At 69.3% G+C, this 56,240-nt stretch carries 64 protein-coding genes (1 of these 64 running past the window's edge); 43 read left to right on the forward strand and 21 right to left on the reverse strand.

What is annotated here, in order from left to right; genetic code table 11:
• Positions 1–363: 363 nt before the first annotated feature.
• Positions 364–1,125, reverse strand: a complete 762-nt coding sequence (locus H5411_RS10770) for an enoyl-CoA hydratase (RefSeq protein WP_183123705.1) — start codon at positions 1,123–1,125, stop codon at positions 364–366.
• A gap of 50 nt (positions 1,126–1,175) precedes the next feature.
• Complete coding sequence (locus H5411_RS10775; protein WP_037360062.1) at positions 1,176–1,619, reverse strand: Lrp/AsnC family transcriptional regulator; 444 nt, start codon at positions 1,617–1,619, stop codon at positions 1,176–1,178.
• A gap of 74 nt (positions 1,620–1,693) precedes the next feature.
• Between H5411_RS10775 and ddaH the strand changes: the two genes are divergently transcribed.
• Positions 1,694–2,539: a dimethylargininase gene (ddaH, locus tag H5411_RS10780; protein ID WP_246368911.1), complete on the forward strand. Its 846-nt coding sequence runs from the start codon at positions 1,694–1,696 to the stop codon at positions 2,537–2,539.
• A 1-nt stretch (position 2,540) separates the two neighbouring features.
• Here ddaH and H5411_RS10785 read toward each other — a convergent pair whose 3' ends face one another.
• Together H5411_RS10785 and H5411_RS10790 are read right to left on the reverse strand one after the other, a co-directional pair.
• Complete coding sequence (locus H5411_RS10785) at positions 2,541–3,566, reverse strand: hypothetical protein (RefSeq protein WP_183123706.1); 1,026 nt, start codon at positions 3,564–3,566, stop codon at positions 2,541–2,543.
• A 47-nt stretch (positions 3,567–3,613) separates the two neighbouring features.
• Positions 3,614–4,471 (reverse strand): alpha/beta hydrolase, encoded by an 858-nt coding sequence (locus H5411_RS10790; RefSeq protein ID WP_312878118.1) that lies wholly within the window; start codon positions 4,469–4,471, stop codon positions 3,614–3,616.
• 100 nt (positions 4,472–4,571) lie between these two features.
• Between H5411_RS10790 and H5411_RS10795 the strand changes: the two genes are divergently transcribed.
• From H5411_RS10795 to H5411_RS10860, 14 genes are all read left to right on the forward strand, one after another.
• Entirely contained in the window at positions 4,572–5,048 is a 477-nt protein-coding gene (locus H5411_RS10795; protein WP_183123707.1) for a CGNR zinc finger domain-containing protein, read from the forward strand.
• 177 nt (positions 5,049–5,225) lie between these two features.
• The gene (locus H5411_RS10800) at positions 5,226–5,858 is read left to right on the forward strand and encodes a polysaccharide deacetylase family protein (protein WP_101436109.1); all 633 of its coding nucleotides are present in this window, start codon (positions 5,226–5,228) and stop codon (positions 5,856–5,858) included.
• Between the two features lie 142 nt (positions 5,859–6,000).
• On the forward strand, positions 6,001–6,687 hold the full coding sequence (locus tag H5411_RS10805; RefSeq protein ID WP_183123708.1) for a glycoside hydrolase family 75 protein: 687 nt from the start codon (positions 6,001–6,003) through the stop codon (positions 6,685–6,687).
• Between the two features lie 219 nt (positions 6,688–6,906).
• A complete protein-coding gene (locus tag H5411_RS10810) occupies positions 6,907–8,241 on the forward strand; it encodes a nucleotide sugar dehydrogenase (protein ID WP_101440837.1) in 1,335 nt (444 codons plus the stop codon).
• Positions 8,242–8,371: 130 nt separating this feature from the next.
• A complete protein-coding gene (locus H5411_RS10815; RefSeq protein WP_376772125.1) occupies positions 8,372–9,445 on the forward strand; it encodes a glycosyltransferase family 4 protein in 1,074 nt (357 codons plus the stop codon).
• A 107-nt stretch (positions 9,446–9,552) separates the two neighbouring features.
• Positions 9,553–10,896: a YveK family protein gene (locus tag H5411_RS10820; RefSeq protein WP_183123709.1), complete on the forward strand. Its 1,344-nt coding sequence runs from the start codon at positions 9,553–9,555 to the stop codon at positions 10,894–10,896.
• Positions 10,893–12,503, forward strand: a complete 1,611-nt coding sequence (locus H5411_RS10825) for a Wzz/FepE/Etk N-terminal domain-containing protein (RefSeq protein ID WP_101436106.1) — start codon at positions 10,893–10,895, stop codon at positions 12,501–12,503. The genes H5411_RS10820 and H5411_RS10825 overlap by 4 nt, the downstream gene beginning before the upstream one ends.
• Before the next feature lie 13 nt (positions 12,504–12,516).
• Positions 12,517–14,421 (forward strand): asparagine synthase (glutamine-hydrolyzing), encoded by a 1,905-nt coding sequence (gene asnB / locus H5411_RS10830; RefSeq protein ID WP_183123710.1) that lies wholly within the window; start codon positions 12,517–12,519, stop codon positions 14,419–14,421.
• Positions 14,418–16,583 (forward strand): bi-domain-containing oxidoreductase, encoded by a 2,166-nt coding sequence (locus H5411_RS10835; RefSeq protein WP_183123711.1) that lies wholly within the window; start codon positions 14,418–14,420, stop codon positions 16,581–16,583. The genes asnB and H5411_RS10835 overlap by 4 nt, the downstream gene beginning before the upstream one ends.
• Positions 16,583–18,463: a heparinase II/III family protein gene (locus H5411_RS10840; RefSeq protein WP_183123712.1), complete on the forward strand. Its 1,881-nt coding sequence runs from the start codon at positions 16,583–16,585 to the stop codon at positions 18,461–18,463. The genes H5411_RS10835 and H5411_RS10840 overlap by 1 nt, the downstream gene beginning before the upstream one ends.
• Complete coding sequence (locus H5411_RS10845) at positions 18,463–19,992, forward strand: right-handed parallel beta-helix repeat-containing protein (protein ID WP_183123713.1); 1,530 nt, start codon at positions 18,463–18,465, stop codon at positions 19,990–19,992. The genes H5411_RS10840 and H5411_RS10845 overlap by 1 nt, the downstream gene beginning before the upstream one ends.
• A 10-nt stretch (positions 19,993–20,002) precedes the next feature.
• A complete protein-coding gene (locus H5411_RS10850; RefSeq protein WP_183123728.1) occupies positions 20,003–21,202 on the forward strand; it encodes an O-antigen ligase family protein in 1,200 nt (399 codons plus the stop codon).
• Positions 21,199–22,368, forward strand: coding sequence for a glycosyltransferase family 4 protein (locus H5411_RS10855; RefSeq protein ID WP_183123714.1), 1,170 nt, complete (start codon positions 21,199–21,201; stop codon positions 22,366–22,368). Before H5411_RS10850 ends, H5411_RS10855 begins: the two co-directional genes overlap by 4 nt.
• Positions 22,365–23,018, forward strand: coding sequence for a phosphatase PAP2 family protein (locus H5411_RS10860; RefSeq protein WP_220816792.1), 654 nt, complete (start codon positions 22,365–22,367; stop codon positions 23,016–23,018). The genes H5411_RS10855 and H5411_RS10860 overlap by 4 nt, the downstream gene beginning before the upstream one ends.
• Positions 23,019–23,090: 72 nt before the next feature.
• On the opposite strand, the gene H5411_RS10865 is transcribed toward H5411_RS10860, so the two are convergent.
• The 13 genes from H5411_RS10865 to H5411_RS10920 form a co-directional block, all read right to left on the reverse strand.
• Positions 23,091–24,401 carry a glutamate-1-semialdehyde 2,1-aminomutase gene (locus tag H5411_RS10865; RefSeq protein WP_101436100.1) on the reverse strand — a complete coding sequence of 437 codons (1,311 nt, stop codon included), beginning with the start codon at positions 24,399–24,401 and terminating at the stop codon, positions 23,091–23,093.
• Positions 24,402–24,407: 6 nt separating this feature from the next.
• Entirely contained in the window at positions 24,408–24,947 is a 540-nt protein-coding gene (gene rfbC, locus H5411_RS10870; protein ID WP_101436099.1) for a dTDP-4-dehydrorhamnose 3,5-epimerase, read from the reverse strand.
• The gene (locus H5411_RS10875; protein WP_312878095.1) at positions 24,944–26,125 is read right to left on the reverse strand and encodes a polysaccharide pyruvyl transferase family protein; all 1,182 of its coding nucleotides are present in this window, start codon (positions 26,123–26,125) and stop codon (positions 24,944–24,946) included. Before H5411_RS10875 ends, rfbC begins: the two co-directional genes overlap by 4 nt.
• Positions 26,122–27,075, reverse strand: a complete 954-nt coding sequence (locus tag H5411_RS46975; protein WP_220816793.1) for a glycosyltransferase family 2 protein — start codon at positions 27,073–27,075, stop codon at positions 26,122–26,124. The genes H5411_RS10875 and H5411_RS46975 overlap by 4 nt, the downstream gene beginning before the upstream one ends.
• Positions 27,072–28,364, reverse strand: a complete 1,293-nt coding sequence (locus H5411_RS10880; RefSeq protein ID WP_246368913.1) for an MATE family efflux transporter — start codon at positions 28,362–28,364, stop codon at positions 27,072–27,074. Before H5411_RS10880 ends, H5411_RS46975 begins: the two co-directional genes overlap by 4 nt.
• Before the next feature lie 40 nt (positions 28,365–28,404).
• Positions 28,405–29,670, reverse strand: a complete 1,266-nt coding sequence (locus tag H5411_RS10885; RefSeq protein WP_183123716.1) for a DUF4910 domain-containing protein — start codon at positions 29,668–29,670, stop codon at positions 28,405–28,407.
• Positions 29,670–30,692, reverse strand: coding sequence for an NAD-dependent epimerase/dehydratase family protein (locus H5411_RS10890; RefSeq protein ID WP_101436095.1), 1,023 nt, complete (start codon positions 30,690–30,692; stop codon positions 29,670–29,672). The genes H5411_RS10885 and H5411_RS10890 overlap by 1 nt, the downstream gene beginning before the upstream one ends.
• Positions 30,693–30,696: 4 nt before the next feature.
• Positions 30,697–31,341: a PIG-L deacetylase family protein gene (locus H5411_RS10895; protein ID WP_101436094.1), complete on the reverse strand. Its 645-nt coding sequence runs from the start codon at positions 31,339–31,341 to the stop codon at positions 30,697–30,699.
• Entirely contained in the window at positions 31,338–32,126 is a 789-nt protein-coding gene (locus H5411_RS10900) for a glycosyltransferase family protein (protein ID WP_101436093.1), read from the reverse strand. Before H5411_RS10900 ends, H5411_RS10895 begins: the two co-directional genes overlap by 4 nt.
• Positions 32,123–33,361 carry a class I SAM-dependent methyltransferase gene (locus H5411_RS10905; RefSeq protein WP_101436092.1) on the reverse strand — a complete coding sequence of 413 codons (1,239 nt, stop codon included), beginning with the start codon at positions 33,359–33,361 and terminating at the stop codon, positions 32,123–32,125. The genes H5411_RS10900 and H5411_RS10905 overlap by 4 nt, the downstream gene beginning before the upstream one ends.
• Before the next feature lie 201 nt (positions 33,362–33,562).
• Positions 33,563–34,435, reverse strand: a complete 873-nt coding sequence (locus H5411_RS10910) for an LLM class F420-dependent oxidoreductase (protein ID WP_101436091.1) — start codon at positions 34,433–34,435, stop codon at positions 33,563–33,565.
• Positions 34,432–34,839: a hypothetical protein gene (locus H5411_RS10915; protein ID WP_101436090.1), complete on the reverse strand. Its 408-nt coding sequence runs from the start codon at positions 34,837–34,839 to the stop codon at positions 34,432–34,434. The genes H5411_RS10910 and H5411_RS10915 overlap by 4 nt, the downstream gene beginning before the upstream one ends.
• Positions 34,840–34,878: 39 nt before the next feature.
• The gene (locus tag H5411_RS10920) at positions 34,879–35,841 is read right to left on the reverse strand and encodes a YncE family protein (RefSeq protein ID WP_101436089.1); all 963 of its coding nucleotides are present in this window, start codon (positions 35,839–35,841) and stop codon (positions 34,879–34,881) included.
• Positions 35,842–35,987: 146 nt separating this feature from the next.
• Here H5411_RS10920 and htpX point away from each other — a divergent pair, with 146 nt between their 5' ends.
• On the forward strand, positions 35,988–36,839 hold the full coding sequence (gene htpX, locus H5411_RS10925) for a zinc metalloprotease HtpX (protein WP_101436088.1): 852 nt from the start codon (positions 35,988–35,990) through the stop codon (positions 36,837–36,839).
• Positions 36,840–37,030: 191 nt separating this feature from the next.
• Here the strand turns inward: htpX and H5411_RS48915 are convergent, their stop codons facing one another.
• Positions 37,031–37,825 carry a MerR family transcriptional regulator gene (locus H5411_RS48915; RefSeq protein WP_101440833.1) on the reverse strand — a complete coding sequence of 265 codons (795 nt, stop codon included), beginning with the start codon at positions 37,823–37,825 and terminating at the stop codon, positions 37,031–37,033.
• A gap of 17 nt (positions 37,826–37,842) precedes the next feature.
• A complete protein-coding gene (locus H5411_RS10935; RefSeq protein WP_101436087.1) occupies positions 37,843–38,331 on the reverse strand; it encodes a VOC family protein in 489 nt (162 codons plus the stop codon).
• Between the two features lie 266 nt (positions 38,332–38,597).
• On the opposite strand from H5411_RS10935, the gene H5411_RS10940 reads away from it, so the two are divergent.
• The 3 genes from H5411_RS10940 to H5411_RS10950 all read left to right on the forward strand — a co-directional run bounded on the left by H5411_RS10940 (position 38,598) and on the right by H5411_RS10950 (position 41,022).
• Entirely contained in the window at positions 38,598–38,954 is a 357-nt protein-coding gene (locus tag H5411_RS10940) for a hypothetical protein (protein WP_101436086.1), read from the forward strand.
• A 410-nt stretch (positions 38,955–39,364) separates the two neighbouring features.
• A complete protein-coding gene (locus H5411_RS10945) occupies positions 39,365–40,087 on the forward strand; it encodes a hypothetical protein (RefSeq protein ID WP_101436085.1) in 723 nt (240 codons plus the stop codon).
• A 104-nt stretch (positions 40,088–40,191) separates the two neighbouring features.
• A complete protein-coding gene (locus H5411_RS10950; RefSeq protein WP_244194617.1) occupies positions 40,192–41,022 on the forward strand; it encodes a phosphotransferase family protein in 831 nt (276 codons plus the stop codon).
• Here H5411_RS10950 and H5411_RS47495 read toward each other — a convergent pair.
• The gene (locus H5411_RS47495; protein ID WP_101436083.1) at positions 40,982–42,400 is read right to left on the reverse strand and encodes a regulator; all 1,419 of its coding nucleotides are present in this window, start codon (positions 42,398–42,400) and stop codon (positions 40,982–40,984) included. The genes H5411_RS10950 and H5411_RS47495 overlap by 41 nt on opposite strands.
• Before the next feature lie 101 nt (positions 42,401–42,501).
• Complete coding sequence (locus H5411_RS10960; RefSeq protein ID WP_158242469.1) at positions 42,502–42,807, reverse strand: GntR family transcriptional regulator; 306 nt, start codon at positions 42,805–42,807, stop codon at positions 42,502–42,504.
• A 139-nt stretch (positions 42,808–42,946) separates the two neighbouring features.
• On the opposite strand from H5411_RS10960, the gene H5411_RS10965 reads away from it, so the two are divergent.
• From H5411_RS10965 to H5411_RS11080, 24 genes are all read left to right on the forward strand, one after another.
• Complete coding sequence (locus H5411_RS10965) at positions 42,947–43,294, forward strand: hypothetical protein (protein ID WP_101436081.1); 348 nt, start codon at positions 42,947–42,949, stop codon at positions 43,292–43,294.
• Complete coding sequence (locus tag H5411_RS10970) at positions 43,294–43,503, forward strand: hypothetical protein (RefSeq protein WP_101436080.1); 210 nt, start codon at positions 43,294–43,296, stop codon at positions 43,501–43,503. Before H5411_RS10965 ends, H5411_RS10970 begins: the two co-directional genes overlap by 1 nt.
• 45 nt (positions 43,504–43,548) lie before the next feature.
• The gene (locus H5411_RS10975; RefSeq protein WP_101436079.1) at positions 43,549–43,899 is read left to right on the forward strand and encodes a hypothetical protein; all 351 of its coding nucleotides are present in this window, start codon (positions 43,549–43,551) and stop codon (positions 43,897–43,899) included.
• 43 nt (positions 43,900–43,942) lie between these two features.
• A complete protein-coding gene (locus tag H5411_RS10980; RefSeq protein WP_101436078.1) occupies positions 43,943–44,152 on the forward strand; it encodes a hypothetical protein in 210 nt (69 codons plus the stop codon).
• Between the two features lie 91 nt (positions 44,153–44,243).
• Positions 44,244–44,663: an SsgA family sporulation/cell division regulator gene (locus tag H5411_RS10985; RefSeq protein WP_167441912.1), complete on the forward strand. Its 420-nt coding sequence runs from the start codon at positions 44,244–44,246 to the stop codon at positions 44,661–44,663.
• Positions 44,663–45,187: a hypothetical protein gene (locus H5411_RS10990; protein ID WP_101436077.1), complete on the forward strand. Its 525-nt coding sequence runs from the start codon at positions 44,663–44,665 to the stop codon at positions 45,185–45,187. The genes H5411_RS10985 and H5411_RS10990 overlap by 1 nt, the downstream gene beginning before the upstream one ends.
• Complete coding sequence (locus H5411_RS10995) at positions 45,184–45,669, forward strand: RRQRL motif-containing zinc-binding protein (protein ID WP_101436076.1); 486 nt, start codon at positions 45,184–45,186, stop codon at positions 45,667–45,669. Before H5411_RS10990 ends, H5411_RS10995 begins: the two co-directional genes overlap by 4 nt.
• A 70-nt stretch (positions 45,670–45,739) precedes the next feature.
• On the forward strand, positions 45,740–46,132 hold the full coding sequence (locus tag H5411_RS11000; RefSeq protein WP_101436075.1) for a hypothetical protein: 393 nt from the start codon (positions 45,740–45,742) through the stop codon (positions 46,130–46,132).
• Between the two features lie 44 nt (positions 46,133–46,176).
• Positions 46,177–46,422 carry a hypothetical protein gene (locus H5411_RS11005; RefSeq protein WP_101436074.1) on the forward strand — a complete coding sequence of 82 codons (246 nt, stop codon included), beginning with the start codon at positions 46,177–46,179 and terminating at the stop codon, positions 46,420–46,422.
• Complete coding sequence (locus tag H5411_RS11010) at positions 46,419–46,622, forward strand: hypothetical protein (RefSeq protein ID WP_101436073.1); 204 nt, start codon at positions 46,419–46,421, stop codon at positions 46,620–46,622. Before H5411_RS11005 ends, H5411_RS11010 begins: the two co-directional genes overlap by 4 nt.
• A gap of 12 nt (positions 46,623–46,634) precedes the next feature.
• Positions 46,635–46,979, forward strand: a complete 345-nt coding sequence (locus H5411_RS11015; protein ID WP_101436072.1) for a hypothetical protein — start codon at positions 46,635–46,637, stop codon at positions 46,977–46,979.
• Between the two features lie 194 nt (positions 46,980–47,173).
• Positions 47,174–47,677, forward strand: a complete 504-nt coding sequence (locus H5411_RS11020) for a transglycosylase SLT domain-containing protein (protein WP_312878102.1) — start codon at positions 47,174–47,176, stop codon at positions 47,675–47,677.
• Positions 47,678–47,770: 93 nt separating this feature from the next.
• Positions 47,771–47,968: a hypothetical protein gene (locus tag H5411_RS11025; RefSeq protein ID WP_101436071.1), complete on the forward strand. Its 198-nt coding sequence runs from the start codon at positions 47,771–47,773 to the stop codon at positions 47,966–47,968.
• A 41-nt stretch (positions 47,969–48,009) separates the two neighbouring features.
• Positions 48,010–48,201, forward strand: a complete 192-nt coding sequence (locus tag H5411_RS11030; RefSeq protein WP_101436070.1) for a hypothetical protein — start codon at positions 48,010–48,012, stop codon at positions 48,199–48,201.
• A gap of 70 nt (positions 48,202–48,271) precedes the next feature.
• Positions 48,272–48,457, forward strand: a complete 186-nt coding sequence (locus H5411_RS11035; RefSeq protein WP_101436069.1) for a hypothetical protein — start codon at positions 48,272–48,274, stop codon at positions 48,455–48,457.
• Between the two features lie 80 nt (positions 48,458–48,537).
• On the forward strand, positions 48,538–48,768 hold the full coding sequence (locus H5411_RS11040; RefSeq protein ID WP_101436068.1) for a hypothetical protein: 231 nt from the start codon (positions 48,538–48,540) through the stop codon (positions 48,766–48,768).
• Positions 48,769–48,948: 180 nt separating this feature from the next.
• A complete protein-coding gene (locus tag H5411_RS11045; RefSeq protein ID WP_101436067.1) occupies positions 48,949–49,398 on the forward strand; it encodes a hypothetical protein in 450 nt (149 codons plus the stop codon).
• Positions 49,399–49,435: 37 nt separating this feature from the next.
• Complete coding sequence (locus H5411_RS11050) at positions 49,436–50,641, forward strand: hypothetical protein (protein ID WP_101436066.1); 1,206 nt, start codon at positions 49,436–49,438, stop codon at positions 50,639–50,641.
• Positions 50,642–50,714: 73 nt separating this feature from the next.
• Positions 50,715–52,997 (forward strand): FUSC family protein, encoded by a 2,283-nt coding sequence (locus tag H5411_RS11055; RefSeq protein ID WP_101436065.1) that lies wholly within the window; start codon positions 50,715–50,717, stop codon positions 52,995–52,997.
• A gap of 289 nt (positions 52,998–53,286) precedes the next feature.
• Positions 53,287–53,673 carry a hypothetical protein gene (locus H5411_RS11060; RefSeq protein WP_101436064.1) on the forward strand — a complete coding sequence of 129 codons (387 nt, stop codon included), beginning with the start codon at positions 53,287–53,289 and terminating at the stop codon, positions 53,671–53,673.
• 195 nt (positions 53,674–53,868) lie between these two features.
• Positions 53,869–54,417, forward strand: a complete 549-nt coding sequence (locus H5411_RS11065; RefSeq protein ID WP_101436063.1) for a hypothetical protein — start codon at positions 53,869–53,871, stop codon at positions 54,415–54,417.
• Positions 54,417–55,139, forward strand: coding sequence for a DUF4417 domain-containing protein (locus H5411_RS11070; protein WP_101436062.1), 723 nt, complete (start codon positions 54,417–54,419; stop codon positions 55,137–55,139). The genes H5411_RS11065 and H5411_RS11070 overlap by 1 nt, the downstream gene beginning before the upstream one ends.
• A 20-nt stretch (positions 55,140–55,159) precedes the next feature.
• On the forward strand, positions 55,160–55,927 hold the full coding sequence (locus H5411_RS11075) for a hypothetical protein (protein ID WP_101436061.1): 768 nt from the start codon (positions 55,160–55,162) through the stop codon (positions 55,925–55,927).
• A 172-nt stretch (positions 55,928–56,099) separates the two neighbouring features.
• Positions 56,100–56,240 carry the start of a DUF5131 family protein gene (locus H5411_RS11080; RefSeq protein ID WP_101436060.1) on the forward strand. It continues 840 nt past the right edge of the window, so only the first 141 of its 981 coding nucleotides appear in the window; the start codon lies at positions 56,100–56,102; its stop codon lies off the right edge, out of view.

The raw sequence follows: 56,240 nt of genomic DNA on the forward strand, positions 1-56,240 counted from the left end.
TTGTTCACCTCGGTGGAGCGGGACGCGGTCAGCGCGTGCCCGTTCCCGGCCGCGCTGCCGTTCGCACTGGTGCTCATGGGTCAGGGAATCCCTCTCTCCCGGCGTGCTGCGGGCCAGGGTCGGCTCCCCGGGGAGCCCGCCGAGGCCTGCTTCCGAGGTTACTCGCCGCGCTCTGGCCTCGGCCCGAGTCCGGCCCAAGTGTGGGGTGTGCAGACCGAATGCCCGCCGGGGTGCCCTCGATCGTAGGGCGGATCCGCGCGCGGTCCGGAGTGACGCGCGTCTCTTGCCGCCCGCGGGGCACTGACCAGCAGTTTGCTCAAGGTTGAGGGTTCCCGGAATGTGGGAATTTGTGCGCGGCCCGGTTCAGCGGCCGCTGATGCGCGCCTTCATCGCCGCCAGCCGCTCGGCGAATGCCGGTGCGGCCAGCGATTCCAGCTGCGGGGTGAGTTCGGCGTCGACCGCCGCGGCGTGTTCGCTCAGCCCGCTCGTCTGCCGCATAGTCCGCTTGGTGGACAGCACGACCTCGCGGGGCGCGGCGACCGTCGGGGCGGCGAGGTCGCGGGCGGCCTGGACCAACGCGTCGTGATCGCCCTCGATCAAGCGCAGCGCGAACCCGACGCTTACGGCGGATTCCGCGGTAAGGGTTTCGCCGAACAACGCCATCGCGGCCGCTTGCTGCGGACCGAGGATTCGTTGCGACATCCAGGTCATGCCGCCGCCGGGGTGCAGGCCCAGTTCGAGGAACCGCGGGATGAATTTGGCGTGCGGTCCCACGAGGCGGACGTCGGCGGCCAGCGCGAGGTTCAGACCAGCGCCGACGGCGGCCCCTCCGACCGCGGCGATCGTCGGCAGGCTGCAGCCCGCGACAGCGAGGAAGCCCGCGTACACCGAACGCAGTCCTTCGGCGTCGGCCTTGCCGAGCGCGGTGAGGTCCGCGCCCGCGCAGAACGCTGGCGGTGCGCCAGTAACGATCACCGCGTGCACGCTCTCGTCCGCTTCGGCGCGCGCGACCGCGGCGGCCAGCTCGGCGGAGAGGTCGAGGGTGAGCGCGTTGCGGCTCTTCGGGGCGTCGACGGTGAGCAGCGCGACGCCCTGGTCGTGCTCGCTGTGAATGCGGTCGGTCATGGCCCGAGCATCTCAGGCCCGGGTATGCCGCCGCCGGTTAGAACCGTCACCTACGAGGGCGTCGGCGGGCGTTCCAGCAGCCGGGACAACACGACCGTCGACACCGTCCGGTCGATGATCTCCAGTCCGCGCAGCCGCTCCAGGGCGGTTTCCAGGTGATGGATGTCGGAGGCGCGCAGGTGCACGATCGCGTCGGCCGCGCCGGACACCGTGTACGCGGCGACGACCTCGGTCAACGGTTCGAGCCGGGCGCGGATCCGGCCGGGCGTGACGTTGCCCTGGCAGTGCACCTCGACGAACGCCTCGGTGCCCCAGCCGAGCGCTTCCGGGTCGACGACCGCGGTGAAGCCGCGCAGCACGCCCGTTTCCAGCAGCCGGTCCACGCGTCGTTTCACCGCCGGGGCGGACAACCCGACCACCTTGCCGATCTCCGCGTAGCTGGAGCGGGCGTTGGCCACCAGGCAGGAAACGATTCGCTGGTCGATGGTGTTCACACGCAATGTTTAGCACGCAGGTGCGCAGTGAACAGCGATTGATTGCGATATTAGGTCCACCTTAGCCTGGTTGCATGCAGGGAGAGGTTGTGCCGCCGCGGGTGCCGACGCCCCGCCGTTACCTGATGTGCCCGCCCCGTTATTTCGCCGTCGACTACGCGATCAACCCCTGGATGGACCCCTCGAAGCCGGTCAGCGCGGACGTCGCCGTCGCGCAATGGACCGAGCTGCGCGACACCTACCGCCGCCTCGGCCACACCGTCGAGGAAATCGACCCGCAACCCGGCCTTCCGGACATGGTGTTCGCGGCCAACTCGGGCACCGTCGTGGACGGGCGCGTGCTCGGCTCGCGGTTCCGCGCCCCGCAGCGCGCCGCCGAGGCGGAGCACTTCCGCCGCTGGTTCCTCGAACACGGCTACCGCGACCTGACCATGCCGGAGAAGATCAACGAGGCCGAGGGCGATTTCGCCTGGACCGGACAGCTGCTGCTGGCCGGCACCGGCTTCCGCACCGACCCGGCCGCGCACGCCGAGGCGCAGGAGGTGCTCGGCGTTCCGGTCGTGTCGCTGCGGCTGATCGACCCGCGCTACTACCACCTGGACACCGCGCTGTTCGTGCTCGCCGAGGCGACCGACACGGCGGCCGCGCAGGTCGTCTACTACCCGGACGCGTTCTCGCCGGGCTCGCGGCGCGTGCTGCGCCGGATGTTCCCGGACGCCGTCCTCGCCACCGCGGCCGACGCCGAATGCTTCGGGCTGAACGGGGTGTCCGACGGACGCAACGTCGTGCTCCCGGTCGAGGCGACCGACCTCGGCGCGCGGCTCGCCGAACGCGGCTACGAGCCGGTGTACGTGGACATCTCTGAGCTTCGGAAGGCCGGCGGCGGGCCGAAGTGCTGCACGCTGGAGATCCGCAAGTAGGTCAGCGCGGGTAGTCCGCGGGCTCGACCGCGCTCTGCTCCGGGAACAGCCCGGAGGGGAGCGCGGCCGGGTCGATCTTGCGCACGGTGAGCTCCAGGTTGGTGTACGTGTACCCGTTGTCCTTCATCGAGGCGGGTACGCCGAACTTCGAGAACGAGCAGTCGCGGGTGAAGCGGCCGGTCGCGGCGTCCCAGTCGAAGCCGCCGGTGCTGTAGGCGGTGTAGGTGCCGTCGGCGATCCCGCTCGCCGACGCGGTGGCCCCGGCTTTCACGTAGACCGTGAACACTGATCGCCTGCCGTCGGCGAGCGTCACTGCTTGGTCGGTGCCGGAGATGTTCTTGACGGAGATGGTGTTCTTGCCGCCGCCCGCGCCGGTAATGACCGTTTCGTTCGCGAGGCCGCGGTTCGGTTCCGGCTGAGGGTCGGGGAACAGCGGGCCGAGGCGGTAGGGGTGGGCGGGGTCGGCGGTGGCCAGTTTCGCGAGGCTGTCGCGCAGTCCGGCGACGGCTTGGTTGCGGCTCAGCACCGAGGTAGCGGAAAGGCCGCCGCACAGCTTGTTGTCGAACGTCGGGGCGATGACCTCGGGGAGGGCGCTGGCGCCGACCGCGTCGAGACTGGTGAGCAGGTCTCGGTTGGCGGCGCGAACGGCGTCCGGCGGCATAGCGGCGTCGAGCTGGCGGACGGCCTGGTTGATCGCATCGTTGAGAGCGGTGCCCGCGTCCCGGAGCGCGGTGGCTGTGGTCGCCTGTCCGAGCCGCTGGACGGCCGGGGTGATCGACGCGCCGATGTCGGTGAGGAGCTTCTGATAGCCCGCCGGGTCGAGCGGAGCCGTGTTGGCGGTGCTGCTCGGCGGGCTGACGCTGACCTGGGAGCTGAGCGTGGTCGCGGGGCTGCTGGTCGGGGCGCTGCTGGCCGCGGTCTCGTCGTCCGAGCGGTTCACCAGGGACACCACTGCGACGGTGCCGAAGACGACGGCGACGATGATCGCGGCGAGCAAGCGCGGGCGAGTTTTCAGAAGGTCGAGCACCTGCCGATTTTCCGGGCCGCGCGGCGGATCCGGGTCGGTATTTCTGCTTACTTCAGGACCCGGCCGAGGAAACCGCGCAGGTAGCCCGCGACGACGTCGAGGTGGCTTTCCAGCAGGAAGTGGCCGCCGTCGATCAGGTGCACCTCGGGGTCCTTGGCGTCGCGGGCGAAGGCTTCCGCTCCCGTCGGGCCGAAGATCTCGTCGCCCCGGCCCCACACGGCGAGCACCGGGACGTCGTGGGTGCGCAGGAATTCGTGCAGCCGCGGGTAAAGCGGGCGGTTGTTCTGGTAATCGCGGAAGAGCGCGAGCTGGATCTCGTCGTTGCCCGGGCGGGACACCAGGGCGTAGTCGTGCTCCCAGGTGTCCGGGCTGACCAGACTCGGGTCGGGGACGCCGTGCAGGTACTGCCAGCGGATGGCGTCGTAGCTCAGCGCGGTCCGGACGGGCGGTTCGGTGTCCGGACCGGGGTTCGCGCCGTAGGCCCAGAGGCCGGCCCAGAACGAGTCGACGAAGCCTTCCTCGTACCCGTTGCCGTTCTGCGTGACGATCGCGGAGATCCGGTCGGGGTGGTCGAGCGCGAGCCGCCAGGCGATCGGGGCGCCGTAGTCCTGGACGTAAACCGCGTAGCGGTCGAGGCCCAGCTGGTCGAGCAGGCCGGACGTGAGGTCGGCGAGGGCGTCGAAGGTGTAGTCGAACTCGTCGGCGCTGGGAGCGGCGGAGTGGCCGAAACCCAGGTGGTCCGGCGCGATGACGCGGTAGCGGTCGGCCAGCAGCGGGATGAGGTTCCGGAACATGAACGAGCTGGTCGGATACCCGTGCAGCAGGACGATCGCGGGCGCATCCGCGGGACCTGCCTCGCGGTAGAAGAGCTCCTGGCCGTCGACGGTGGCCGTCCGGTGCTGGATCACGGCTAACCCCTTTGCGGTTTTAATCTGGTTAGGTGCTCGCCAGGGAACCACGGTCGAGCTAACCTGTCAAAGGGTTCAGTCTGGTTAGGGAGCTTCGATGGACGTGCTCGACCTGCTCAACAGCAGGCCGCTGGTCAACGGCGAGGAACAGGACGCGCTCGGCGACCCGGCCGCCGGTCGGCGGTGGGCGCGCGAGCACGGCGGCGACGGGAGCGTCGCGGAGCTGGAGCTGCTGCGGGAGGCGCGGGATCTCCTGCGCGATGTCGTGCGCGGGGACCGCACGCCGGTCGTCTTGCGTCCGCTCCTCGACGGGGTCCGTCAGATTCCGGAGGTTTCCGCGGGCGGGCTTCGCTGGGAGGTCGAGACGCCGCCGCACGCCCGGTTGGCCGTCGAAGCCGTTCTGGATTGGGCGGCGCTCGAAAAGGATCTTCCCGGGCGGTTGCGGGCCTGCGCCAATGACGAGTGCCAGCTGTTCCTGATCGATCGCAGCCGGGCGAACCGCGCGCGCTGGTGTTCGATGGCGGCCTGCGGCAACCGGGAGAAGGTTCGGCGGCACTACCAGCGCACTCATTGAATCTTCACCCAAAGGTGTGAAGATGGCAGCTGTCTACAAGTGTGGACATATTCCGATTTTCCTGCGGCAGTGTTTTCCCTGTGCTGGAAGTGCGCTGTTGACCATGGGATCGGCCCCGGTAACTACTCCGTTTGCCAATCCGATTAATCGGGTACGGTAGTTCGGACGGGAGGCGCGATGATCACCTTTGCGGTGCACGGCATTGGCAAGCCCCAGCGATCCCTCGATCCGGGCGAGGACGAGCGGTGGATCACCGTGGAGCAGTTCGACGCGCTGCTGGACGTCGTCTCGGGGACCGGTGCGCAGCTCACCTTCGACGACGGCAACTCCTCCGACGTCGAGATCGCGCTGCCCCGGTTGGTCGAGCGCGGGCTGTACGCCGAGTTCTTCCCGTTGGCCGGCCGGGTCGGCGAGCGCGGGTACGTCGACCGCGACGGGCTGCGGCAGCTAGTGGACGCCGGGATGCACGTCGGGTCGCACGGCTGGGATCGGCTGGACTGGCGTCGGCTCGACGGGTCCTTCGCGGTGCGCCGCGAGCTGGATGAGGCGCCGCGATTGCTCGAGCAGCTGAGCGGGACCCCGGTGCGGCGGTTTTCGTTGCCGGAGGGCCGGTTCGACCGGCGGGTGCTGACGCATTTGCGCGAAGCCGGGGCGACGCGGGTGTACGCGAACGTCGGCGGCGTGCGCGGTGCGTCGTTGGTGCGGCCCCGGACGGAGATCCGGTCGGACCTGAACCCGCGGTGGGCGGAAGCGGTGAGCCGCCGTCCGCGCCGGTTCCCCGGCCGCTGGGCGCCTCGTCCCGGACGCTGATTCCTTCGGGGGTTCCGTTCCCGGACTGCTCGGTCCGGCGGGAAAAAACACCCTCTTTCGGCGGGTTGTGACCGCATCCCTTCGGCAGCATCCTGAGCGCGCGCCGCCGTAAGGAAAGTTTCCTAATAAACAGGGAGCGTCGATGCGGAAACTCGTCCTGCTCGCCATTCTGGCGATAGCCGCCGCAGTCCTGCCCACCGCGATCGCCTCCGCGGCGACCACCGCCCCGGATGCGGTCCAGACGGGCCCGACCGCGGACCAGATTCTCGCCAAGGTGGCCTCCTGCAAGCAGATCTCCAAGGGGAAGTACAAAACCGACGAGGACTCCGGCAGCGCGACCGTCCCGGTCTGCGACGCGGGCAAGGCGGTCTTCTGGAAAGCCGACATGGACATCGACTGCGACGGTCAGCGCACCACGCAGTGCAACGAGAACACCGACTGCTGCTTCTACCCCGACACCGCCTTCCCGCAATCCGACGGCAAACCGCTCAACGCCGCCAAACTCCCGTACATCGTCGTCCCCAGTTCGAGCAGCATCTGGAACTACGCGAACTCCGGCCTCCGCGGCGGCGGTTCCTGCGCGGTGATCTACAACGGCAAGGTCGAGTACGCGGTCATCGGAGACACCGGCCCGAACAAGATCATCGGCGAAGCGTCCTACGCGACGGCGAAGGATCTCGGCATCAACCCGGATCCGAAGAACGGCGGGGTCGACTCCGGCGTGACCTACGTGTGCTTCAAGAACTCGGCGGTGAACCCGATCGAGGACCACGCGGCGGCCACGAGCACCGGGCAAAAACTGGCGTCGGCGTTCGTGGGCGGAAACTGAATTTTCCGAATCTCCGGAAGGCATTCACTGCCCTTTCCGGACAACGGTGGGCAAATTCCCCTGCCGGTACGGCCGGATGGGGCAACCGCCGGTCCGGCGGAAGTGCGAGGCGGGAATCCGTGCGGCGACACGGGTTCCCGCCTTGTTATGCGGAACCGGTAACGAAGCCCGTCCGCGCTCCGACCAATGAGCAGCGAGCGGTCGGGCGGAGGTTCCGTGGTGAAGATCAGCGTCTTCGGGCTGGGGTACGTCGGGTGCGTGTCCGCGGCTTGCCTGGCGGGACAAGGGCACGAGGTCGTCGGAGTAGACGTCAATCCGGCGAAGGTGGATCTCGTGACCGCCGGCAAGGCTCCGGTGGTCGAAGAACGGATCGGGGAGTTGACCGCGGAGGTGGTCGCCTCCGGTGCGCTGCGGGCGACCACCGAGGTGGCCGAGGCGATCCTCGCGACGGACGTTTCCCTGGTGTGCGTCGGCACGCCGTCCGCGCCCAACGGGAGTCTTTCCACCGAGTACCTGCAGCGTGTTGCCGAGGAGATCGGCACCGCGTTAAAAGAACGAAAATCCTTGGGAAACAACGAGGTTCGGCACACGGTCGTCTTCCGCAGCACGATGCTGCCGGGCACCTGTCTCGGGTTGCTCGTGCCGATCTTGGAAAAGCACAGCGGCGGTACCGCGGGGGTCGATTTCGGGGTCGCGGTGAACCCGGAATTCCTCCGCGAGGGCACCAGCGTCCGCGACTTCTTCCAGCCGCCGAAAACGGTGATCGGCGAGTTCGACGCGGCCAGCGGCGACGTCGTGGCGAAGCTCTACGAGGGGCTGCCCGGCGACGTCTTCCGCGTGCCGATTCCGGTCGCGGAGATGACGAAGTACGCGGACAACGCCTTCCACGGCGTGAAGATCGGTTTCGCGAACGAACTCGGAGCGATCTGCCGTGCGCTCGGGCTCGATTCGCACCAGGTGATGGACGTGTTCCTCGCCGACCGCAAGCTCAACATCAGCCCGGCGTACCTGCGGCCCGGGTTCGCCTTCGGCGGTTCCTGTCTGCCGAAGGACCTGCGCGGGCTGGTCTACGCCGCGCGCCAGGCGGACGTCTCGGTGCCGTTGCTCGCGCACGTGCTGCCGTCGAATACCGAACATCTGCACCGCGCGTTCGAACTGGTCGCGCGGACCGGGAAACGCAAGGTCGGGCTGTTCGGGCTGTCGTTCAAACCGGGCACCGACGATCTGCGCGAGAGCCCGCTGGTCGAACTCGCGGAACGCTTGCTCGGCAAGGGATACGACCTCAAGATCCACGACGCCAACGTCAGTCTCTCGCGGCTGATGGGGGCCAACCGCGAGTACATCGAAAGCCGGTTGCCGCACCTCGGGCAACTGCTCGCCGGGTCGGTGCAGGAGGTGCTGGACCACGCCGAGGTGTGCTTGATCGGCACCTCGGACCCGGAGGTGCTGGCCGCCCTGCCGCACGGCAGCGGGCCGGTGCTGGTCGATTTGGTCCGCGTCCCGGACGCCGCCGTGCGCCGGGCGGAAGAGGGGTACGTCGGCCTTGCCTGGTGAAGGCTTTTCCGAAAACGACATCCTGCGGAACCGGGTCGCGCTGATTCTCGTGGAGAATCTGTCGGTGCCGTTCGACCGGCGCGTGTGGCAGGAATGCCAGACCCTGCGCGACGCCGGGATGACGGTGCACGTGATCTGCCCGCGGGGCACGAAACGGGACAGCGAAGCCGAGGTTGTGCTTGACGGCGTGCACATCCACCGGTACCCGCTGCAAGCGGCGACCGGCGGGCCCGCCGGGTACGCGCGCGAGTACGGATCCGCGCTGTGGCATACGTTCCGGCTCGCGCGCAAGATCGGCCGGGTCGACGTCGTGCACGCCTGCAACCCGCCGGACTTGCTCTTCCTCGTCGCCCGGATGCTGCGAAGACGTGGGGCGAAGTTCATTTTCGATCAGCACGACCTCGTGCCGGAACTGTATTTGTCGCGGTTCGACCGCGGACAGGATTTCCTTTACCGCGGCGTTTGTGCGTTGGAACGCGCCACGTACCGCGCGGCCGACGTCGTCATCGCGACGAACGAGAGCTATCGCCAGGTCGCGCGGATCCGCGGCGGCAAGCGGCCCGAGGACCTGTTCGTGGTCCGCAGCGCGCCGGTCGTGGAGCGGTTCCACGAGGTGCCGGTCGAGCCGGAACTCAAGCGGGGCAAGCCGAATCTGCTGTGCTACCTCGGCGTGATGGGTCCGCAGGACGGCGTGGACTACGCCCTGCGCGCGCTCGCTTCCCTGCGCGACGAGGTGGGTCGCGACGATTGGCACGCGGTCTTCGTCGGCGCGGGCGACACGTTCGACGAGATGGTCGCGTTGTCGCGCGAGCTCGGGCTGTCCGGACAGGTGGAATTCACCGGCCGGGTGTCCGACGAGGATCTGCTGCGCTATTTGTCCGCGGCCGACGTGTGTCTTTCGCCGGATCCGCTCAACCCGCTCAACGACGTGTCGACGATGAACAAGGTCATGGAGTACATGGCCATGGGCAAACCGATGGTGTCGTTCGAGTTGCGCGAGGCGCGGGTGTCGGCGGGCGAGGCGGCGCTTTACGCACCGGCCAACGACGTCGCGGAGTTCGCGAAGCTCGTCGCCGTGCTCCTGGACGACCCGGAGCAGCGGGAACGGATGGGGAAGCTCGGCAGGGAACGCGTGCGCGGACCGCTCGCCTGGGGCAATTCCCAGGCGGCGTTGATCAAGGCGTACGAGCGTGCGCTGGGGTGAGCCGGGTCGCGGTTCGAACAAGGTTCGGCCGGATGGTGTAACCAACCGGTGCGGTGCCGCGACGGGGTCAATGACCCGTGCGTGGGCCCGTGAGGGGAGACCTGGTTTTGAGTGACGAAACAGTACGCCTCTCCGTCGTGGGGAAGGTGGTGCGCCGGAGATGGCGAGCGTTGTTGTTGCTCGCGGTCGTCGGCGCGGGTGTCGGGGCAGGGGCTTCCGCCGTGCTTTCGCCGGGCTACGAGGCGCAGGCCAGCGTGTTGCTGCAGGGACCGCGGCAGCCGGACGAACTGCTGACCGAGGCGCAGGTGGCGACGAGTTCGGTGGTGCTCGACCGGGCGTCGGCGGCGCTGGGACTCGGGATTCGCGGGACGGATTTGCAGAAATCGGTCGCCGCGTCCGTCGCACAGGGCAACGTCGTGACGATTACCGCGAAAGGCTCCAGCCCGGAGCGCTCGCAGCAACTGGCCGACCAGGTCGCGGGCGAATTCGTGAAGTATTCGACGCAATTGCTCGGAAATTCCGCCGACCAGGCCGCGCAGCTCGCGCAACAGCAAAAGGAAGCGCTGCGGCAGCAGATCACCCAGACCAACCAGCGGATCCTCGATCTGTCGAAGGCCGTGGAGAACGGTGACACCGTCGAGGGAGTGCAGGCCCGCACGACGCTGCAGGGCTTGCGGACAGCGCTGGAGCAGGCGGTCAACAACCTCAACGCGGCGGACGCGGCGATCGGCGCGGGCAACATGGTCGTGCTCGGCCCGTCCGAACGGCCGTCTTCACCGTCCGCGCCGACGTTCCCGCAGCTGACCGCCGGCGGCGCGGTGTTGTTCTTCGTACTCGGGATTCTCGCCTACCTCTTCGGCGCGAGGACCGACCGGAGACCGCGCGGCGAAGGCGAAATCGGTGCCGCGCTGGGTGCTCCGGTGCTGGCGAGCGTCGATATCCCGGCGGCCTCGGAAGCGTCGGCGAAGTGGTGGCGGAAGGCGGTCGGGAACGACCGGCCGTGGAATCTGCCCGAGCTGCCGGCGTCGGCGGACGACGCGGCGCGCGAGGTGCGGTACCGCCGCGTGCTCGCGCGGCTGGGCGCGGACCGCGACGGAGTGTTGCGGCTGCTGATCCTGGTTCCGAAGGGAGACGCCTCGGCGCGGAAGGTCGCGGAACAGTTCGCGGACACCGCGCGAGGCGACCGCCTCCGGGTCGAGGTGTCGGTGGCCGACATCGAGGTGATACCCGGGGCGCAGCCGATCGTGCCGGACGGAACGGCAGGGGTGCTCGTGGTGGTGTCGCTCGGCTCGCGCAACGCGTGGGAACTGGTTTCGATCGCGGAGGCCTGCTCGGACGCCGGGCACGAAATTCTCGGTGCCGTACTGGCCCGGGAAGTGCACTTCGCCGGCGGACCCAAGCGAAAGCCGGTCGCGAAGCAGCGCGCCGGAGAGCTGGCGGGTGCGCGGTGAGCGCGGAACAGACCCAGCCGTTGGTCGATCTCCAGCGGCTGGTGGTCGCGCTGCGGCGCAAGCGGCGGTTCTGGCTGACGACCGCGCTGGCCGGGCTGGTCCTCGGCTGTGCGGTGGCGATCCTGCTGCCCGCGCCGCCCACCGCGGTCACGAAGATCATGGTGATCCACCCGGACGATTCGCCGACCGACAGCGGCACGCTGATGCGTACCGACGTCGCCGTGCTTTCGACGGCGAACATGGCCGCAGCCGCGCTGAAACGGATCAACAGCACCGAATCGCCGTCGGATTTCCTGAAGGACTACGCCGGGCTCGGGCTCACCAACAACGTCATGCAGGTGACCGTCAAGGCGAAGACCAAGGACGACGCGGTCGCGAAGGCGAAAGCGCTCGCGGACGCGTTCATCGCCGACCACACGCAGCGCACGCAAGCAGCCGCGACCGGCCGTTCGAAAGCGTTGCTGCTGCAGCGGGATCAAGCACAGGCGCAGCTGGCGGACATCGACAACCAGGCGGCCACCGAGGTCGCGAAGGGACGCAACTCCAACGCGGGTGCGCTGGAGCAGTTGTACACGCAGCGCGCGAACCTGGTGTCGAAGATCGCTGATCTGCAGAACCAGGCACAGCAGGCCGGCATCGGGTCGCCGGAGGTCATCGCCGGGACGCAGATCGTGGACACGCCGGCGATCCAGCCGGTGTCCAAGCTGAAGACCTACGGCACGGACGGAGGCGTCGGGCTGGCCTTGGGCCTCGCGCTCGGGCTCGCGTTCGCCGCGGTGACCGCGTTGGTCCGCGACCGGCCGGTTCTGCGCCGCGAAATTTCGCAGCACCTCGGGGCTTCGGTGATCGCGCAGGTCGGCGTGAAGCCGATCGGCCCGGCGAAGCTGTGGCGGCGTTCCCAGGCGGTTACCGAGTCCGGCCGGGTCGCGCTCACGCTCGCGCGGGCCGCGCGGGAGGACCGGGCTTCGCTGTCGCTGCTGGAAATCGGCGCGGCTTCGACCGCGGCGGAGCTGGCGGTGGAACTCGGCCGGTCGCTGGCCGAGGACGGGCCGGTGGTGCTCGTGGACGATCTGCCGGGCAAGGAACTGTCGCGACTGCCGGTGGAGGGGAACGTCCAGGTCGTCGAGGCCGGCGACCCCGCGGTGGCGCGGGCGGTGCGCCGGGTCGGGGTCGGCACGGCCGCACCGGGCACGGCGTGGACCGACCTGTCAGCGCTCGGCGCGGAGACCGTGCTGGTGGTGCGGGCCGGGTTCGCGAACACGCAGTGGCTGCACACCGTCGCGCGGCAGCTCGCCGACTGCGGCGTGCCCATCCTCGGCGTGGTGCTGGTCGATCCGGACCCGAAGGACCACACCGACGGCACGCTGTGGGACGGGCTGCACACGGCGTTGCGCGGGCGGGCGGCGGTGGTCGCGAGGAAACAAGAAGATCCGGTGGCCGAGCTGGAACTGGGCGGCGAGACCAAGCCGATCGAATGGCCGGGCAAGCGGGACACCGAACGCAGGCGCCGTCCGCTCGACCGGGCTCGTCCGCCGTTGCCGCACGAGCGGATGGACGTGGATCCGGACGCGCCGACGAGGCGGCTCAAACCCGTCCAGGAAAGCTAGGGGGACCAAGCGCATGTGCGGCATCGCGGGCGCGTACAGCTGGCCAGGCGGCGGCCCGCTCACCGACCGGCTCACCCAGTGCCTCGCGCACCGGGGTCCGGACGGCGACGGCCGCTACGACCACCGGGACGTCCACTTAGGACACCGGCGGCTGTCCATCGTGGACCTGTCGGAAACGGGTGCGCAGCCGATGACGGCCGAAGGCCTCGCCCTGACCTACAACGGCGAGCTGTACAACGCGCCGGAGCTGCGGGCCGAGCTTGAAGCCGCCGGGGTCCGGTTCCGCGGCACCTCCGACACCGAGGTGCTGCTGCGGGCCTGGCGGGAGTGGGGAACGGGCTGCCTGTCGCGGTTGCGCGGGATGTTCGCCTTCGCGGTGTACGACGAACGCACCGGCGAGCTGGTGCTCGTGCGGGACCAGCTGGGCATCAAACCGCTGTTCTTCGTGCGCCGCGGAGGCGGAGTCGTGTTCGCGTCGGAGCTGAAGGCGCTGGCTCGCGAACTCGGCGACACCCTGAACGTCGACCAGGCGGCGATGATCGCGTCGCTGCTGTATTACTGGGTCCCCGACAGCCGGTGCGCGTACCGGGAGGCGGAGAAACTGCCGCCGGGAACCTGGTTGCGCTTCCGCCCGGACGGCAGCACGGACACCGGGACGTACTGGTCGCTCCGCGAGGTCGCCGAGGAAGGCGCGGCGTATCGCGGCGAGGTCGACCTGCACGCGGTCGTCGAGGATTCCACCCGCAAGCACCTGCTGTCCGACGTCCCGGTGGCGACCTTCCTCTCCGGCGGCCTCGACTCCAGCTACCTCACCGCGCTGGCCGCGCGCGAGCAGCCGGGGATTTCGGCTTACACGATCGGCTTCCGTCCCGAGGACGCGAAATTCGAGGCGATGCCGGACGACCTGCGCTACGCCCGGATCGTCGCCCGCCAGTTCGGCGTGGACCTGCACGAGATCGAGATCGCGCCGGACGTGCAGGATCTGCTGCCGCGGATGACGCACCACCTGGACGAACCGATCGGCGATCCGGCGGCGATCAACTCGTACCTGATCTGCTCGGCCGCGCGCGAGGCCGGGGTCAAGGTGCTGCTTTCCGGGATGGGCGCGGACGAGCTGTTCGCCGGGTACCGCAAGCATCTGGCGAACCTGCTGGCGTTGCGCTACCGGCGGGTGCCCGGTGTGGCCCGCCGCGCGATCGGGGCGGCGGTCGACCGGCTTCCGGTCGCGTCCTCCACGCGCGGCTACCGATCGGTGCGGTTCGCGAAGCGGTTTCTGTCCTTCGCGGACCTTCCGGAGGAAACGGCGTTCCGGCGCAGCTACACCATGTACGACCGAACCGAGCTCCTCGACCTGGTCTCGCCGGATCTCCAGTCCGAAGTGGACGATGTGCTCACCGAGCACGCCGACGTCTACTACGACACGAAGCTGACCGACCAGGTCAACCGGATGTGCCTCGCCGACGCGCGAATGTTCCTGCCCGGCTTGAACCTCGCCTACACCGACCGGTCCACCATGGCCGCTTCCACCGAGGTGCGGACGCCCTTTGTCGACGTCGAAGTGGTGCGAGCGGCGTTCCGGGTGCCCGGCCGGGAGAAGATCTCCGGCCGCCAAGGCAAGGTCGCGTTGAAGAAGGCGGCCACGGCGATCCTGCCGGACGAAATCGTGTACCGGCCGAAAGGCCTGTTCAGCGCGCCGCTGCGGGCGTGGATGAGCCGGGACCTCGCGCCGCTGGTGCGGGAGGTCATCGAGGACGGCGTCCTGGTCGAGTCCGGATTCCTCCAGCGCGACGCCCTTCGCACACTGGTGGCCGAGGACGCCGCCGGGCGCGAGGACCGCGCGAAACATCTTTGGCACGTGCTGACCCTCGAGTACTGGTACCGCGGGGCGCTCCGCGGAGAGCGGCTAGGAGTCCAGTGAAACAGGTAGTGCAGAACTACAAGAGCGGCGAACTGGCCCTGCTCGACGTCCCGGTGCCGGCGTGCAAACCGGGCGGGGTGCTGGTCCGCAGCCAGTACTCGCTGATCTCGACCGGCACCGAGATGATGAAGGTGTCCGAGGCGGGGATGTCGCTGCTAGGCAAGGCCCGATCGCGGCCGGACCAGGTCGCGAAGGTGATGCAGAGCGTCGCGACGAACGGGCTGGCCGCGACGTATCGCAAGGTGTCCGGAAAGCTCGATTCCTATACGCCGCTGGGCTATTCGCTGTGCGGCTTGGTCGAGCAGGTCGGCGAGGGCGTCGACGACGTCGTGGTCGGCGACCTCGTGGCGTGCGCCGGGAACGAGCACGCGCTGCACAGCGAGCTGAACTGGGTGCCGAAGAATCTGTACGCGAAGGTTCCGGCCGGGCTTTCGCCGCGGCAGGCGGCGTTCGCGACGGTCGGCGCGATCGCGATGCAGGGCGTCCGGCGCGGCGAACCGCAGCTCGGCGACCTCGCGCTGGTGATCGGGCTCGGCCTGATCGGCCAGCTGGTGGTGCAGTTGCTGGTGGCGACCGGCGCGCGCGTCGTCGGCGTGGATCCCGACGCGCAGCGCTGCGAACTCGCGCGGGAGCTGGGTGCGCTCGCCTGCGGACATCCGGCGTCCGGCGAGATCGACCAGGCGGTGGCCGAGCTGTCCGGCGGACACGGCGTCGACCAGGTGTATCTCGCCGCGGGCGGGGCATCGAACGACCCGGTGGAGCTGGCCGCGCGGCTCGCGCGCGACCGCGGCCGGGTGGTGGACATCGGCAAGATCTCGCTGAATCTGCCGTGGAACGCCTACTACGAAAAGGAACTCGACGTCCGGTTCTCCCGGTCCTACGGCCCCGGCCGCTACGACCCGGACTACGAGCTGGAGGGCCGCGACTACCCGATCGGCTACGTGCGCTGGACGGAACGGCGCAACCTCGAATGCTTCCTCGACCTGGCCGCGCGGGGCAAGCTCGACGTGACTCCGCTGATCAGCCACACGGCCGACTTCTCCGCGGCGGTCGAGACCTACCGGGCGCTCAACGAGGGCGAGCTGAAGGCGGTCGCGGTGTTGTTCCGCTACCCGGACGCGCCGCCCGCCGAGGACGAAAGCGTGGTGTCCGCGGTTCCGGCGGCTCCGGTCGTCGAGAACCGCCCGAAGCCGTTGCGGGACTTGCGGATCGGGTTCATCGGCGCGGGCAACTACGCGTCGTCGATGATCCTTCCGCACCTGGCCGGGGACGAGCGCGTGCTGCTGACCGACGTCGTCACCACGTCGGCGCTCTCCGGGGCCAACGCGAAGCGCAAGTTCGGTTTCACAGCGGCCAGCACCGACGTCGACGCGCTGCTGGAAGACGACCAGGTCAGCACGGTGTTCGTGGTGACCCGGCACAGCTCGCACGCCGAGCTGACCCGGCGCGCGCTGCTAGCGGGCAAGGCGGTCTTCGTGGAGAAGCCGCTCGCATTGTCGGAGAAGGAATTGCGCGGCGTCGTGGACGCGGTGGCGGAATCGGGCAACAACCGGTTGCAGGTCGGGTTCAACCGCCGGTTCGCGCCGCTGCTGGTCGAGGCGAAGAACCAGTTCGGTCCGCGCGTCGGTCCGGCTTCGGTGCGGTACCTGGTCAACGCGGGACGGCTGGACGCGAGCAGCTGGTACAACCAGGCCGACTCCGAGGGCAGCCGGTTCGCCGGCGAGGGCGGGCACTTCATCGACACGGTCAGCTGGTTTCTCGGCAGCGACCCGGTGTCGGTCTACGCCACCGGTACTCCGGGCAACGACGACCTCCAGGTGCTGTTGCGCTACGCCGACGGCTCGACCGCGTCGATCAGCTACGTGACCAGCGGCAGCACGGCGTTTCCCAAGGAAACGCTGGAGGTGCTCGCCGACGGCAAGGTGCTGAAATTCGACGATTTCGTCCGCGCCTCGGTGTACGGGCGCAAGCGCTGGACCAGCTCGCGGCTGCCCAAGGCCCGCGACAAGGGCCAGCAGGCCGAACTGGACGCGTTCATCACCGCCCTGCGGACCGGTGTCGCGATGCCGATCAGCCTCGACTCGCTCGTGTCCACGACGCTGGCGACGCTGGCCGTGCACCGCAGCCTCGAAACCGGCGCGCCGGTGCGGTTGGAGCGGTGATGGACCCGTCCTGGTACCTGCGCCGGCTGTCCGCGATGGGTCCGGCGGAGATCGCCGGCCGCGTCGGCGACGTCGTGCGCAAGCAGCGGTGGCGCGGTGAACCTCAGCGGCGGCCGACCTGGTCGGCGACCCGGACGTTCCCGGCGTGGCCCGCTGAGCCGGAGGTGCCCGCGATCGGACGGGACCGGCTGGTCGCGGCGGCGGATCGGCTGATGGACGGGCACGCCGAGTACTTCGGCGTCGCGCGGGACGATCTGGTCGCGCCGGACTGGGCGTTCGATCCGAAGACCGGCCGGCGCGCGCCGGGGGACCGGTATTCGTTCGAGATCCCGTACCGGGACGAGAACGCGATCGGCGACATCAAGCAGATCTGGGAGCCCTCGCGGCATCAGCATCTGACTGTGCTCGCCGCGGCGTACCGGGTGACCGGCGACGACCGGTACGCGCACCGCGTGGCCGATCACCTGAAGTCGTGGTGGGCGGCCAATCCGCCGATGCGCGGCGTGCACTGGCTGAGCGGAATCGAGCTGGGGATCCGGCTGCTGTCGTGGGTGTGGGTGCGCCGGTTGCTGGACGGCTGGTCCGGTGCGCCGGGCCTGTTCGAGGACAACCCCGAGGCGCTGCGGCAGATCTGGCATCACCAGCGGTGGCTCGCGGCGTTTCCGAGCCGGGGCACGTCGGCCAACAACCACGTGCTCGCCGAGGCCGCCGGACAGCTGGCGGCGTCGTGTGCGTTCGACTGGTACCCGGAGTCCGCGAAGTGGCGCACCGACGCGGTCGGCTCGCTGGACTTTCACTTGCGGGCCAACACCTTCACCTCCGGGCTGAACCGCGAACTGGCCACCGAATACCACGGTCTCGTGCTGGAACTGGGCCTCGCCGCCGCGCTGGAGGCGGGTCCGCAGCTGCCCCGCTCGATCTGGCTGGAACTGCGTGCGATGTGCGACGCGCTCGCGGCCATTGTGGACTGTGCCGGACGGCCGCCGCGCCAAGGCGACGCCGACGACGGCTACGGCCTGATCGTGGACGGCCCGCCGACCGACCGCTGGCATTCGCTGCTGGCCACCGGCGACACGCTGTTCGGCCGGGCGGATTGGTGGCCGAAGCTGCCCGCCGACGACGTGCGCACCGCGTTGTTCGCGGCGCTGCGGTCCCGAGTCCCGCAACTCGACAACGCCCGCCAGCGGCCGGTTTTCGCCGACGCGGGCATGACCATCCTGCGCAGCGAAGAGGGTCCGGAGATCTGGTGTCGATGCGACAGCGGTCCGCACGGCTTCCTCGCCATCGCCGCGCACGCGCACGCCGACGCGTTGTCCATTGAGGTCCGCCACGACGGAGTCGACCTTCTCGCCGACCCGGGAACGTACTGCTACCACGGCGAACCCGAGTGGCGCGCGTACTTCCGCTCCACGCTCGGCCACAACACGCTGCAGCTCGGCGGTGTCGATCAATCGACTTCCGGCGGTCCGTTCCTCTGGACCCGGCACGCCAACTCGCGCACGCTCGCCGCGACGCCCACCCAATGGCAGGCCGAACACGACGGTTACGCCCCGGCGCTGCACCGCCGGACCGTCGAGCTGTCCGGCCGGACGCTGACCGTGGTCGACGAGGTGACCGGCGGCGGCTCCGCCAAACTCGCCTTCCACCTCGGCCCGCTGCTGGCGGTCGAGCTGAACGGAAACACCGCGCGGCTCGCCTGGCCCGGCCGTACCGCGACGATGGAGCTTCCGCCGCAGCTCGCCTGGACCGCGCACCGAGGCGAGGTGAACCCGCCGCTGGGCTGGTACTCGCCCGGCTTCGGCCGGCGCGAACCTTCCACCACGCTCGTCGGCTCCGGCCTCGTCACCGGACCGCTGACCACCGTGCTCCACCTGCCCTGATGCCGAGAGGATCCACCGTGCGAAGGACTTTGGTGCTGCTGCTGGGAGCGCTGCTCCCGCTCGCGCTGGCTTCGTGCAGCTCGTCCGGAGCCGCGCCCGCTCCGGCCGCCGGATCGACTTCGCCGCAGGGCCCGGTCGCCGCGGTCTGCGACCACGTGCCGCCGGGTCCGTCGACCGCGCCGGCCGGAGCCGTCCGGGTGGATCCGGCCGTGGTGGACGACCTGTCGGCCAAAACGAAGGACTCGCCGGCGGGCACGACGTTCTGGCTCGCTCCCGGCACGCACCGGCTCAGCGACGACGAGTACGCCCAGGTGCAGCCCAAGGACGGCGACGTCTATCTCGGCGCTCCCAGCGCGGTCTTCGACGGGCGGAAGAAGAACCGGTACGCCTTCGCCGGCCCGGCGAAGAACGTCCGGCTCGCGTCGTTCACCGTGCAGGGCTTCACCGCGCCGCGCGACGAAGGCGTGGTGAACCACGATTCGGCCCCCGGCTGGGTCATCCAGCACCTGACCGTGCAGGACAACGACGGGGCCGGGCTGATGGCCGGGCCGAAGCAGCAGATCCTCGACAGCTGCCTGCGGCGCAACGGCCAGTACGGCATGAACGCCTACTCCGGCACCGCCCCGGTGACCGGGCTGGTGCTGCGCGGCACCGAGATCACCGGCAACAACACCGGGAACTGGGAGGCCAAGGTCCAGGGGTGCGGCTGCACCGGCGGCATGAAGTTCTGGGCGGTGGACGGCGCGGACGTCGTCGGCAACTGGGTGCACGACAACCGCGGCACCGGTCTGTGGGCCGACACGAACAACAACGATTTCCTGATCGAGGGCAACCTGATCGAGAACAACGACAGTGCCGCGATCATCTACGAGACCAGCTACAACGCGATCATCCGCGACAACACGTTCCGCCGCAACAACCTGGTCGACGGCCGCGCACACGCCGACCGGGGCGACCCGTTCCCGTCCGCGACGATCTATCTTTCCGAATCCGGCGGCGAACCGCGGGTGAAGGCCCGCACGAGCAATCTGGAAATCTCCGGAAATATGCTGCAGGACAACTGGAACGGCATCATTCTGTGGGAGAACGCCGACCGGTTCTGCAACAGCCCGGCCAACACCTCCAGCGGCTCGTGCACGAAACTCGTGCCGAACGTCAGCACTTGTTCCGCGCCGGCGATCTCGAAGAAACCGCTGTACAGCGACTGCCGGTGGAAGACCCAGCGCGTCGTGGTGCAGCACAACCAGTTCACGCTCAACTCGAAGGCGCTCGGCTGCGAGGAGGCGTGCGGCCGGACGGGCGTGCTGTCGAATTTCGGCAGTTATCCGGACTGGTCGCCGTACCAGGGCGCGGTGATCCAGCAGGCGATCACGTTCCAGCAGGACAATTCCTGGCACGACAACGCCTATGCCGGGCCGTGGACGTTCGTCGCCCGCGAGATGAGCAACATCATCGGCATCGGCGAATGGCAGAGTGCGCCGTATCACCAGGACGCGAATTCCAGTTATCAGCCGAACGGGGGTGGCTGACGTGGCCGAACTGACCGCCGCTCTGCCCACCGAAACGAAATCGGTGCCGAAAGCGGTAAGCGCGGCCTGGGCGTTGCTCATCCTCAACACGCTCGGCTCGACCGGCGCGCAGACGGTGATCCCGTTGCCGCGCACGGTGATCCAGCTGGTCACTATGGGCGCGCTGATGACCGCGTTCCTGCTCGCCCTGGTGCTGAACCTGCGGATCCGGATCCGGCCGAGCGCGTACCTGCTGCTTCTGACCTTCCTGCTGCTCACGAGCATCGTGGCCAGCCTGCACCTGGAATCCGGCTACGGTTCGCTGTTCCGCTGCTTCCGGTTTTCGGTGTTCGTCGCGACCCTCTGGCTGCTCAGCGGCTGGTGGGACGGGTCGTTCACGTTCGCGCGGGCGCACATCCGGATGTTCGGCGCGGTGCTGGTGTCGGTCGTGCTCGGCTTGGCGATCGCGCCGGGCAAGGCGATGCCGGACATCTACGGCGGCCGGCTTTCCGGCGCGGTGTGGCCGCTGACGCCGCCGCAGGTCGGCCAGTACGCGGCGGTGATCGCCGGGCTCGCGGTGCTGATGTGGCTCGGCAAGCGGACGGACGCCAAGAGCGCGCTGATCGTCGTCGTGCCCTCGCTCGGGGTGCTGCTGCTCACGCACACCCGCACCGCGACGCTCGGGCTCGTCGCCGGACTGATCGTCGCGTTGCTGTCGCAGGGGCTGGTCAGCGCGCGGGCGCGGAAGGTGTTCGCCGGGATCGTGCTCGTGGCCGGTTTCGCCGCGGTGGTGCTGGGCGGCCTGCTGCAGACGTGGTTCCTGCGCGGCCAGAGCACCGACGACTTCTCCAGTCTGACCGGCCGCGCGAAGGTGTGGGACGCGCTGCTGTCCGCGCCCCGGACCGGATTCGAGTACATCTTCGGCGTCGGCCTCACCGACAAGTCCTACGACGGTCTGCCGATCGACAACAGCTGGCTGGCGATCTACCACGAGCAGGGGTTCGTCGGCATCGGGATCGTCGCCGCGATCCTGCTGGTGCTGGTCGCGATCGCGGTGCTCCGCCCGCCGTCGCTGTCCCGGGCTTGCGCGATCTTCCTGATCGCCTACTGCATTTCCGCGTCCTACACCGAAGCCGGGCTCGGCGACGCGTCGCCGTATCTGCTGCATCTGGCGGTCGCCGCGTCGTTGCTGGCCGCAGGCGAGGCTCCAGTGAGGGAGAAGCTGGCGTGAGGGTTTTGGTGGTGCACAACCGCTATCGGTCGGAGCAGCCGAGCGGCGAGAACAACGTGGTCGACGCCGAGGTCGCGCTGCTGGCCTCGGCCGGGATCGACGTACAGCGGTTCGAGCGGCACAGCGACGACATCGCCTTGATGCCGTTGGCACGCAAGGCGTTGGTGCCGCTGCAGGTGCCGTGGAACCGCGCGTCGCGGACGGCGTTGCGAGCGCAGTTGCGGCGGGAGAGGCCCGACGTCGTGCACGTTCACAACACCTTCCCGCTCTTGTCGCCGTCGGTGCTGGCCGCGTGTGCCGACGAGCGCGTGCCGGTGGTCGCGACCCTGCACAACTACGGCCTCGTCTGCCCGCCCGGCACGCTCTACCGCGACGGCCGGATCTGCACCGACTGCGTCGGCGGCCTGCCGGTCCCCGCGGTCCGGCACGGCTGCTACCGCGATTCGGCCGCGGCGACCGTGCCGATGGCGGTGAACCTGCTGGTCAACCGGGATCGCTGGCGGACCGGCGTGACCCGGTTCTTCTGCATTTCCGACGCCCAGCGCCGCCTTCTCGTGGACGCGGGCCTGCCGGCGGAGCGCATGACCGTGAAGCACAACTTCGTCCCGGACGAGGGGCGACTGCGTGTCGGCGAGGGCGAACACCTGCTGTTCCTGGGACGGCTCACCGAGGAGAAAGGAATCCCGCTGCTCAAAGCAGCGTGGGAGCAGTACTCCGGCAAGCTGCCGTTGCTGATCGCCGGGACCGGACCGCTGTCCGACGACGTCGCGGCCTGGGCGTCCGCGCGCGAGGACGTGTCCTATGTGGGCCTGCAAGACCGCGCTTCGTGCCACGAACTGATCGCGCGAGCGGCGGCGGTCGTGGTGCCGTCGACGTGGCTGGAGGCGTTCGGGCTCGTGGTGGTGGAGGCGATGGCGGCCGGGGTGCCGACGGTCGCGCCCGCCCACGGAGCGTTCGAGGAACTGGTCACCGACGGCGTCACCGGCTTGCTGCACACCCCCGGCGACGCGGCGGCGCTCGCTGACTCGCTTCGCGAGGTCGCCGACGCCGAGTTGAACCAGAAGATGGGCGAGGCCGCGCGCCAGCGGTACGAGGCGGACTTCACCCCGGAAGCGGGGCTGAAACGGCTCCTCGAAGGCTACGAGGAAGCGATCTCCGCGGTATGAACGAAGCTGTGCGCGACCGGCTGAAGACCTCGCCCAGGGCGCTTCCGATCGTTCTGCGCACGCCGTCGCTGGTCCTGGCCGTGCTCGGCTTCCTGACAGTGGTCGCGCTGGGGCTGCGCTTCGCCGGGCACTCGGTGCCGAGCGCGTTCGACGCCCCGCTCCTGCCCGGCCCGGACCTCGTTCCCGATCCGTGGTGGTACTTCGCGACGGCGATCGACTTCTGCGGCGAACCGCTGGGCGCGGTACTGATCCTCCTCCTGGTGATCGGCGGGTGCCTGCTGACCCGTCGGCCGCGGACGGCGGTGCTGGCGGTGGTCGGCTGCGGGCTGACCGTCGCGGTGACGTCCGTGCTGAAACCGCTGACCGGCCGGACGATTCACGGCAGCTATCTGTCGTTCCCCAGCGGCCACACCGCTTTCGCGACCGCGTTGGCGTTGCTCGGGGCTTACGCCCTGGCCGGTCGGTTGAGCCGGGGTGCCGCGGTGGCGTGGTTGCTCGGGCTTGCGTTGGTGTCCGGGTTCCTGATGGCGTGGGCCGAGGTCGGGCTGGGCGCGCATTACCCGACCGACACGATCGGCGGCTTCGCGGCGGCGCTGGCGGTCATGCCGGTCACCGCCTACTGGATCGACCGACTCGCCACCCGCGGCTGACTGTCCGTGAAGGGCTCCTTGAAGGAATCAGATTCCCTCAAGGAGCCCTTCACGGACTTTGGCAAGGGCGAGCTAAGCCTTCCGGCGGAACACCGGTTTGACCGGACGTCCGCCCAGCCACGGCGACGGATCCCCGGCCTCCAGCGCCTTCCGGTACACCACGCAGGCCGACGCGACCGCCTCCACGGTCCGGTCGATGTCCTCCTCCGTCATCGCCGCACTGACCACAAAGGACGGAGCGAGCACCCCGTTCTCCAGCAGGCAGCGCAGGAACAGCGTCCGATACTCCTGCGAGGGCTGGCCGTCCGCGTCGAGAGTCGCGAACACGAGGTTGCTGTCCCGTCCCCGCACCAACACTCGTTCGGAAAGCCCGTGCGCAGCCGCCGCCTCGGTCACGCCAGCCGCCAACCGCGCGCCGAGCGCGTGCAGCCGAGCCGTCACGCCCTCCGCCGCGTAGACGTCGATGACCGCCATGGCAGCAGCCAACGCCGTTGTCTCCGCGCCGTGCGTCGAAGACAGCAGGAACACCCGGTCCCGCGAATCGCGCAGGCCGCCCAGCTCCATCAAATCCCGCCGACCAGCCAGTGCGGCCACCGCGAAGCCGTTGCCGAGCGCTTTGCCGAACGTCGAGAGATCCGGCGTCACGCCGTACAGGCCCTGCGCGCCGTGTTCGGAGTACCGGAACCCGGTGATCATCTCGTCGAAGATCACCACCGTGCCGTGCTGATGCGCGAGTTCGAGCAGCCCGGCGAGATAGCCGTCCGGCGGGGCCACCCCCTTGGTCGGTTCCAGGATCAGGCACGCCACCTGTCCGTGGTACTGGCGCAGCACCTGTTCGGTCGCCGGGAGATCGCCGTACGGGAAGGGCACGGTCATCGCCATGGTCGCGGCGGGGATTCCGGCGGACATCGGGGTGGTGCCGATGAACCAGTCGTCGGTGGAGAAGAACGCGTGGTCGGCGCACTGGGCGACCAGCGGCCGGCCGGTGGCGGCGCGGGCGAGCCGGACGGCCGCGCTCGTCGCGTCGGAGCCGTTCTTCGCGAACTTCACCATCTCCGCGGTCGGCACGGTCGCCAGGAACTGCTCCGCCGCTTCGAGCTCCACGATGGACGGACGAACGAAGTTGCTTCCCCGTTCGAGCACGTCGCGTACCGCCGATGTCACACGCGGATGCACGTGGCCGAGGCTGACCGCGCGCAGGCCGGAACCGTATTCAAGGTACTGGTTGCCGTCGACGTCCCAGACGTACGCGCCGCGGCCGTGCGAGATGACCGGCGCGAGATGTTCCGGGTATTGATCCTCGCCTTTGGCGTAGGTGTGCGCGCCGCCGGGGATGGCGCGGTGCAGGCGTTCGTTCGCGATTCGGGAGAGTGGCAGGTCCATGACGGGTCACCTCAAGGCGTCGGCCAGGGAAGGGGCCGACGCGTCGCGTTCGGACAGCAATGCCGCGGGCAGTGGCCACGGGATGGCGAGCTCCGGGTCGTCGTGCGCGATGGCGACGTCCTCGGACGGGTCGTGCGCGCGGTCGATCCGGTACGACACGTCGGCGACCTCGCTCAGCGCCTGGAAACCGTGTGCGCATCCGGCCGGGATGTAGATGCTCTCCTGGGTGTCGCCGGAGAGGCGGAACGTTTCCATCGCCCGGAAGGTCGGCGAGTCCGGTCGCAAGTCGACTACGACGTCGAAAACTTCGCCGTACGAACAACGCACCAGCTTCGCCTCGCCGGCCCCGGACCGCAGGTGCATCCCGCGCACCACGCCGCGCACCGAGCGGGAGACGCTGTCCTGCAGGAACGCGTTCGGGTCGATGCCGACTGATCGGGCGACGTCGGCATCGAAGGTCCGCGAGAAGAAGCCGCGATCGTCCCGGTGCGGTGTCGGCCGGAAGAGCCACACGCCGGAAATCGACGGCACGGGAACGGCTTTCACGAAACCTCCGCGGGAATGAGCGTCCTCGACAACAGGGCGAACTGGTCCTTCAACTGCTGACCGCAGGCTTCGTTGCGGGCGGCGAGTTCCGCCTTCAGCTCCGGGGCCCGCCGCTGCACTTCCTCGAACTGCTCGATCAACCGCGGCACCTCGACCGCGCGGGCCTCCTGGCAAAACTCGCCGAGCCCCATTTCGGCCATCAGCACGTCGTTCTTCTTCGCGTACCCGATCGCGACCGTCGGTCTCCCGGCCTTCAACGCGCACAACACATTGTGGTACCGCGTGGCCACGACGGTGCCCACCTCGGCCATCGAGCGCATCAACTCGTCGAGCGTGCCCGGGACTGCCGCGGAGATCAGCGGCGACGCGACAGTTTCGACGATCTCGTCGACCACTTCCTGGTCGATCCGGTCGCCGATGAAGAGCCGGACCGGCCGGTCCTGGCTGACCAGGTACCGCACGAACTCCGTCATCGCGTCCACGTAGGCCCGGTAAATCTCCTCGCCGCGAGCACGGTCGTCGTTGCCGCCGTAATAAGCCATCACCCCGACGCCGACGGCACGCGGATCCTCGACCGCGGCGGGCGTCGGCAGGGCGAAGGCGAGGTCGGGATACACGCGGTCGTTCGTGACCCGAACGCCCATGTTGGCCATCGCCGAACGCGACAGTTCATCGCGGTAGGACCGGTACGTCGCGAGCTGGGACGCGGACCGCACCAGAAACCGCGTGGCGGGCACCCGAATCCGGTCAGCGCCGACGCTGACGAGCGCGATCTTCGTCCGCCCGAGCCGCCCGCACAACGACAGCAGGAAGAGCGCGTACGGAAAGCCCCACGGCCGCAGCGGAAGCGTCGCCTCCAGCACGCCCATGCCGGGAACGATCACCACGTTCTGCCGCCGGACCCACCACGCCGTGCGGAAGACGTCGATGATCTTCCCGAAGCCTTTCGTCACGATCGACCGCAGCCCGGAAGCGTGCCGGTATTCGCCGCGGTACCAGTTCAGCCGCACCGCCGGGATCCCGTACCGCGCCTGGACGGTGTCCGCCCCGCCGCAGAACGCGGACACCTTCGCGTACGGATGTTCGGCCCGCAGGAAGCCGAGCACCGCCTCGAGCGAGCCGTCGTTGCCGAGGTTGCCTGAACCGAGCAGTCCGAAAACCCCGACCCGAACGGTCACGGCACCCGCCGTTCGCGTCCGGCGACCACCCGGTCGACCGCGAGGTCCAGCTCGGCCGCGTGCACCGGGGCCCGGTCCTCGACGCGTTCCCCGGCCCCGCCTGGCCGGGCCCGGCTGGCGAACCATTCGGCCAGCGCGAGGTAGCAGGCACGGCGTTCGCCCGACGACAGCGGTGCGGAGCGGATTCCGTGCACGTAACCCCAGACGTACTCGGCGAGCAGCCGAGCGGTCGGGTTCGTGATGGCGTTGCCGCGCTTCGGATCGAGGTTCGCGCACCGCGAGCGCTTGCTCGGGTTCGCGCGCTCCGCCCGGTCCGGGTGGTCGCGACGGAAGTACAGCAGCTCGGGTACTTGGTAGAACGGGCCGTGCAGCGCCAGTTCCGCGACGTAGGTGCGGTCGGCGTGGTGGTAGCTGTCCATGGGCGTGACCCGGCGCAGCACCTCGGTGCGCATCACGCCGTAGAAATCGTCTCCGCCGGGCTCGAACAGCAAGCTCTTGAACCGCACCGACGGCCGCGGCGCGTCCGTTTTGTGCCGGTAGTCCAGCGGCACGGTCACGGCGCCGTTCTCGTCGATGATCGCCTGATGCGAATGCGCGAGGATGATCTCCGGCCGCGCGTCGAGCGCCTCGACGCATTTCGCCAGCAGCTCCCGGCCGTAGAGGTCGTCGTGCGAGGCCCATTTGAACAGCTCGCCGCGAGCCTGGTCGAGCAGGACGTTGTGGTTCGGGGTCGCGCCGATGTTGCGCGGCTGGCGCAGATACCGGATCCGCGAGTCCTCCTGGGCGTACTTCCGGGCGATCTCTTCCGTGCCGTCCTGCGACGCGTTGTCGGAGATGATCAGTTCGAAGTCCTCGTAGGTCTGCCCGAGCAGCGCGTCGAGTGCTTCGCTGAGGAATTCCTCTCCGTTGTAGACGGGCAGACCGATGGTCAGCCTGGGCACCGTGCTCATGCCGGTTTCATCTCCTCGGAAGCCGAATGGAGTTCTGCTTGGCTGAATGAACCTGACGCGGGGGGAAACTCGACTGCCGCCGCGAAGTGGTCGCGGAGCGCGCTGCGCAGCTGCCACCACCACACGGCCGAACCGGTGAGCGTGGCGGCCGCGACGCCCCACTCTGAGCCCGCCGCCCCGCCGAGAACGGCCCCGATCAGGCCGAACACGACGTAACAGGCGGACGCGATCAGCTGGGACCGCAAGCTTCGCCGCGCCATCCCGAGCGCGCGCAGCCCGGCGGTCGCCCCGGTGGTGAAGCTCGCGCCGACGACCGCCATGGTGACCGCCGGGACCAGCAGCGACGAGCTGTCCCACAGCGAACCGAGCACGAAGCGGCCGGCGTTGTCGGGGACGAACAACCACAACCCGAGTCCCCACACCAGCGCGGCCGCGGCCTGCGCGGCGCCGAGCGCCACGCAGAAGTGCCACAACCGGTGCGGCGACTGCCGGAGCACCCGCGCCCCCTCGGCGACCGTGACGAGGGAAAGTCCCATGAGCAGCGCGAGAAACGGCCCGAGCAGCTGTTCGGCCCCGCGCACCGTGCCGACCGCGGCCAGCCCGGAAATCGCGCCCAGCCCGTATGCCCGCAGCTGCGACGAGCCGCTGTTGCTGACGTTCTCCACGAGATAGCGCACGCCCAGGTCGCGGTGCTCCCGCAGCCATCCGCGCACCCCGCCGAGCCGCGGCAGCACGCTCGTCTGCACCCAGCCGAACGCCGCCGCGACCCCGGCCGAACAGCCCCACGCCACCAGAAACGCGACCACGGTGTCGTAACGCGCGGCCAAAACCAGGGCGGGGAACAACGCGACGGCTTGGATCCCGTCGTTGACGAACGCTTTGTACCCGGTGCCCTGCGCGAAGAACCCGAACCGCCAGGCGTCCTGCACGAGCAGGAACGGCAGTACCACCCCGAGCGCGACGAAGGCGGCGCCGAGCGAACCGCCGACCAGGAGTCCGAAAAGGACACTGACCAGCCCGGAAGCGACCCCGACCACCAGTGCGGTCCCGACGGCCTGGCCCACCGCGGTCCGCCAGCTCGCCCTGGAGACGCCGGAGAAGCGCACCATCAGCGGGTCGGTGGCGAGGCCGCGCGAGACGTTGAGAATGACGCCGTAGGTCACCCACGCGATGCTGAACAGGCCGAACGCCGTCGCGCCGAGCGAACGCGCGACGTACAGGCCGACCACGAAGTTGGTCAGGCTCGAAACGGCCTGGTCACCGAGGCCCCAGCTGAGCCGTCCCGCCATCGCGCGGACGGCTCGCGAACGCAGGATCGACGGCACGGCCTCACCCCTTCAGCAGTCCGGCGGCCTGAAGCGCATCGGCCGCCGCGGCTACGGCGCCGAACGGGAGGTCCGCCCGTTCGGCGATGTCGAGGAGGCTGTGGTCGCCGTCGGAGAGGCTGAGCACCCACAGCATGGCCAGCTGGGCTTCCTTCGCGTCGCTGCGCCCGCCGAGCGAGTCGTACAGCCCGCGCTTGCCGAGCTGCGGTTCGCCGTAGGGGCTCAGGTTCACATAGCGGCGGTTGCGGTCCAGCACGGAAAACGCCGTCCGCAGCGTTTCGAGGGTGTCGGCCATCGAGTCCGGGTCGACGAACGACGGGTTGTCCGCCGAGGTGTGGTACTCCGGATAGCCCGCATACGGCGTGCGCGTGAGCGAGCCGACGCCGAGGTTGAAGCCGGGGGAGCAGAACTGGCGCTCGTCGTAGCCGTACGGCGAGAAATCGCGGATCTCATGCGGTTTGTCCTTGAGGATGTGCGCGAAGACCCGGTCGATGTCGGCGTCCCCGCGCCGGCTGCGCTTGTAGGTCAGCGAACCGCGGTCCCCGGCGCAGGCCAGCACGACGCCGTGCTTGACCTGGTCGATGCGCTCGGAATTGCGCGCCAGCCAGGTGATCGCGCCGATCGTGCCGGGCATGAACAGGAACCGGTAGGTGTAGTAGGGCTTTTCCTCGGCCAGCGCCCGCGCGAGCGCGACGGCGACGGCGATGCCGGCGAGATTGTCGTTGGCCAGCGACGGATGGCAGAGGTGGCACGAGACGAGCACCTCGTCGCCCACCTCGCCCGGCACGACGTGCTCGGCGTAGGTGAGGTGGCCGTCGGTGAGCGCAGAGTCGATTTTGACGTGGTAGTCGCCGTCCGGCAGCGTGTCGAGGACGTCCTGGGAGAGGCAGAAACCCCAGGTGGGGGAGTAGTAACTGGTGCGGTACGGGATCAACGAAGGCTGCTCGGGCAGCGTGTGCAGGTGCGCGCGCAGTTCGCTCAGGCGGACCACGCGGTCGACCGGGACGCTGTAGCCGACCACGTGCAGGTTCGACTTCCGGAAATCGATCACCCGCCGTCCGGAGGAATCCGCGACGAACGCGTCGCGGATGTTCCATTCCGGCGGCACGGTCCAGTCCAGCACCTCGGTGCCGCTGGGCACCTCGTACCGGTCGAGCGGGAGGTGCTCGCCGATGACGGCCAGGGTCTGCCGTACGCCGTCGCCGGTGATGCTCCGGCAGAACGGGTACAACCGTTCCACCAGAGCGTGCATCTCGGGCCCCGTGCGCATCAGGTGTGCCGCAGGGTGGCGTCGACCGCGCCGGCGGCCTGCCGGTCGCTCAGCCAGTTCAGCCGGGTGAAGCGGCGCTCGAACTGCTCCCGGGTCAGGTTGTTGCGGCGGTAGGCGTCGAACAGTTGCAGCGCCCCGTCTTTCACGCCCCACTTGCAGTCGAAGGCCGGGACCGCGTCGCGGAACCGGGAGAAATCGACGCGGTACGAACGCGGGTCGGCCCCGGCCTCGCCGGTGATCCGCAGCTTGGCGCCGGGCACCGCCGCGACGACCTCTTCGGCGATCTCGGCGACCGTCACGTTGTTGCGTTCGGTGCCGATGTTGAACGCCCGGTTGTGCACGGCTTCGCGCGGGGCCTCGAGAGCGGCGGTGAAGGCGTGCGCGATGTCGTCGGCGTGCACCAGCGGCCGCCACGGCGTGCCGTCGGAAAGCACGAGAACCTCGCCGGACAGATAGGCGTGGCCGACCAGGTTGTTCAGCACGATGTCGGCGCGCAACCGCGGGGAGAAGCCGAACGCGGTGGCGTTGCGCATATACACCGGGGTGAAGTCGTCGTCGGCGAGGTCGGAAACCTCGGCCTCCACGCGAACCTTCGACTCGGCGTACGGCGTGACCGGTCGCAGCGGCGCGTCCTCGTCGACCAGGCCGCTGCCGCCGGAAGCGCCGTAGACGGAGCAGGTCGAGGCGTAGAGGAACCGGGAAACCCCGGCGTCCTTCGCGAGTTTCGCGAGCTTGACCGACGCGTGGTGGTTGATGTCGTAGGTCAGTTCGGGCGCGAGCGAGCCGAGCGGGTCGTTCGACAGCGCGGCGAGGTGGATCACCGCGTCGAAGCCCCGCAGGTGTTCGGCTTTCACGTCTCTCAGGTCGACGGCCAGCCCGACCGGATCGCGCGGGGCCGGGCCGAGCACACAAGCCGCGAACAAGCCCGAGTCGAGGCCGACGACCTCGTGTCCCGCCGCGGCGAGCACCGGCGCCATCACCGTGCCCAGATATCCCGTGTGCCCCGTGAGCAGCACGCGCATGCTTTCAGCCCCTTAGGTCGATGACGAGTTTGTTCGCCTCGAACGCCTCGGCGTAGCGTTCTTGGCATTCGATTCCGCGAATCCGCGCGAGGCCGAGGAAAGCCTCGCGGTCGTACCACGGCCGGTGCTGCTGAGAGCCGTAGTGCTCGTGCAGCAATTCGATCTTGCGCTGCATGACCTCGTCCGACATCGGCGCGTAAGCGGGCAGCCGCCCGAGGTCGCCGTCCCATTTGACGATCTCGTAGCCCAGCGTCAGATGCCCGCGGAACACCGTGGGCACGAGCTGAGCCAGCCCGCGGTGGTCCTGGTGCGCGTCGATGGTGCGGGGCGCGAACACGACGTCCGGATCGGTGCGGCGGCGGAGGTCTTCCAGCGCGTTCTTGGCCTCCTCCCAGTGCGAGGGGAGACGGCCGTCCGGCAGTTTGAGCACTGTGACGTTCAGGTCGGCACCCGGGCAGAACGCGGCCAGCGCGGCGCGCTCCTCGGCCTCCCGGTCGGTGCCCCCGCCGGACAGCACCAGCGCGTCGACCTGAAGGCCGGGACGCTGTCCGCAGATCTCGAGGAGCGTGCCGCCCGCTCCGATGGCGATGTCGTCGCAATGCGCGCCGAGCACGACGATGCTCTTCAGCTCAGCGCCGAGGCGGATCATGCGTGCACCTTTTCGCTTTCCCACAACGCCCAAGGACGGTTGCCGTGCGCGTACGCGGCGTCGAGTGCGTAGCGTTCCTTGACCGTGTCGGTCGGCTTCCAGAACCCGCGATACGGGTACGCGAGCAGCCGGCCGCGCTTGGCGAGTTCGCCGCAGCCGTCGGCGACCAGGTCGCCGTTCTCCGGGATGTGGTCGAAAATCTCCTGCCGCAGCACGAAATAACCGCCGTTCTCCCACAGCGGGAGTTCGCTGACCGGCGTGATCGCGCCGATCCGGCCGCCCTCGTCCATCTCGACGCAGTGGAACGACGACTGCGGCGGCACGACGAGCATCGACGCGCCCGCGTCGCTGCCGGCGAACCGTTCGACGATGTTGTCCAGCGGCGCGTCGGTCAGCACGTCGGCGTAGTTGGCGAGGAACATCTCGTCGCCGTCGAGATGGTCGCGCACGCGGCGGAGCCGTTCGCCGATCGGCGATTCGATGCCGGTCTGCACGAAGGAGATCGTCCAGTCGGCGATGTCGGTGGACAGCAGTTCCGGCTTCCCGCCGCGCAGCACGAAATCGTTGGACGTCGTTTCCTCGTAGTGCAGGAAGAAGTCCTTGATGTGGTGCGCGCCGTAGCCGAGGCACAGCACGAACTCGGTGTGCCCGAAATGCGCGTAGTAGCGCATCACGTGCCAGATCAGCGGGCGCGGCCCGACCATCGCCATCGGCTTGGGCACGTCGGACGCCTCGCTGCTGCGCATCCGCATTCCGTAACCGCCGCAGAACAGAACGACCTTCACTGCACTCCCACCTCGACGATTTCCAAGCGCGGAATCGGGAAGACGAGCTTGCCGCCCCACGCGCCGACGTAGGAAAGCTGCTCGGTCAGTTCGTCCCGCAGGTTCCACGGCAGGACGAGCACGTAGTCCGGCCGGTCGGCCGCGATCCGGTCCGGTTCCACGACCGGGATCCGGGTGCCGGGCGTGAACCGGCCGTGCTTGTACGGATTGCGGTCCACCGTGTAGGCCAGGAGGTCCGGCCGGATGCCGCAGTGGTTGAGCAGGGTGTTGCCCTTGCCGGGCGCGCCGTACCCGACGGTCGTTTTCCCGGCTTTCCGGGCGGCGAGGAGAAATTCGAGCAATTCGAGCCGGACGCGGGTGACCCGGTCGGCGAATTCGGTGTATCCGGACAGTTCGTGCAGCCCGGCGGCCTTCTCCCGGGCGAGCACGTCGGTCATCCGGGCGCTCGGCTCCCCGGCGACCTCAGCCGGCCGCGCCCAGAGCCGGATCGACCCGCCGTGCGTCGGCAGGAGTTCGACGTCGACCACGGTCAGCCCGCCGCCCGCCAGTGCCCGCCGCGCGGATTCGACGGTGTAGTACTGGAAATGCTCGTGGTAGATCGTGTCGTATTGGTTCTTTTCGATCAGCGTGAGCAGATGCTGGACCTCGATCGACACCCAGCCGTCGTCCGCGACGAGCGCGCGCAGCCCGCGGGTGAACCCGCGGATGTCCGGGATGTGCGCGTAGACGTTGTTCGCCACGACCAGATCCGCCGGACCGTGTTCGTTGCGTACCTCCTGGCCGGTGTCCTCGGAGAGGAACGCGGTGTGCGTCGGCACCCCGGCCTCGCGCGCGGCTTGCCCGACGTTCACCGAAGGTTCCACGCCGAGACAACGGATTCCGCGCTCCACGACGTGCTTGAGGAGGTATCCGTCGTTGCTGGCGACCTCGACGACGAAAGACCGGTCGGTCAGCCCGAGCCGTTCCACGGCGGCGTCGGTGAACCGTTTGGCGTGCTCGACCCACGAGGTGGAAAAAGACGAGAAATACGCGTAATCGGTGAAAGTGTCGGCCGGATCGAGCAGCGGCGGGAGCTGCGCGAGCCAGCATTCGGTGCATACTTCGAGATGCAGCGGGAAAGTCGGTTCGGGTTCGGCGAGCTGCGCGGCGGTCAGGAACCGTTCGCACGGCGGCGTCGCGCCGAGGTCGACCACGCTGGCGGTTCTTTCCGAACCACAGAGTCGACATGTGGTCATGTACCAGGCTCCTCCGGTCACGAGCGCGATCTGCGTAGGGCAGGTCGATCCGCGCCCGGCCGTCGTTACAGCGCGCCGGGAAGCTCACCGGAGTCGATTCGGAACCGAGACAATGACGGCGGCGGAATGCCGCGAGATGCTGCGACGAACGGGCGGCGGACCGGTGCCAGACGGCGTAGCCGCCACCCGTTCGTCAGCGGATCACAGTTTTTCGGCCGCCGGGATCACCTCGGTGGCGAACCGCTCGAGCACCGCCGGGTCCGGGACGCCGTGCGCCCAGCCGGTCGCGACGCTGAATCCGAGTTCCGACAGCCGGCCCAGTTCATCCAGCAGTTGCCCGGTTTTCTCGCCGTTTTCACCAGTGTCGAGCCGCAGCGAGGCGGTTTTCGTGATCTCGGAGTAGTCGCGGCCGACGTCCTCGCAGTGCTGCTTCAGGACTTCCAGTTTGCGCGGAAGGTCCGCGTTGGGCAGCAAATTGCAGATGTCGCCGTACTGCGCGACGAACCGCAGCGTTTTCTTCTCGCCGCTGCCCCCGATCATGATCGGCGGGTGCGGCCGCTGGATCGGCTGCGGGCTGTTGAGCAATCGCTCGGCGCTGACGTGCGTGCCGGTGAAGGGTTCGTCTCCCTCGGCCCACATCTGACGGACGTACCGGAGCGCGTCCTCGAGCTGCTCGAACCGCTCCTTCATCGGCGGGAACCGGAACCCGAGAGCGCGGGATTCCTCCTCGTTCCAGCCCGCCCCGATGCCGAGGATGGCCCGCCCGCCGGACAGCACGTCGAGCGTCGTCGCCGCCTTCGCGAGCAGTCCGGGGTGCCGGTAGATGACGCCGGTGACGAGCGTGAGCAGTTTGACGCGCTCGGTGTGCGCGGCGAGAAAGCCGAGCGTGGTCCAGGCTTCCAGCATTTCGTGCTCCGGCGGGCCGTAGCTGGAAATCTGGAAGAAATGGTCCATTACGGACAGATATTCGAACCCGGCCTCGTCCGCGGTCCGAGCCACCCGTGCCAGGTCCGCGCCGAGCGCCGCCGGGCCGTTGGGCCAGGTCTGCTGAGCCAGGTGCAACCCGAGTTTCATGCCAACTCCTTCACCGCGGGAATGATGTCTTGCGCGAAAATCTCGATCCGGTCCCGGTCGAGCCCGCCGGGCAGCGGGCCGATCACGGCCTGCACACCAAGCCGGTGCAGCCGTTGCGCCTCGGCGAGAGACTCGCCGGTCTTCTCCCCGGACGGAGCGAGGTCCAGGTAGTGGTAAACGGTCTTGGCGCCCCCGCCGACCATGATCGGCGGCCGCTGCGGGGGTTGCGGGCTGTTGAGCAGTCGTTCGGCGGTGAAATGCTTGCTGGAGAACGGTTTGGCGCTCACCGCGAGATAAGCGAACCCGGCGTCGTCCGCTGCCCGCACCGCCTCGGCCAGCTCCACGCGGAGCGCGGCGGTCCCTCCCGGCAGGGTGAAGCCGGGGACCTGGAGACCAAGTTCCATACCCGACACCGTATACCTGGAGTAACTTCATGCGAGCGGTCAGAAATCGCGCACGATGGTGACCGTGCCGTGCAGCGGATCGGTCACGTACACCGTGCGCGTCCGCTGATCCACCGCCACGTCGCCCGGATTCACGCCGAGGCTCAGCTCGCCGGTGAGGGTTTCGGTTCGTCCGTCCACACGGGACAGTCCATTTTGCCCGCCGTTGGTGTACACGACGTCGCTGCCCTGATGCACCGCGAGCGACGACGCCTCGCTGCGCAACAGCACAGTCTTGACCTGCGCCTTCGCTGATCCGTCCACAATGGACAAATGGTGGATCGCCGAATTCGCCACGAACACCGAGCCGCTCAGTTCGTGGACGCCGATGCCGGTCGGAGAAGCGCCCACCGGGACGCTCGCGGTGAAGGCCCCCGCGTCGAGGTCGCAGATCTCGACCGAGTTCGTGGTCGGGCTGGTGCAATAGGCGCGTCGCCGGCCGCGGTCGAGCGCGATCCCGGCGAGGCCCGGCTTCGGCGCGGGCAGCAGGTCCTGCTGCGTGAGACTGATGCTGTCGAGCACCGCGAACGTGCCGGTCTTGCCGCTCACCGCGTACACGAGGTTGGCCTGGGGATCGATCGCGAGCGCCGACGCACCCGCGCCCGCGCTCACGACGCTCAGCAACCGGTGCGTCTGGCTGTCGAAGGCGAGCACCGTGCCGCCGGGCGGATTGGCGACGTAGATCCGGTCGGTGTCCACCGCGACGTCGCTCGGCTGCCCGCCCACCGCGAGCGCGGACACGACCCGTCCCGCGTCCGGATCGAGGACGAGAACCGCGCCGGACGCCTGGTCGGCCGCGTAGACCAGTCCGGTGACCGGACTCACCGCAAGAGCCGAAAGCGTGCCGCCGACCTGCACACTGCTGACCCGCTCGGCTGCCGTCGCCGCGCCGCCCGCCATTGCCGCCGCACCCGCGCTGACCAGGCCGAACAGTGCTCGCCGGGAGATCTGGGAACCTCGCATCGCTCACCTGCCCCGGTCGGTTGAGTTGCCCGCCGACCCTAACTCGGACAAGGATCAGGGTAAGGAACTTCGGATCCCCCGATCGCGTTGTTTCCAGTGAGTAACCATCCTGCGGCAGCTGCCAGAGCGGACGGAGGCGAGCGCACGTGCACAAGCACCACAACGGGCTGAAGACGGCGATGCTGCTCGGTCTGCTCTCGGCGATCATCATCGGGATCAGCGGATTGTTCGGCCGCGGGGCCTTGCTGATCGGCCTGGTCGTGGCGCTCGGGATGAACGCCTACGCCTACTTCAACTCCGAGAAAATGGCCCTGCGCGCGATGCACGCGCGGCCGGTCTCGGAGGTCGAGCAGCCCGCGATGTACCGGATCGTGCGAGAGCTGGCGACCTCCGCGCGGCAGCCGATGCCGTCGCTGTACGTCAGCCCGACCGCGGCCCCGAACGCCTTCGCGACCGGCCGCAACCCGCAGCACGCGGCCGTGTGCTGCACCACCGGCATCCTGGAGCTGCTCGACGAACGTGAGCTGCGCGCGGTGCTGGGGCACGAACTGTCCCACGTGTACAACCGGGACATCTTGATCTCGTGCGTAGCCGGTGCGCTGGCGAGCGTGGTCAGCGTCCTGGCGAATATCGCCTTCTTCTTCGGCGGGAACGACCGCGAGGGCAACCCGTTCATGTCGCTGCTGCTGGTCTTGCTCGGCCCGATCGCGGCCGGTGTGGTGAAGATGGCGGTGAGCCGGTCGCGGGAGTACCAGGCGGACGCTTCGGGGGCTGAGCTGACCGGGGATCCGCTGGCGCTGGCCTCGGCGTTGCGGAAGCTGGAGCTGGGTACCCGGGCCGCGCCGTTGGCTCCGGAGCCGGCGGTGGTGTCGCAGTCGCATCTGATGATCGCGAACCCGTTCCGGCCGGGGGCTGGGCTGAGCCGGATGTTTTCGACGCATCCGCCGATCGAGGATCGGATTCGGCGGCTTGAGGAGATGGCTCGCCGGGGCCGCTGAAGCTGCGGTTTCGCTGCGGTCCTTGGTTGCGTGGGGGCACCCCGAAGCTGAGTGTGACTACGGCGCGGAGGTGCTTGTCAAGGCGGGAAAGATGCCTTGACAAGCACCTCCGCGCCGCGTTTTTGGCTTCGTATCGGGGTGCGGGGGGGCTGCCGTGATGGGTTGGGTGCGCGGGTGCGGTCGGGTTGCTGTTACTCCCAGACCGCTGTTTCCGGATCTACCCCGTGCACGATCGCGTTGGCGAAAATCACATCCCGCAGCCAGGCGGCGAGTCCTGGGGCCAACGCGTCGTAGTGCTCCGTGTACCCGGCTTCCTCCACGAACTTGCGTCCCAGGCACACCTGCATCGAGTGCGTGCAGTCGAAGTACCGGGACAACGTCGCCCGATGCCGCTCCGCGAGGGTGTTCGCCTCTGCTGACCCGGGTTCGACCCCGGCTCGTCGTGCCGCGGCCAGGTCGGCGTGGAGTGTTTCGTGCTCGGCTGCGGCCTCCTGCCAGTCCTGCTGGGTCAGCTCGGTGGTCCGCTCGCGGTACTCCGCCCACTGCTTCGTGTCGCTCCACCGCTCCGCGGCCTCGTCGACCCACTCCGGATTCCAGTCGGATCCGAAGATCGCGATCTGCTCCTCCGCGGTCAACTGCATCCCGCCGCGGGTAGCCGCCGCCATCCGGTCGACCGCGGAGGCCATGTGCTCCAACCGCGCGATCCGCTCGCGCAGCTCGCGGCGTTGCCGGGTGAGGTGGGTGTGCGCGTCCACGGACGGGTCGTCCAGGAGGCGTCCGATCTCCGACAGCGGAAAGCCGAGCTCGCGGTAAACGAGCACCCGATGCAACCGTGCGACGTCCTCGGCGGAGTACACCCGGTAGCCGGACCTGGTGCGCCCGCTCGGACGCACCAGGCCGACCGCGTCCCAGTGATGCAGCGTTTTGACACTCACGCCGACCAGCGTCGCCGTGCGTCCGACAGTGAGGCCGTCTTGCTCGGTCACGACCTCAGTGTCGCAGCTCACGACCGTGGCACGTCGATCCCCGCGGCGCGCAACCGCTCCGCGACGGGCCCGTCCGGGTCGATCGGCTCCGCCGCGGTCATCACGACGTTCGTGCCTTCCGGCGTGACGACCGTCAACTCCCGCGAGTTCCACGGCATCAGCTCCGGCCCGCTCGTACAGCCGGGCGCGAGGTCCTCGCACCGCTTGGCGATCTCGTCGAGTTCGCTGAGCACGCAGGAGAAACTGATCCTCGCCTCGCTAGGGCCGGCCGGGGTCCCCGGGCGGAGCAGCACATCCTGGAACGCCCAGCGGCGCAGGTGCACGAGCTCGCCGGGCATGGTGAAAAGGTTGTCGAAGCCGAGCCCGCGAAGCCAGAAGTCAGTCGAGGCGTCGAGGTCGGCGGTGGGCACGATGGGAAACATCGGCATCCCGTAGAAGCCGAGGTAGTTGCCCGGAGAAACCGCGTCGTAGGCGGGAGTCGGAACCGGGCCGCGAAATTCGTTCATGCCGAAGAGCGTGAAGCCTCCTGTCGCAGGAGGGTCAAGCCCGAATCCCCGCACCTCCGTAGCGGTCGAGCGGGTTTCTCCGACATAGGTGCAGAGCCTTCGACGACTGCCAGAGCATCTCGGCTTCGACGTCGCGAGGCAAGGAGGTCACCATGACTCGATCCATCAGGCTGAGGACGGCCATTCTCTCCGGAGCGTCGGTGTCCGCCCTGCTCGCGGGATGCGGCGGCGGTCAGCCCGGGGACGGAAACTCTGCCGGAGGTTCAGTGGATTTCGTCCAGTACCAGACCGACGCGGGGTCCGGCTCGCCGCCGGGACCCTCGTTCGGTCTGCTGTGGACCTTCGATCCGGCAACCATGCAACTCTCGCCCGGTGACTGCACGGCGGCCCAGGGTGACGAGACCCGGCTGGAAAGCGATACGGCCACGTGGCCCGCGGTCTTGAAGCAACCCATGGACGGCGCCGAGAAGAACTTCCGCGCGGCGATAGCCGCCTGCTCGTCCGGCGACTTCACCTCGATGACGAGCGAGATCAACCAAGGCAAGGACAGCCTGGCGGCCACCCGGGACGCGTTCGGCGCGCACTGCAAACAGACGAGCGACGCGACCAAGTTCGCCTGCTAGCGCTGAGCGCGGCCACGGTGCGGCCAAAACTGTGGGGCGCACGTGGGGCGGACAGCCGGAAACGGCTGCACCGCACAAGACAAAACCACCCTCGTGACCGCTTCTCAGTGGTCACGAGGGTGGTTCGGGCTGGTGTGGCAGGTGAGGGATTCGAACCCCCGAAGGCTGAGCCGTCTGATTTACAGGGAGCCGTCAACGGGGCTCTGACCTGCGGAAACGCTCAATGTGGGCGAATTGCGTCCGTGACGTGTCCGTGTCCGCCGTGCAGAGTGCCCGTCAAGCCCGGGCACTCTGCCCCGCTGGGATCGCGGTGGAAGGAGCCGAACTAGGGACATGAGGCAGTGTCTGGGCGGCGTCGTGCTGCGATCCGGTAGCCGGGATTTGTCCTCGGTGGCGGCTATCCTCGACCCATGACAAGCAGCTGGGCAGACGGCTCCGCGTTCGAGCGGGTAGCACGTCAGCTTGACGAGGCTTTCCGAGTCTCCTTGCCGGACTTCAGCTACCTCGCCCGGGCTCTGCCGGACCACAGCGAGCAGTTCAAACGGCTGTCTGAGGTCGCCCTGCCCGACCACAGCGAGCAGTTCAAACGGCTGTCTGAGGTCGCCCTGCCCGACCACAGCGACGTCTTCGCGCGCCTCGGTGATGGTTTCAAATTCCCCGACTTCACCAGTGTGCTCGACCCGCTGATCGCTTCGTTACCGAAGTTCCCGATTACAACAGGCTTGCCCGAGTACGGCGGTGTCTTCCAGCACCTCGGTGACGGCTTCAAGCTTCCGGACTTCGCTAGCGTGTTTAAGCCGGTGCTCGCTTCATCGTTAGAGTCCTCGACCTCAATAGGACTTGGCATCTATCAGGCGGCAGCGATGACCGTCTTGGTTGACTCTGTGCCGCGCGAAGTTGCAGACGACTCGCACTGGCGTGAGGCTGCCAACGAGTGGGTGCGTACCCACTCGGTCGCGTTATTCCTGTGGCTCGCGTATAGCGTCCTCACGGTGATGTACTTCGTTACAAAGAGCGCAGCGCCTGACCTGGTCGAAAAGATTGACTCGGCAACGACCAGTGCTCCGGCTTGGGTACTGGGCATTGGGCTGGCGGTCCACTACGGCAGGAAGTCGCCGAACGGCAACAGGTAAAGGCTGCTTACATACGCAAGCTAAGAAAGGCGATAGATTTGAGTCCAGCGGCGGCGCTAACAGAGGAATCTGCGCGCGAAGTCCTTGGAACTGCGTGCACTCTGGTGGGCTTCGAATCGTCGGATGCTGAGCTGATCCGTCTTGGCTCAAACGCGGTTTTCCGGATTCCGGGGCGAGTCATCGCACGAATCAGCCGTGATCCCGAGGCGCGGGGAGGGGCGGATCGGCAAGTCGCGGTCGCCCGCTGGCTTGCTGGCGAGGGATATCCGGCTAACCGCGCGCTTGATGTTCGCCAGCCTGTCGAGGTGGGCGGATACGCTGTGACGTTCTGGGAGTCTGCTGCGGAGGACGAACGGTATGCGCCTGTCCGGGATGTCGCGCGGCTGATCCGTGAACTTCATGAACTGCATGCACCTGCGGAACTCGATTTGCCAGAGAAGCGACCGTTTGCGGAGCTGAACGCGCGGATGGCTGATCTCGAAAACATCGATCCCGGCGACGCCGAATTTATTCGAAATCGAATAGATGAACTGGCATCCGATTACGATAACCTGGAATTTACCCTTCCCTTTGGCGTGATTCATGGTGATGCAAACGTTGGCAATGTGATCTTAGATCGTGAAGGAAACCCGATCCTGATTGACCTGGACAGCTTCGGTATTGGCCCGCGCGAGTGGGATCTAGTGCAGACTGCGCTCTTCTACGAGCGGTTCGGGTGGCACACCGAGGACGAATATAGGACCTTTGTCGACGTCTACGGCTTCGATGTCATGGACTGGTATGGGTACCCGGTCCTCGCTGACTATCGGGAGCTGTCGATGACGTTGTGGCTATGCGGAAAAGCCGCTGGCAATGACGCAGCAGTTGCCGAAGTCCGCAAGCGGGTCGCTTCGCTCAGGGACGGCGGGACGCGACGCGATTGGGCCCCGTTTTAGAGTCCTGAGCAGTCCACAGGCGCGCATTGGAGGCTTGCTCGGCAAACTCTGTAGCCACCGTCGAGCGGCCAACTTTGGTTAGCCGTGTGCGGAACTCATCGACGTACGCCTGGCACCTGGCCGACTTGAGCGTTTCCCCGATTGTCAAGGCTTTCAGCGCGACGTCGCAAGCCTGCTCTAACTCTCCCTGGTCGAGGTAGGAGTCTGCAAGCACCATCGTGGCGAAGAAGTCGCTTCGCACGTAACCGCTGGCTGTCGGGCCGAGGGACTGGGTCGCGAAGGCCGTCGCGTCTACCGATCGTCCCAGATCGCGATTGCAGTGCCCCAGCTCGGCAGCCAGCTCGGATTCATTGAAGTAGCCAAACCACTCAGCCGGGTCGGTGGCTGGGTCCCGGCGTTCGAACTCGCGCACCGCGGCCGCCATGGCGCGATCACATTCGACCGCGTCACCGAGGCGGGCGAGGGCGCGTGCTTCCATCGCATAGAAGTGCGCTGCGGCGCTGGCGGAGCCGGACGCGACCGTTCCCATTCGGGCCGTCCGAGCGAGATTCGCCGCTTCGCGATACCGCCCCAAGAATGTTGCTTGATGGCTCATCGCGTCGAGGATGCTCGCGCCGAGCAGGCGATCGTTGGTCGCTTCCGTCATCCTCAGCGCCTGGATGAAGTAGCGCTGCGCAATGCCGTGCAGGCCAGCGTCGTAGGACATCCACGCGCCAAGCAGGGTTGCCTGCGCTCCCGCTTTGAACAGGTCACGACGAACAGCTTCGTTCGGGGCCGATCCGTCAAGCAGGCCGCTGAGGTCGGTCCGCAGGAACTCGATGAGTGCGCGTCGGGCATGCCCTCCACCATGCTCGCCGTCGAGCTGGTCAAACATCGAAGTGGTGCTGCGAACGCCATTGATGTCGGCCGCGTTAACCTTCCGCTTCCCGGTGTCGCTGAACACTTCCTGCCGAGTACTGACCAGCCAGGACAGTGCCGCCTCGTTCCATGCTGCAGTATTGGCTGGCGCATTCAGCAGCGACGAGATGCTATCGAGGTCGGCTTGCCACAGGCGCGATACCGCCTTGACGTTGTCGGCGGAATCCGTCGGATACGCGAGGCCCAGGTCTGGGCTCACTTTTAGTGTTTTCCCGAAGCCGACATCGTCTGGCGCGATCTGTCGACCGAGCCTGCCCCCAAGGGCTCGCGCGATCGCCTGACGGGTCTTTTCGTCACGCGGCACCATCCCGTCTAGCCAGCGCCGAACATAGGTATGCGTAAACGGGCGGCCGGCCTGTTGGCTTACTGCCCGCGCGAAGACCTTCAACCCCACTGAGCCATCGTCTTTGAGGAAGCCGGCCTCACGCATCAGCGCTGCAAGCTGCGCGTTGCCGTCCACTGTGTCTCCCGACTGTGCCTGAGTGTGCGAGTGTGCCCCCGAGTGTGCCCTGTTAGTGCAGCTCAGGAGCCTGTTTCATGGAGTCATGAACGAACGAGGCATCAAGGCAAACGGCCCTCCAGCCGCTCGACTCGCTCGCGAAGTGTGGCCAACTCGCTCGCCAGCTGCTCGACCGTCACGGGAGCTTTCGCGGTTTCCCAGGACTCGCTGACGAACGAGCCGAGCGGTGAACGGCTCACCGCTAGCCCCTCGCTTACGAGCAACTGGACGGCTTTCTGGGCCGTCATCGGTGCAACGTTGTGCGTGTTCGCGAGGTCACGGTACGACGGGAGCTTGTCGCCCTTCTGCAGGGCTCCGCTGCGAATTCGCTGACGCAGGTCCTCTGCGATCCGTTCGAACGGTGCCATCCCGGCCGTGTTAGTCGCCATGGCCGAATTCTAGCTAATAACACCCTAGCTTGCCCTAGTTCACTCGTTTGGCCGATAGCGGGATAGTGTGCCATAGCGTGTACTAGTCGCAACGCAAGACCGAGAGGAAATACCACCCATGAAGCAAGCACCTCCCGCCCGTCGCGAGCTGGAGTTTCGGTTCGACGGGACGGACGAAGACCTGGACTTGACCGAGCTTCTGGCGGGTCCGTTCGACGCTCCGCAGGCGCTGGTCGAGGTCGGCCCGGAGATCGAGGACCTGACCGGCGTGGCCGACCTGCTGGACGAGTTCGATGCCGAGCTGGCTGCGCGTGAGGCGGCCGAGGCGGCTGCTGCGCCGGTCGCGGATGTGGTGGCGCTGGGGAACTGGATCGTGTCCGGCCAGATGGGCGCGGGCAAGTCCGCGATTCAGGTGCACGCGCTGCTGGACCTGGCCGAGGTCGAGGCGGAAGACGAGGTGGCCTGATGTACGCGCTGAGCGAGCTGGGGGAGCTGCAGCTGAGCCGCCCCGCGGCGGACGCGCCGGTGACGATCGTCGCCGCCTGGCACGAGCGGCGTGCGGTGGTGCTGGAGCACCTGGCCGCCGAGAGCCCGGCGGACCCGACCGCGACGCAGGCCGCGAAGTCCGCCCACCGCTACGCCGCCCGGCTGGCGTCCGCGCCGGTGGCCGCCTGAATCCCTGAACCTGTCCCGTTTCTCGCCCTGGAAAGGGGTCCCGCAATGCGCACCACGAACTCGACCCGCCCGCGTTCCTTTGGCCGCAACTGGATGATCGCGACCCTGCTGTCGGACCGGTACCTGGACTTGGCGACGGGCCGCCCGCTGGTCCGCCCGGCGTTCATGGAGCCGCTGGTGGACGCGATCGCCAAGCGTCACAAGGCGGGCTGGTCGGTGCAGCGGCTGACGCTGTGGCTGCGCACGACGTTGACCGATCCGCAGACCGGTGAGGTGTGCGTGCTGGCCACCGAGTCGTTCGTCTCGTCCGTGACCGACCTGCTCGGTTCGCGCCAGGTCCGCAAGCGCCGCGGTCATGCCGGATCCCGCCCGGCCTCCCTCCCGCTCGCCGCCTGAGCCCGCCCGCTCCCGTTTCGCCGACCTGCACACGGAGATACACATGCGACTCAACGCCGAAGCCCGCGACTTGCTGAGCACCTACGAACTCACCGAAGCCCAGTGGGCGCGGGAGAACCACTTCGCCGACGGCCGGTGGGGAGGCGACGCGTGCGGCTGCCCCGACGACCGCTGCATCGGGTTCCACCACGACGAGCACCAGGAATGCGGCTGCCTGCCAGCGCTGCTGTCTGCCCGCGCCCCGCGGGACTGAGCTGCCCGGCCGGCGGGTGTGTCCCGCCAAGAACTCCGCCCGCCGGCCGGGTCCCGACCGATCACCGTCTGGCTTTCCGAAGGGAGCCCTCATGTTATCGATCGACGCGCTCTTCCCGGCTGACGATTGGGTGGAGTCCGAGATGACCGCGTACCTCAACGGGGTGGACCCGGTTCCGGCGCGGCTGCTCTACGACCAGGCCGACCCGTGGGCGGTGACGCTGGTGCTGGACTGCGGAGCCAGCGGCGAGCGCGAATGGGTGTTCAGCCGGGACCTGCTCGCTTCGGGAATGCTGGCCGCGGTCGGCGAGGGGGACGTGCGGATCAACCCGGAAGACGACGTGGTCTGGGTGCTGCTGACCTCGCCCTCCGGCCACGCCGAGCTGGCGTTTTCCCGCGCGGCACTGGAAAAGGCGCTGGAGAAGACCGAGGACCTGGTGCCCCCGGGCCGCGAACCGGAGTTCTTCGACTGGGACCGCGAATGGCACCTGCTGACCGGGGAGGCGGCGTGATGCGCGAACGAACGGTACGGGGTCTGGCGCTGTTCGCGGCGCTGCAGGCGACCTTCGCCGACGTGCACCCGGTCTGCGACCAGTGGCTGCAGACCAGCGCCGACGCGGTCGGGAAAGGACAGCCCGGGCGCGAGGGCGCGCGGCACTGCGCCCGCCACGTCGCCAGCTACAGCGCGGGCCAGCTGGCCTCCGCGGTCGCGGTGACCCGGGTGCTGGGCTGCCGGGTTCCGCTGGCGGCGCTGCTGGCCGGGACGGCGGTCAACGCGGTCACGCACTACGTCATCGACCGGCGGGAGCCGCTGAAGACGGCGGCGCGGGCGCTGGGCAAGAGCGGCTACCTGGAGCACGCGACCATCCAGCGCCGGGAGACCCCGGCGGGGGAGCCGGTGGTGGACGAGTCCGGGCCCGGCACCGCGCTGATGGAGCTGGACCAGGCCGCGCACCGCGCGATCGGGGTGCTGGCCTCGCTCACCACCACGTGGCTGGCGATGCGCTCGCGCCGCGCCGGCCGCATGGAGCGGTGAGCCGCCGGTTCCTGTGGGTGCTGGCCTCGGTGCCCTGGTCGGACCAGACCTGCTTCACCCGCGGGACGTGGCACGGGAAACCCTTGTTCTCCACCAAAACCGCCGACCGCAGCGTGCTCGCGACCGAACGCCAGCTGACCGCGATGGGGAAACGGCCCGGCGGACAGGACCCGGCCGCGTTCCTGTACTTCCGGTGCCGCAAGGCCGGGAAGCTCGTGTTCGCCAACCTGTACCTGATCGAGAAGGCCAAGCCCAAGCAGCCGATGACCCCGGCCCGCTGGGCCTCGCACCGCAAGATGATGGCCGCGCGACGGACCTGCCGCGAATGCCGCGAAACCGGCTGGGCCGAGCTGCCCAAAGCGCACCGCACCTGCGAAGCCTGCCTCTACAGCGCCGGGCTCGACCCGCACTCCTACCTGCACGACTACCTCGTCGGCGAACCCACGCTGACGCCCGAAGAGCACGCCGCGCTCGCCGCGTAGCGCACCGTCCACACCGGACCGCACCGCGCAGCCGCACCCACATCGCACCGAATTCCCGGAGGGAACTGTCATGTCCTATATCAAGCTGCAGGGCCACTACACGGAGCAGACTCCCGGCGGCCTGGACCTCGGCACGATCAACCAGACCGTGCAGCTGGGCAACGGCACGGCCGTCGAGCTGCCCGCCCCGTTCCTGCCGATCAACCAGCACCTCGCGATCGCTCCGGTCATCACCGCCGACGGCGACAGCGCCGCCCGCATCGACTTCGGCCGCTGGTCGCCGCTCCGCTACGGCGGGGACGGCCTCGCGTTCTTCCCGTGCAACTTCCACCGCCAGGACGTCGCCGTGCGGGTGGCCCGCGCGTTCGACGCCGATCCGGCCGCCGACTGGGACGACACCTACGACCAGAAAATCGCCTGGCTGCACGCCTGGGGCGACGAGAACGGCTTCCGCTTCGCCTGACCGTCCACGACCCGACACCCGTTGCCCCGGAAAGGAAACGTGCGATGACCACCGAACCTCGTGCGTCGCGGCTGAGCGACGCGATCAAAGCTGCGTACCACCGCGTCGGCGAACTCGACCAGCAGCACCCCGCCGGGGGCGGGCGGCTGCTCCCGTCGGACACGCTCGCCGCCGACCGCTACGCCTACGCCGCACAGCTGGCCGAAGCGATCGCCGACGACCTGCGCGCCGCCGAGCTGGCGTTCCGGCCGATCCCGGGCCTGGACCAGGACCCGGGAGGCGCGTCGTGAGCGTGTTCGACGTGCTGGAGCAGCACGGTCCGTGGCGGCTGGCCGCGTTCGCCGTGTCGGTGCTGCTGTTCCTCGCCTTGGGGCTGCTGCGCACGCCGTTCGTGGCGGTCGCGTGGCTGCTGCGCGGCCTGCAGACCGGCCTGGACAAGCGGATCACGACCTGCTTCGCCGGTCCGCTGACCCCGGAACCCGTTACCTGAAAGGAGATCAGCGTGAGCGAGATCGAACCCCGCGGCGACACCCGGGTCGCGCGGATCGAGGGCAGCCGCGCCGACCGCGCGGTCGGCGCACTGGGCTGGTGGCTGCCGGAAACCGCCGCCGCCGGGCTGCTGGCCGGGCTCGCGGCGTGGGCCGGGTGGACGTTCCTGCTCCCGGTGATCGCGGCCGCCCTCATGGTACGGATCGCGTGGGCCTGGCCCCCGGTGCGCCGCGCCGCCCGGGCGCTGGCGGCAGGAACCTGCTCGGTTGCCGCCCGGGCCCGCCGCACACGACCGTCCGAACAGGACCCGGCCCCGGCGGGTACGGCGGTCGAGCGTGCGGACGAGGTCGCGTCGTGACCGCGCCGCGGCCACCGGACGAGCACCCGTGGGACCTGCACGACTCCATCACCCGCGACGAGGAATGCATTGCCCGTCAACGACGACAGGAGAGCAACCGATGAGTGACCACCTGGCCGGGCGCGCACGGGTTCTTGCCGGAACGGCGCGCCTGGCCAGGTCCCCGACACCTGCGAGAGGAATCGGAGTGTCCATTGTCCCTGCTGGGGAAAGTCGGCACCGGCGCGGTGTTGTTCACCGTTGCCGCGATCGCCGTCGGCTACATGAAAGACACCGGTGACGCCGACACCGGCGGCCCGGGGATCGCCGACATCCCGGGCGTCTACCTGGCGCAATACCGCGCCGCCGCCGACACCTGCCCGCACCTGGACTGGGCGCTGCTGGCCGGGATCGGCAAGGTCGAGACCGACCACGGCCGCCTGAAAGCGGCGGGGGTCCGTTCCGGTGCGAACTTCGCCGGGGCGAAAGGCCCGATGCAGTTCCTGGACCCGACGTTCGAAGCCGTCCGCGCCCGCCATCCCGGGATCGGCCCGGACATCTACGACCCGGCCGACGCGATCCCCGCGGCGGCGCACTACCTCTGCGATTCCGGCCTGGCGGCCGGGGACCAGCGGCGGGCGATCTACGCCTACAACCACGCCGACTGGTACGTCGCGAAAGTCCAGGGCCAGGCCGCGGCCTACCGCCGCTCCGCCTGACCCGCAGCACCCGCATCCGTTCCGCCCGACCCGAGCGGCAATCCCGCCGCACGGGCTGTTTCGCCTGCCCGCTTCACCGTCTGGAGGAAAACCATGAAGACCAAGCTCGTCGCGTCGATCGTGTTCGCCCTGTCCGCCTGGCTCGCCTGGGGCGCGGGAAGCCTGCACGAGAAGGACCCGGCCCACTACAGCGTCACGCCGATGCTGGTGCTGGGCGCGCTCGCGCTGGTCAGCCTCGTGGTGCTGTTCTTCGGCAAGCCCAGCACCGCCAAGGCCAAGGCCCGCAGCTGACCCGTTCCCGTTGCCGCGCAACCGAAAGGCCCGCCTCGCCTATGCGCATCCTGTCCGGCGCGCTCGTGTTCCTCGTGCTGGCCGCCGTGTTCCTGTTCTTCCTCGGCTGGCGCGTCACCGCACCGCAGATCGTCCGCCCGGCCCCGCCGCCGGTCCCGAGCAGCACCGCATCGCTGCCGGGGCCGGCCACGGTCACCGTCACCGGCACCAGCCCGGCGTGGCCGGGCCGGTGAGCCTCGCTGACGTCGCGCCCGCCCTGTTTCACCCGTCCGCTTTTCCCTTACCGCACAGGAGAAACCTGCCATGAAGATCGCTGCTTTCATCGTGTTCGCCATATCCGCCTGGCTCGCCTACGGCGCGTGGAGCCTGCACGAGAAGGACCCCGCCCACTACACCTCGACCCCGATGCTGGCGCTCGGCGCGATCGCGGCCGTCAGCCTCGCGGTCGTGCTCTTCGGCAAGTCCAAGGCCGCCAAGTCCCGCAGCTGACCCCTGCCCGCATCGCGGGAGCGGCCGCGCGTTCACCCGCGCGGCCGCCCCGCTCCACTCTCCGGAAGGGGATTCCGCTCGTGCGCCGCATATTCCTCGGCCTCATCGCGTTCGTCACGCTCGTCCTGCTCTACCTCTCGGGCCAGCGAGACGCCGCCCCCGCGGTCGGCCCGCCGTCGGTCCCGCCAGTGCCGACGGACTGCCCGCCGCCCACCACGATCACCCTCCCACCCGAGACCGGCGGCGCGACGCACGCGGCCTGGCTGCAGCGCGGCGCGGGCTGCGACAGCGTCCACGTCGTCGAGGGCTGACCCGCCCCGCGTTCCCGTTCCGCTTGCACCGAAGGGAGGCCCGCCCATGCGCGCCATCCACGCACTCTCGATCGTCGCCTCGCTCGTGCTGATCGTCGTGTCGATCGTGCAGCTGGCGCAGGTGCTCGCCCGGTGACCACGCCACCGGCCCGCCCCTGTGTCCTGACTGGAGGAATCACCATGTCCCGCAAGAACGTCCCGAATCCCGAGCTGGTCACCGTCGACTTCGCGGGCACCGGCCCCGAGACGTACGAGGCCATCGCCGCCGAACACGGCCCGAAGCTGTCCGCGCTGGCCGACCGGTCCGCCGATCCGGCCGAAGCGGCGAAGCTGCGCGAGCTGGCCGCCCAGCTGGCGAGGTTGCGCACCCGGTCGCGAGCGGACTGGCTGGTGCTGATGCGCGACCTGTCCGAGTCCTATCGGGACATCGGCAGGCCCGCCCGCGAGGCGGTGACCGCGCTGGTCGACGCCTACACCGACGCCTGCTCAGCCGACGACCGCGCCGCGTCCGACAGCCACCACGTCAACCGTGCACTGGCCATCCTCGCGGCCCGCCGACCCGACGCCTACGCCGCCGTCGCCGCGGTCCTGGCCGCGCCCGGGACCGACCCGGGCACCGAGAAGTGCTGACCGACATGCCCGTCCCGGACGACCGAAGGGAGGACCCGTGAGCTGGCAGGAAGAACTGCGCGCGAGCCGCGCGGCGAAAGCGGAACAGGCGCGGCTGGACCTGGCCGCGCGGACCGGGGACGAGATCGCCCGGATGCGCGCGGCAGGGGAAGAGGCCCGCGCCGACCGCGCCGCCGCCGCGGAGCTGCGCATCGAGCAGGACCGAGTGCGCCGCGAGGACCGGTTGCGGCGCAAGGAGAACCGCGCGGCCCGCTGGGCGGCGGTGCGGGCGTTCGCCGCCCGGCACACCGTGGATCTGCTGATCTACGGGATCGCTTTGGTGTCGTTCGCGATGGCGGCCCCGGCGATGGCCGGGTACGGCGCGCAGGTCTACGCCTCGCCGCTGGGCGGGCTGCTGCCGCTGATCACCGAGCTGGGCATGTGGGCGTTCGCGATCGCGGTCCTGGTCTCGCGCAGCCGCACTCCGCACCGGCCGGTGTGGGGGCTGCAGGCGGGGGTGTGGGTGTTCGGGACGGTCGCGGCCGCCACGAACGCGCTGCACGGCGCGGACCGCGGCTGGGGCGCGGGCGTGGTGATGGCCGTGGTGAGCGTGGCCGGCGTGGTCGCCCACCAGCTCGCGATCGCCAGCCCGCCCCGCTCCCGCACGGAGCGCCAGGCTGCTCGGGTCGAGCGCAAGGCCGCCGCGAAAGCCGCGGCGGCCGCCCGGGCGGCGGTGCGCACCGCGGCGGCGGCGATCGACGGCGAGGGCCGCGCCCGCCTGACCTACACGCCCGGCACCTACCAGGTGCGCAGGGGGCGGCTGGTCGCGGTCGAGCCGGACCCGGACGTGCCCGGACCGCCGGACGCGATCGACGCCGAACTGGCCGCGCTGCTCGCCCGGGCCGCTGCCGGACCGTCCGACGACACCCGGCCCGCCGGGCAGGACCCGGTGCACCGGGGACCGGTCGCCACCGCCGACCCGGACCGCCCGGACCCGGACGAGCACCACGCCGACGGAACCGACAACACCGAAGCGGTCCGGGACCGGCCCGCACGTGCCGGGACCAGCGGGTCCGGCGACGCGGACCGGCCCGGGAAACGCTCCGGCCGCACCTACGAGCAGCTGCGGAACCGGCTGCAGGAAGCGGTCGTCGCGGGGGACCTGGACCCGGCGACCGCGAGCGTGGAAGCGGTCCGCAAGACGCTGCGCTGCCGGAAGGAGGTCGCGCGTCGCCTGCTGCAGGACCTGAAACCGAAGCAGTGACCCCGCGAGGGACCGGGACCCGTTCCCGGCCCCTCGCCCCGACCCCGAACAGACCGTCCGAAAGGAGACCTCAGTGTCCGACAACGACACCAGCACGCCCGGCACGGTGGTGCCGTTCCGCCGCCCCGAGGGCACTGTGGCCACCGCCCCGGGGACCACGGTCGAGGGCGAAGTGCTCGACCACACCGAAGCTGCTCTGACCGTGTCCGAGCCCCGCCAGACCTGGGGCACCCGCGTGCTGCACGGCACCGGCCGGGTCCTGTCCGGTCCCTCGGACCAGGTCCGCGCCCGGCTGGCCGAACGCACGATCGAGCTGAGCCACGCCACCGGGACCCGGCTGCGCAAGGGTGGCCTGCACGGCCGCCGCGCACTGGGCCGGACCAGGCGTTTTGTGGCCCGGCACGGGCGGATCATCGGCAAGGGCATGGAATCCGCCCGTCAGCGCCGCCGCGCTGACACCGACCACACCGACCTCAAGGTCGCCCGCGCGACCGCGAAGGAGAAGGGAGACACTGCGCAGGTCGAGGCCCTGACCCGGCAGCTCAACGAGGGCCGCCACGTCCGCGTGGACACCGCCCGCAAATGGGCCGAACTTGCCTGGTCAGTGGCCTGGAAAACAGCCGCGGCGCTCGGGACGCTGTTCGTCGTCTCGGTGGTCGCGGGCGGGATCAACGGGTTCGGGCACTGGCTGGGCGTGTGGAACGCCAACGACGCGCTCGCGGTGTGGCGCGGCGCGCTGACCGCGGTCTACGACGCTGCCGTGCTGGCGGTGACGTTGTGGTGGGCGTTCCCGGCCGCGTGGGCGGTGGTGAAGCTGTCGCGCTACTGGCGCGACGGCAACCGGCTAGGCGAGCAGGTTCTGCCTGTCCACCTGCGCAAACAGGCCAGCTCCACCCAAGAGCGGGAGCTGACCGAGGGCGCGCTGACCCAGGCGCTGGCCAACATCGGCAACACGCAGCTGAAGGGCTACATCAAGGAGGGCTGGCCCAACCGCGACACCGACAACGCCTGGGTGCAGCCGCCGATCGCCACGCCCAAGGGCTACCACGTGCAGATCCGGCTGCCGCTCGGCGTCGACGTGCCCGCGGTCCGCAAGGCCCACAACGTGCTGGCGCACAACCTGGGTTGCCGCGGTCCGGAGCTGTTCCTGGAAGCCGCCGAGCAGGACCCGACCGTGCTGGACCTGTTCCGGCTCAACCCCGGGGTCCTGCGGGAACCGGTGGACCCGCACCCGCTGCTGAGCGGCGGGACCACCGACTACTGGACCGGGTTCCCGATCGGGGTCACCCCGCGCGGGAACCCCGTCGTCACGCCGGTGTTCGAACGCAACTTCGTGTTCTCCGGGACGATGGGGTCGGGCAAGACCACCATGATCCTCGACCTGCTCTACGGGGCGATCCTGGATCCGCTGGTGGACATCGACGTCTTCGTGTTCGCCCAGAACAACGACTACGACCAGCTCAAACCCGTCCTGAACACGTTCTCCGAGGGCGGCACCACGGAGAACGTGCAGGCGTGCCTGGAACACATGGAAGGGCTGTACGCGGAACTGGCGACCCGCGGGAACCTGCTGAAGAAACACGGCATCGCCAGCGTGAACCGGGAGGTCGCGGCGAAGGAGCCGGGCCTGCGGCCCCGGATCGTGGTGATCGACGAATGCCAGGCGTTCTTCCGCCAGGACACCCCGGAGGAACGCCGGCGGGTGGTGAACCTGCTGGTCAACTTCTACAGCGCGGCCCGCAAGTACGCGATCAACGTCGTGTTCGCGACCCCGCTGCCCTCGGACCAGTCGCTGCCGCGCGACCTGGTCGCGGTCACCACGAACAAGGCGTGCGGGGCGATTGGCGACAAGACCCGCAACAACGTCGTGCTCGGGGAAAAGGCTTACGAGAACGGGATTTCCGCCCTGGACCTGAAGCCGAAGACCAAGACCGCGCTGAACGACACCGGCACGCTGATCTGCATCGGGTTCACCGACGAGCCCGGCGCGATCCGTTCCTACTACCTCACCGACGAGCAGAAACAGGTCCTGGTCGACCGGGCGCTGGAGCTGCGCGGCGGCGGCACCGCCCCGGCGGCGCTGGCGGCGGCCGAGGACCGCGACGTGCTCGCCGACATCCTCGCGGTCACCCGGGACGTGGCCGTGCGCGAGGACGAGCAGCACCCCCGGGCCGGGGCGATCGCCGCGGCCCTGGCCACCCGCTGGAACGCCTACCAGAACTGGCAGATCAAGGACGTGACCGAGGCGCTGGCCAAGCACGGCTACACGGTTCCGACTACACAGCGTAGGTTCCCGGTCGATCCGGCGAAGGTTGCCGAGGCCCTCGCCCGGCGCGACGCCGTGTCCGACGAGTGAGGTCGGCCCGCGCCGCTCGCAGACCCCGAAAACCGGGGCTGCGAGCGGCGCGGGCAGGCCGGCTCACTCGGCTCACTCGGCTCACTTCGATTCACTTCCGCAGGTCACAGCCGACTCACTCGCAAAATGAGCCAGCTCACTCCGATCCGGCGAACTCACTCGCCGACTCACTCCCGACTCACTCGGCCCGGGCCCGTCCCGGTCCGCCCGCACAACTCCGCGAACCCCGCCGATCGCTCACTCACAGTGACTGATTGGCGTGGTTCGCTGCTGCCCGAGGAGGAACCTCTTGACCGTCACGCACACCCCCGGCGCGCTCGACCTGGCCGCCACCGACTTCGCCGCGTGCACCGGCCTGGACGTGCCGCACGCGTTCTACGACGAACTCGTCGACGCCTGGTATGCCGCCGGCACCGCCGACCCGGCCGCCGCGCTCGCCTTGATCCAGGACGCCGCCGAGTCCGAGGGCGGCCCGTACCCGACTACGGCCGACCTCCCGGCGTTCCGGGAGCGCTGGTTCGCCGACGCCCGCGCCGCGACCGAGGACGACCCTGCGGTCAGCGTCGTGGACCCGGCCGCGCCCGGCGCATTCCCCGCGCTGGTGTGGCGAACGCACGCGGACGCGCCCCACGCCAGTCGCGCGGTCGCCGACACCCGCGGCGGGTTCCAGCACTGACCCGGCGACCCCACTCTTTCCTGGAGGAAGCTCCGTGACCACTCGATTCGCCCCGGCTGCGCCCGGCCGCCCGTCGCGGCGGCGGTGGGCGTGCCGTTCGTGCGGCGCGCGCAACCGGATGCGGCAGCGCTGCTGCCACGCCTGCCGACAGCACCGTCCCCGCCAGTAAACCCCTGCAGCGAAAGGGAGAACCCGATGGACAGTCCTGGTCCGTTTGACGCGGAAAACCAGTTCCTCGGCTCGGTCCTGTGGTCGGACCTGCCCGGCGCGCGGGCGCTGATGGCCGGGATGCGCCCCGGCGACTTCGCCCGCCCGATGGCCGCGCACGTCGCGCACCTGGCGATGCAGGTCATGGCCGAGGGGCAGCCGCCGGGTCCGGCGCTGCTGTTCGACCAGGCCGTCCGGACCGGTCAGGCCCGTGGCGAGCACCGCGCCACCTGGCTCTCGCGCGAGCTGGCCGACCTCTACGGGAACGCGGCCGGCGCGGTGCACGGGCCGCGGTTCAAGGCCGCCGTGCTCGAGCACGCCTACCGTCGCGCCGCCGTCCGCTACGCCCGGCGGCTGCTGCAGGCGGCCGACCACGCCGACCCGGCCGGGATCGCGGCGCGGCTGGACGAACGCGGCGAGGTGGACGCGCTCGCCGCCCGCTACCGCGCCGCCGCCGGACCCGACGCGCTCGACCCGCCCGACATCGTCCGCCCCGCCGGGCGCCAGCCCGCAACGACCCGAAGAGAGGCTGCCTGATGACCGACGCCGATGTCCTCGCCGCCGACACGCCGATCGCGGCACCGGAGGTGGGGCTGGCCGGGACCCGGTCGAGCCACCGCTGGGCGAGCATGCCCGGCAACTGGGACAAGCTCAACTGCCGCGCGCTGTTCCCGTCCGACAACGACTGGGGCATCCCGACCCTGCCCCGCGCCTCGTTCGAACCTGCTCGGCTGGTGCCCTACACCGACCGCCGCGCCGCTGCGGCGGCCGCGGCCGGGTCCGGGACGGCCGCGGTGCATTTCTTCCTGGACGACTACCGGTTCGAGGTCGTGTGGTCCAAACCGGAACGCGGCCTGTCCCGCTGCGCCGCGGTCGGGGCGGCGCTGACCCCGGATTTCAGCCTGTACCGGGACATGCCGCTGGCGATGCAGCTGTGGCAGGTCTACCGCGCACGCTGGTGCGGAGCCTGGCTGCGCCACCACGGCATCGACGTCGTCCCGACCGTCAGCTGGTCCACCCCGGACTCGTATCTGTTCGCGTTCGCGGGAATCCCGGCCGGGTCGGTGGTCGCGGTGTCCACGGTGGGGGTGTGGCGCGACCCGGTCGCCCGCGCCCTCTTCGCCGACGGCTACGCGGAAATGCTGCGCCGCCTGAACCCGGCTCTGGTGCTCGTGCACGGCAAACCGCCGACCGAGCAGGTTCGAGCCGGGACGCCGGTGCGGTGCTATCCATCGCGGTGGGACGGGGGTGAGCGGTGATGGGCGGACGGGGAGCCTCGATGGGCAGAAGCGGCGGCCCGGCGGCGGCGGTGTCCGGCAGCGGCCAGCTCGGTGACGGGGCCCCGGCGGAGGCGGAGCCCGCTGTGCCCGCGACCGAGCAGGGTGCGGCGGAGCCGGAGAAACCGGCGGCCGAGCAGCGGCCGTCGGTGGCCGGGCCGCCGGTGTCGGGGGAGGTGTCGGAGGCTCCGGTGCTGAAGAACGAGTGGGGCTCGTTGAACTCGGCCGAGATCAGCTTCCACGACGACGGCGAGATCGGCACGGCGCTGAAGTACATGCACGACGACGCCCGGATGGACGTGGACGGCGAGCCGCTGGCCAACGTCCTCGGCCGCCTGGCCACCGACGTCACGACCGGCCGGCGCAGCGCGGCGGAAGGAGTAGAGGCGTACAAGACGCTGCGCGACCGGCTGCCCGAAGGCAGCGAGGCACGCCAATGCCTCAACCTCGCCATCCGGCGCATCGACGCCCCGCCCAGCCCGACACCGCAAGTGCCCGGCGGAACGCCAGCACCGCTGAAGACCCTGATGCAGGAGCTGCACTCCGTCCCGCTGGTGCGCCAGGACGGACGCGAAACGCAGCGGCTGCAGGAAATCCTCAACAACAGCTTCGGCGACAAGCCCGGCGACCGGCCGGCCAGGCTCGGCCTCCTCGCCATGGAACTCAAGCAGTTCCACGGGATGCGGCACGAGTCCCAGGGCGACGCGGGCAAGTTCGAGATCGACCGCGCTGTCCGGCGAGCGATCAAGGAGCTTGGCGGCCGCGCCTGAAGCCGTAACGCCGCACCTCCGATACGGCAAGGACCCGCCGCAGGAACGGGCCCCGTCCGAACCTGCTCCGTTCCCGACCACAACACCAGCACCGACCACACCGGACGCGAGAAGGCCGGGCACCGCGCGTGCCCGGCCTTCTCACGTCCGCACCGTCCACACAGGAGGTTCGATGAGCGTGACCACGCGGATCGAATGGACCGACGCGACCTGGAACCCGGTCACCGGCTGCACCAAGGTCAGCCCGGGCTGCGACCACTGCTATGCCGAGACGTTCGCCGAACGCTGGCGCGGCACGACGGGGCACTACTTC

Origin of the sequence: Amycolatopsis echigonensis, from assembly GCF_014174495.1 — a bacterium.
Lineage (GTDB): Bacteria > Actinomycetota > Actinomycetes > Mycobacteriales > Pseudonocardiaceae > Amycolatopsis > Amycolatopsis echigonensis.

Coding starts and splice junctions, on each gene's coding strand:
- H5411_RS10770 (WP_183123705.1), bottom strand. CDS start 1,125: ATGACCGACCGCATTCACAGCGAGCACGACCAGGGCGTCGCGCTGCTC.
- ddaH (WP_246368911.1), top strand. CDS start 1,694: ATGCAGGGAGAGGTTGTGCCGCCGCGGGTGCCGACGCCCCGCCGTTAC.
- H5411_RS10795 (WP_183123707.1), top strand. CDS start 4,572: ATGGACGTGCTCGACCTGCTCAACAGCAGGCCGCTGGTCAACGGCGAG.
- H5411_RS10800 (WP_101436109.1), top strand. CDS start 5,226: ATGATCACCTTTGCGGTGCACGGCATTGGCAAGCCCCAGCGATCCCTC.
- H5411_RS10805 (WP_183123708.1), top strand. CDS start 6,001: ATGCGGAAACTCGTCCTGCTCGCCATTCTGGCGATAGCCGCCGCAGTC.
- asnB (WP_183123710.1), top strand. CDS start 12,517: ATGTGCGGCATCGCGGGCGCGTACAGCTGGCCAGGCGGCGGCCCGCTC.
- H5411_RS10840 (WP_183123712.1), top strand. CDS start 16,583: ATGGACCCGTCCTGGTACCTGCGCCGGCTGTCCGCGATGGGTCCGGCG.
- H5411_RS10845 (WP_183123713.1), top strand. CDS start 18,463: ATGCCGAGAGGATCCACCGTGCGAAGGACTTTGGTGCTGCTGCTGGGA.
- H5411_RS10860 (WP_220816792.1), top strand. CDS start 22,365: ATGAACGAAGCTGTGCGCGACCGGCTGAAGACCTCGCCCAGGGCGCTT.
- H5411_RS10865 (WP_101436100.1), bottom strand. CDS start 24,401: ATGGACCTGCCACTCTCCCGAATCGCGAACGAACGCCTGCACCGCGCC.
- H5411_RS46975 (WP_220816793.1), bottom strand. CDS start 27,075: ATGAGCACGGTGCCCAGGCTGACCATCGGTCTGCCCGTCTACAACGGA.
- H5411_RS10880 (WP_246368913.1), bottom strand. CDS start 28,364: ATGGCGGGACGGCTCAGCTGGGGCCTCGGTGACCAGGCCGTTTCGAGC.
- H5411_RS10885 (WP_183123716.1), bottom strand. CDS start 29,670: ATGCGCACGGGGCCCGAGATGCACGCTCTGGTGGAACGGTTGTACCCG.
- H5411_RS10890 (WP_101436095.1), bottom strand. CDS start 30,692: ATGCGCGTGCTGCTCACGGGGCACACGGGATATCTGGGCACGGTGATG.
- H5411_RS10895 (WP_101436094.1), bottom strand. CDS start 31,341: ATGATCCGCCTCGGCGCTGAGCTGAAGAGCATCGTCGTGCTCGGCGCG.
- H5411_RS10905 (WP_101436092.1), bottom strand. CDS start 33,361: ATGACCACATGTCGACTCTGTGGTTCGGAAAGAACCGCCAGCGTGGTC.
- H5411_RS10910 (WP_101436091.1), bottom strand. CDS start 34,435: ATGAAACTCGGGTTGCACCTGGCTCAGCAGACCTGGCCCAACGGCCCG.
- H5411_RS10915 (WP_101436090.1), bottom strand. CDS start 34,839: ATGGAACTTGGTCTCCAGGTCCCCGGCTTCACCCTGCCGGGAGGGACC.
- H5411_RS10920 (WP_101436089.1), bottom strand. CDS start 35,841: ATGCGAGGTTCCCAGATCTCCCGGCGAGCACTGTTCGGCCTGGTCAGC.
- H5411_RS10935 (WP_101436087.1), bottom strand. CDS start 38,331: ATGAACGAATTTCGCGGCCCGGTTCCGACTCCCGCCTACGACGCGGTT.
- H5411_RS10945 (WP_101436085.1), top strand. CDS start 39,365: ATGACAAGCAGCTGGGCAGACGGCTCCGCGTTCGAGCGGGTAGCACGT.
- H5411_RS10960 (WP_158242469.1), bottom strand. CDS start 42,807: ATGGCACCGTTCGAACGGATCGCAGAGGACCTGCGTCAGCGAATTCGC.
- H5411_RS10965 (WP_101436081.1), top strand. CDS start 42,947: ATGAAGCAAGCACCTCCCGCCCGTCGCGAGCTGGAGTTTCGGTTCGAC.
- H5411_RS10970 (WP_101436080.1), top strand. CDS start 43,294: ATGTACGCGCTGAGCGAGCTGGGGGAGCTGCAGCTGAGCCGCCCCGCG.
- H5411_RS10975 (WP_101436079.1), top strand. CDS start 43,549: ATGCGCACCACGAACTCGACCCGCCCGCGTTCCTTTGGCCGCAACTGG.
- H5411_RS10980 (WP_101436078.1), top strand. CDS start 43,943: ATGCGACTCAACGCCGAAGCCCGCGACTTGCTGAGCACCTACGAACTC.
- H5411_RS10985 (WP_167441912.1), top strand. CDS start 44,244: ATGTTATCGATCGACGCGCTCTTCCCGGCTGACGATTGGGTGGAGTCC.
- H5411_RS10990 (WP_101436077.1), top strand. CDS start 44,663: ATGCGCGAACGAACGGTACGGGGTCTGGCGCTGTTCGCGGCGCTGCAG.
- H5411_RS11000 (WP_101436075.1), top strand. CDS start 45,740: ATGTCCTATATCAAGCTGCAGGGCCACTACACGGAGCAGACTCCCGGC.
- H5411_RS11005 (WP_101436074.1), top strand. CDS start 46,177: ATGACCACCGAACCTCGTGCGTCGCGGCTGAGCGACGCGATCAAAGCT.
- H5411_RS11025 (WP_101436071.1), top strand. CDS start 47,771: ATGAAGACCAAGCTCGTCGCGTCGATCGTGTTCGCCCTGTCCGCCTGG.
- H5411_RS11030 (WP_101436070.1), top strand. CDS start 48,010: ATGCGCATCCTGTCCGGCGCGCTCGTGTTCCTCGTGCTGGCCGCCGTG.
- H5411_RS11035 (WP_101436069.1), top strand. CDS start 48,272: ATGAAGATCGCTGCTTTCATCGTGTTCGCCATATCCGCCTGGCTCGCC.
- H5411_RS11045 (WP_101436067.1), top strand. CDS start 48,949: ATGTCCCGCAAGAACGTCCCGAATCCCGAGCTGGTCACCGTCGACTTC.
- H5411_RS11065 (WP_101436063.1), top strand. CDS start 53,869: ATGGACAGTCCTGGTCCGTTTGACGCGGAAAACCAGTTCCTCGGCTCG.
- H5411_RS11070 (WP_101436062.1), top strand. CDS start 54,417: ATGACCGACGCCGATGTCCTCGCCGCCGACACGCCGATCGCGGCACCG.
- H5411_RS11075 (WP_101436061.1), top strand. CDS start 55,160: ATGGGCAGAAGCGGCGGCCCGGCGGCGGCGGTGTCCGGCAGCGGCCAG.